This window comes from Pseudotamlana agarivorans (assembly GCF_001642835.1).
GTDB lineage: Bacteria > Bacteroidota > Bacteroidia > Flavobacteriales > Flavobacteriaceae > Pseudotamlana > Pseudotamlana agarivorans.
Genome location: NZ_LXEI01000014.1, coordinates 57,672 through 115,342 on the forward strand (window position 1 = coordinate 57,672; position 57,671 = coordinate 115,342).

General features: G+C 35.7%; 57 protein-coding genes and 2 tRNA genes (2 of these 59 cut by a window edge). 34 read left to right on the top strand and 25 right to left on the bottom strand.

What is annotated here, in order from left to right:
* The 7 genes from A6I66_RS13415 to A6I66_RS13445 form a co-directional block, all read right to left on the bottom strand.
* On the bottom strand, positions 1-429 hold the 5' portion of the coding sequence (locus tag A6I66_RS13415) for a helix-turn-helix domain-containing protein (RefSeq protein WP_067150312.1). Its footprint begins 123 nt before the window's first position; the window shows 429 of its 552 coding nt (coding positions 1-429); its start codon is at positions 427-429; its stop codon lies off the left edge, out of view.
* Between the two features lie 517 nt (positions 430-946).
* Positions 947-1,276, bottom strand: coding sequence for a hypothetical protein (locus A6I66_RS13420; protein ID WP_067150315.1), 330 nt, complete (start codon positions 1,274-1,276; stop codon positions 947-949).
* Between the two features lie 113 nt (positions 1,277-1,389).
* Positions 1,390-2,283 (bottom strand): mechanosensitive ion channel family protein, encoded by an 894-nt coding sequence (locus A6I66_RS13425; RefSeq protein ID WP_067150317.1) that lies wholly within the window; start codon positions 2,281-2,283, stop codon positions 1,390-1,392.
* An 11-nt stretch (positions 2,284-2,294) separates the two neighbouring features.
* The gene (locus A6I66_RS13430; RefSeq protein ID WP_067150320.1) at positions 2,295-4,139 is read right to left on the bottom strand and encodes an SLC13 family permease; all 1,845 of its coding nucleotides are present in this window, start codon (positions 4,137-4,139) and stop codon (positions 2,295-2,297) included.
* A gap of 63 nt (positions 4,140-4,202) precedes the next feature.
* Positions 4,203-4,871 (bottom strand): NADPH-dependent F420 reductase, encoded by a 669-nt coding sequence (locus A6I66_RS13435; protein ID WP_245683459.1) that lies wholly within the window; start codon positions 4,869-4,871, stop codon positions 4,203-4,205.
* A gap of 80 nt (positions 4,872-4,951) precedes the next feature.
* Positions 4,952-5,977 carry an AI-2E family transporter gene (locus A6I66_RS13440; protein ID WP_067150326.1) on the bottom strand — a complete coding sequence of 342 codons (1,026 nt, stop codon included), beginning with the start codon at positions 5,975-5,977 and terminating at the stop codon, positions 4,952-4,954.
* Positions 5,978-6,000: 23 nt separating this feature from the next.
* A complete protein-coding gene (locus A6I66_RS13445) occupies positions 6,001-6,237 on the bottom strand; it encodes a DUF7218 family protein (RefSeq protein ID WP_067150329.1) in 237 nt (78 codons plus the stop codon).
* A 213-nt stretch (positions 6,238-6,450) separates the two neighbouring features.
* Between A6I66_RS13445 and A6I66_RS13450 the strand changes: the two genes are divergently transcribed.
* Positions 6,451-6,636: a CsbD family protein gene (locus A6I66_RS13450; protein ID WP_067150332.1), complete on the top strand. Its 186-nt coding sequence runs from the start codon at positions 6,451-6,453 to the stop codon at positions 6,634-6,636.
* A 122-nt stretch (positions 6,637-6,758) separates the two neighbouring features.
* On the opposite strand, the gene A6I66_RS13455 is transcribed toward A6I66_RS13450, so the two are convergent.
* Positions 6,759-7,670, bottom strand: a complete 912-nt coding sequence (locus A6I66_RS13455; RefSeq protein WP_067150335.1) for a YihY/virulence factor BrkB family protein — start codon at positions 7,668-7,670, stop codon at positions 6,759-6,761.
* Between the two features lie 50 nt (positions 7,671-7,720).
* Entirely contained in the window at positions 7,721-8,725 is a 1,005-nt protein-coding gene (locus tag A6I66_RS13460; RefSeq protein WP_245683460.1) for a DUF4421 family protein, read from the bottom strand.
* A 249-nt stretch (positions 8,726-8,974) separates the two neighbouring features.
* On the opposite strand from A6I66_RS13460, the gene A6I66_RS13465 reads away from it, so the two are divergent.
* The 5 genes from A6I66_RS13465 to A6I66_RS13485 all read left to right on the top strand — a co-directional run bounded on the left by A6I66_RS13465 (position 8,975) and on the right by A6I66_RS13485 (position 14,404).
* The gene (locus A6I66_RS13465; RefSeq protein WP_067150341.1) at positions 8,975-9,979 is read left to right on the top strand and encodes a sugar kinase; all 1,005 of its coding nucleotides are present in this window, start codon (positions 8,975-8,977) and stop codon (positions 9,977-9,979) included.
* A gap of 204 nt (positions 9,980-10,183) precedes the next feature.
* Complete coding sequence (locus A6I66_RS13470) at positions 10,184-10,651, top strand: DUF3302 domain-containing protein (RefSeq protein WP_067150563.1); 468 nt, start codon at positions 10,184-10,186, stop codon at positions 10,649-10,651.
* Entirely contained in the window at positions 10,652-11,833 is a 1,182-nt protein-coding gene (locus A6I66_RS13475) for an HlyD family secretion protein (RefSeq protein WP_067150344.1), read from the top strand.
* A 2-nt stretch (positions 11,834-11,835) separates the two neighbouring features.
* Positions 11,836-13,227, top strand: a complete 1,392-nt coding sequence (locus A6I66_RS13480) for an efflux transporter outer membrane subunit (protein WP_067150347.1) — start codon at positions 11,836-11,838, stop codon at positions 13,225-13,227.
* 163 nt (positions 13,228-13,390) lie between these two features.
* On the top strand, positions 13,391-14,404 hold the full coding sequence (locus A6I66_RS13485) for an LLM class flavin-dependent oxidoreductase (protein WP_067150350.1): 1,014 nt from the start codon (positions 13,391-13,393) through the stop codon (positions 14,402-14,404).
* A gap of 188 nt (positions 14,405-14,592) precedes the next feature.
* On the opposite strand, the gene A6I66_RS13490 is transcribed toward A6I66_RS13485, so the two are convergent.
* Positions 14,593-14,677: transfer RNA gene (locus tag A6I66_RS13490), tRNA-Ser, on the bottom strand.
* 185 nt (positions 14,678-14,862) lie between these two features.
* Here A6I66_RS13490 and A6I66_RS13495 point away from each other — a divergent pair.
* From A6I66_RS13495 to A6I66_RS13520, 7 genes are all read left to right on the top strand, one after another.
* Positions 14,863-15,492, top strand: a complete 630-nt coding sequence (locus tag A6I66_RS13495) for an NAD(P)H-dependent oxidoreductase (RefSeq protein WP_067150353.1) — start codon at positions 14,863-14,865, stop codon at positions 15,490-15,492.
* A gap of 166 nt (positions 15,493-15,658) precedes the next feature.
* Positions 15,659-16,849 carry a DegT/DnrJ/EryC1/StrS family aminotransferase gene (locus tag A6I66_RS13500; protein WP_067150357.1) on the top strand — a complete coding sequence of 397 codons (1,191 nt, stop codon included), beginning with the start codon at positions 15,659-15,661 and terminating at the stop codon, positions 16,847-16,849.
* 135 nt (positions 16,850-16,984) lie between these two features.
* Positions 16,985-17,284 carry a hypothetical protein gene (locus A6I66_RS13505; RefSeq protein WP_067150360.1) on the top strand — a complete coding sequence of 100 codons (300 nt, stop codon included), beginning with the start codon at positions 16,985-16,987 and terminating at the stop codon, positions 17,282-17,284.
* A gap of 2 nt (positions 17,285-17,286) precedes the next feature.
* Positions 17,287-19,188, top strand: a complete 1,902-nt coding sequence (locus A6I66_RS13510; RefSeq protein WP_067150363.1) for a KAP family P-loop NTPase fold protein — start codon at positions 17,287-17,289, stop codon at positions 19,186-19,188.
* Entirely contained in the window at positions 19,185-19,460 is a 276-nt protein-coding gene (locus tag A6I66_RS17070) for an exonuclease domain-containing protein (RefSeq protein WP_317047693.1), read from the top strand. Before A6I66_RS13510 ends, A6I66_RS17070 begins: the two co-directional genes overlap by 4 nt.
* A gap of 18 nt (positions 19,461-19,478) precedes the next feature.
* On the top strand, positions 19,479-19,655 hold the full coding sequence (locus A6I66_RS17075) for a 3'-5' exonuclease family protein (protein ID WP_317047694.1): 177 nt from the start codon (positions 19,479-19,481) through the stop codon (positions 19,653-19,655).
* A gap of 32 nt (positions 19,656-19,687) precedes the next feature.
* A complete protein-coding gene (locus tag A6I66_RS13520; protein WP_067150366.1) occupies positions 19,688-21,001 on the top strand; it encodes a hypothetical protein in 1,314 nt (437 codons plus the stop codon).
* Positions 21,002-21,258: 257 nt separating this feature from the next.
* Here A6I66_RS13520 and A6I66_RS13525 read toward each other — a convergent pair whose 3' ends face one another.
* The 5 genes from A6I66_RS13525 to A6I66_RS13545 all read right to left on the bottom strand — a co-directional run bounded on the left by A6I66_RS13525 (position 21,259) and on the right by A6I66_RS13545 (position 28,811).
* Entirely contained in the window at positions 21,259-23,019 is a 1,761-nt protein-coding gene (locus A6I66_RS13525; RefSeq protein ID WP_067150369.1) for an APC family permease, read from the bottom strand.
* Positions 23,020-23,242: 223 nt separating this feature from the next.
* Entirely contained in the window at positions 23,243-24,145 is a 903-nt protein-coding gene (gene ypfJ, locus A6I66_RS13530) for a KPN_02809 family neutral zinc metallopeptidase (RefSeq protein ID WP_067150372.1), read from the bottom strand.
* 321 nt (positions 24,146-24,466) lie between these two features.
* The gene (locus A6I66_RS13535; protein ID WP_084399687.1) at positions 24,467-25,240 is read right to left on the bottom strand and encodes a tetratricopeptide repeat protein; all 774 of its coding nucleotides are present in this window, start codon (positions 25,238-25,240) and stop codon (positions 24,467-24,469) included.
* A gap of 310 nt (positions 25,241-25,550) precedes the next feature.
* Positions 25,551-27,695 carry a M3 family metallopeptidase gene (locus tag A6I66_RS13540; protein ID WP_067150376.1) on the bottom strand — a complete coding sequence of 715 codons (2,145 nt, stop codon included), beginning with the start codon at positions 27,693-27,695 and terminating at the stop codon, positions 25,551-25,553.
* A gap of 423 nt (positions 27,696-28,118) precedes the next feature.
* On the bottom strand, positions 28,119-28,811 hold the full coding sequence (locus tag A6I66_RS13545; protein WP_067150379.1) for a hypothetical protein: 693 nt from the start codon (positions 28,809-28,811) through the stop codon (positions 28,119-28,121).
* Positions 28,812-29,341: 530 nt separating this feature from the next.
* Here A6I66_RS13545 and A6I66_RS13550 point away from each other — a divergent pair.
* A complete protein-coding gene (locus A6I66_RS13550) occupies positions 29,342-30,583 on the top strand; it encodes a T9SS type A sorting domain-containing protein (protein WP_067150382.1) in 1,242 nt (413 codons plus the stop codon).
* Positions 30,584-31,026: 443 nt separating this feature from the next.
* Here A6I66_RS13550 and A6I66_RS13555 read toward each other — a convergent pair whose 3' ends face one another.
* A complete protein-coding gene (locus A6I66_RS13555; protein ID WP_067150385.1) occupies positions 31,027-33,594 on the bottom strand; it encodes a T9SS type A sorting domain-containing protein in 2,568 nt (855 codons plus the stop codon).
* A gap of 446 nt (positions 33,595-34,040) precedes the next feature.
* Between A6I66_RS13555 and A6I66_RS13560 the strand changes: the two genes are divergently transcribed.
* The gene (locus A6I66_RS13560) at positions 34,041-34,235 is read left to right on the top strand and encodes a cyclic nucleotide-binding domain-containing protein (protein ID WP_067150388.1); all 195 of its coding nucleotides are present in this window, start codon (positions 34,041-34,043) and stop codon (positions 34,233-34,235) included.
* 73 nt (positions 34,236-34,308) lie between these two features.
* On the opposite strand, the gene A6I66_RS13565 is transcribed toward A6I66_RS13560, so the two are convergent.
* Positions 34,309-34,383 (bottom strand) — tRNA-Pro (locus A6I66_RS13565).
* 187 nt (positions 34,384-34,570) lie between these two features.
* Between A6I66_RS13565 and A6I66_RS13570 the strand changes: the two genes are divergently transcribed.
* From A6I66_RS13570 to A6I66_RS13635, 13 genes are all read left to right on the top strand, one after another.
* On the top strand, positions 34,571-35,701 hold the full coding sequence (locus A6I66_RS13570; protein WP_067150391.1) for a PQQ-dependent sugar dehydrogenase: 1,131 nt from the start codon (positions 34,571-34,573) through the stop codon (positions 35,699-35,701).
* Positions 35,702-35,709: 8 nt separating this feature from the next.
* Positions 35,710-36,111 (top strand): c-type cytochrome, encoded by a 402-nt coding sequence (locus A6I66_RS13575; protein WP_067150394.1) that lies wholly within the window; start codon positions 35,710-35,712, stop codon positions 36,109-36,111.
* Positions 36,112-36,339: 228 nt separating this feature from the next.
* A complete protein-coding gene (gene udk, locus A6I66_RS13585; protein WP_067150401.1) occupies positions 36,340-36,945 on the top strand; it encodes a uridine kinase in 606 nt (201 codons plus the stop codon).
* A gap of 1 nt (position 36,946) precedes the next feature.
* Positions 36,947-37,270, top strand: coding sequence for an FtsB family cell division protein (locus A6I66_RS13590; RefSeq protein WP_067150404.1), 324 nt, complete (start codon positions 36,947-36,949; stop codon positions 37,268-37,270).
* Positions 37,263-38,624, top strand: coding sequence for a methylmalonyl-CoA mutase subunit beta (locus tag A6I66_RS13595; RefSeq protein WP_067150407.1), 1,362 nt, complete (start codon positions 37,263-37,265; stop codon positions 38,622-38,624). Before A6I66_RS13590 ends, A6I66_RS13595 begins: the two co-directional genes overlap by 8 nt.
* Before the next feature lie 179 nt (positions 38,625-38,803).
* A complete protein-coding gene (gene scpA, locus A6I66_RS13600; RefSeq protein WP_067150410.1) occupies positions 38,804-40,942 on the top strand; it encodes a methylmalonyl-CoA mutase in 2,139 nt (712 codons plus the stop codon).
* Positions 40,943-41,055: 113 nt separating this feature from the next.
* Positions 41,056-41,820 (top strand): ParA family protein, encoded by a 765-nt coding sequence (locus tag A6I66_RS13605; RefSeq protein WP_067150415.1) that lies wholly within the window; start codon positions 41,056-41,058, stop codon positions 41,818-41,820.
* A 6-nt stretch (positions 41,821-41,826) separates the two neighbouring features.
* A complete protein-coding gene (locus tag A6I66_RS13610; RefSeq protein ID WP_067150419.1) occupies positions 41,827-42,744 on the top strand; it encodes a ParB/RepB/Spo0J family partition protein in 918 nt (305 codons plus the stop codon).
* Positions 42,734-43,375, top strand: coding sequence for a DUF5683 domain-containing protein (locus tag A6I66_RS13615; RefSeq protein ID WP_067150565.1), 642 nt, complete (start codon positions 42,734-42,736; stop codon positions 43,373-43,375). Before A6I66_RS13610 ends, A6I66_RS13615 begins: the two co-directional genes overlap by 11 nt.
* An 88-nt stretch (positions 43,376-43,463) precedes the next feature.
* A complete protein-coding gene (gene dapB / locus A6I66_RS13620; RefSeq protein WP_067150422.1) occupies positions 43,464-44,168 on the top strand; it encodes a 4-hydroxy-tetrahydrodipicolinate reductase in 705 nt (234 codons plus the stop codon).
* A gap of 65 nt (positions 44,169-44,233) precedes the next feature.
* The gene (lepB, locus tag A6I66_RS13625) at positions 44,234-45,814 is read left to right on the top strand and encodes a signal peptidase I (RefSeq protein ID WP_067150425.1); all 1,581 of its coding nucleotides are present in this window, start codon (positions 44,234-44,236) and stop codon (positions 45,812-45,814) included.
* A gap of 61 nt (positions 45,815-45,875) precedes the next feature.
* Positions 45,876-46,502 carry a WbqC family protein gene (locus A6I66_RS13630; protein WP_067150427.1) on the top strand — a complete coding sequence of 209 codons (627 nt, stop codon included), beginning with the start codon at positions 45,876-45,878 and terminating at the stop codon, positions 46,500-46,502.
* On the top strand, positions 46,499-46,807 hold the full coding sequence (locus tag A6I66_RS13635) for a DUF6122 family protein (protein ID WP_067150430.1): 309 nt from the start codon (positions 46,499-46,501) through the stop codon (positions 46,805-46,807). The genes A6I66_RS13630 and A6I66_RS13635 overlap by 4 nt, the downstream gene beginning before the upstream one ends.
* Positions 46,808-46,946: 139 nt before the next feature.
* Here A6I66_RS13635 and A6I66_RS13640 read toward each other — a convergent pair whose 3' ends face one another.
* The 7 genes from A6I66_RS13640 to A6I66_RS13670 all read right to left on the bottom strand — a co-directional run bounded on the left by A6I66_RS13640 (position 46,947) and on the right by A6I66_RS13670 (position 53,528).
* Positions 46,947-47,765, bottom strand: a complete 819-nt coding sequence (locus A6I66_RS13640) for an endonuclease/exonuclease/phosphatase family protein (protein WP_245683461.1) — start codon at positions 47,763-47,765, stop codon at positions 46,947-46,949.
* Positions 47,766-47,976: 211 nt separating this feature from the next.
* Positions 47,977-48,825, bottom strand: coding sequence for a rhomboid family protein (locus A6I66_RS13645; RefSeq protein WP_067150436.1), 849 nt, complete (start codon positions 48,823-48,825; stop codon positions 47,977-47,979).
* Entirely contained in the window at positions 48,825-49,571 is a 747-nt protein-coding gene (locus tag A6I66_RS13650; RefSeq protein ID WP_067150439.1) for a rhomboid family intramembrane serine protease, read from the bottom strand. The genes A6I66_RS13645 and A6I66_RS13650 overlap by 1 nt, the downstream gene beginning before the upstream one ends.
* Before the next feature lie 84 nt (positions 49,572-49,655).
* Positions 49,656-51,539: a DNA mismatch repair endonuclease MutL gene (gene mutL / locus A6I66_RS13655; RefSeq protein ID WP_067150442.1), complete on the bottom strand. Its 1,884-nt coding sequence runs from the start codon at positions 51,537-51,539 to the stop codon at positions 49,656-49,658.
* Positions 51,540-51,542: 3 nt separating this feature from the next.
* Positions 51,543-51,833 (bottom strand): riboflavin synthase subunit beta, encoded by a 291-nt coding sequence (locus A6I66_RS13660; RefSeq protein ID WP_067150445.1) that lies wholly within the window; start codon positions 51,831-51,833, stop codon positions 51,543-51,545.
* Positions 51,834-52,260: 427 nt separating this feature from the next.
* Positions 52,261-52,746, bottom strand: coding sequence for a 6,7-dimethyl-8-ribityllumazine synthase (gene ribH, locus A6I66_RS13665; protein WP_067150448.1), 486 nt, complete (start codon positions 52,744-52,746; stop codon positions 52,261-52,263).
* A gap of 11 nt (positions 52,747-52,757) precedes the next feature.
* The gene (locus A6I66_RS13670) at positions 52,758-53,528 is read right to left on the bottom strand and encodes a tetratricopeptide repeat protein (RefSeq protein ID WP_067150451.1); all 771 of its coding nucleotides are present in this window, start codon (positions 53,526-53,528) and stop codon (positions 52,758-52,760) included.
* Between the two features lie 137 nt (positions 53,529-53,665).
* Between A6I66_RS13670 and recF the strand changes: the two genes are divergently transcribed.
* The 3 genes from recF (at position 53,666) to A6I66_RS13685 (ending at position 55,334) form a co-directional block, all read left to right on the top strand.
* Complete coding sequence (gene recF, locus A6I66_RS13675) at positions 53,666-54,745, top strand: DNA replication/repair protein RecF (RefSeq protein WP_067150454.1); 1,080 nt, start codon at positions 53,666-53,668, stop codon at positions 54,743-54,745.
* A gap of 2 nt (positions 54,746-54,747) precedes the next feature.
* Positions 54,748-55,044 (top strand): DUF721 domain-containing protein, encoded by a 297-nt coding sequence (locus A6I66_RS13680; protein ID WP_067150457.1) that lies wholly within the window; start codon positions 54,748-54,750, stop codon positions 55,042-55,044.
* 98 nt (positions 55,045-55,142) lie between these two features.
* A complete protein-coding gene (locus A6I66_RS13685) occupies positions 55,143-55,334 on the top strand; it encodes a cold-shock protein (protein WP_067150460.1) in 192 nt (63 codons plus the stop codon).
* Between the two features lie 154 nt (positions 55,335-55,488).
* On the opposite strand, the gene A6I66_RS13690 is transcribed toward A6I66_RS13685, so the two are convergent.
* Positions 55,489-55,908, bottom strand: coding sequence for a nucleoside-diphosphate kinase (locus tag A6I66_RS13690; protein ID WP_067150463.1), 420 nt, complete (start codon positions 55,906-55,908; stop codon positions 55,489-55,491).
* A gap of 165 nt (positions 55,909-56,073) precedes the next feature.
* Here A6I66_RS13690 and A6I66_RS13695 point away from each other — a divergent pair, with 165 nt between their 5' ends.
* The 3 genes in view from A6I66_RS13695 to A6I66_RS13705 are tightly spaced (each overlapping or abutting the next) and all read left to right on the top strand, a layout consistent with a single transcriptional unit that may run on beyond the window.
* Complete coding sequence (locus tag A6I66_RS13695) at positions 56,074-57,093, top strand: DHH family phosphoesterase (RefSeq protein ID WP_067150466.1); 1,020 nt, start codon at positions 56,074-56,076, stop codon at positions 57,091-57,093.
* A complete protein-coding gene (gene gldI, locus A6I66_RS13700) occupies positions 57,086-57,622 on the top strand; it encodes a gliding motility-associated peptidyl-prolyl isomerase GldI (protein ID WP_067150469.1) in 537 nt (178 codons plus the stop codon). The genes A6I66_RS13695 and gldI overlap by 8 nt, the downstream gene beginning before the upstream one ends.
* Positions 57,619-57,671 carry the beginning of a peptidylprolyl isomerase gene (locus A6I66_RS13705; protein WP_067150472.1) on the top strand. 1,078 nt of this gene lie beyond the right edge of the window, so only the first 53 of its 1,131 coding nucleotides appear in the window; its start codon is at positions 57,619-57,621; the stop codon falls past the right edge of the window. The genes gldI and A6I66_RS13705 overlap by 4 nt, the downstream gene beginning before the upstream one ends.

Here is a 57,671-nt window from a genome sequence, read left to right on the forward strand (position 1 = left end):
TTCGGTAAGGGTTAAATCCGTGTTACACAAATACTCCTTCACCAAATCTACACGTCTTAAAATCGCATAATTTTCAATAGACGTATACGTGCTTTCAGAAAAAACAGCCGATAAATGCGCGTAGGAATAATGTAAGGTTTCAGACAAATAAGTAGAAAGTGTTCCCGAAGTTTGCGACGAGTCTCGCAGCATACCATCAACCACGTTTTTTATACGATCTACCAAAGTCGACTTTTTATCGGTTTCAATACCAACACCACACTTTTTTAAAGCATCTATAAGAGCTGCTTGTTTCTCGTGTGACAATTCCTCTTCAATTGAGATCTCGTTAATGCTATGCAATGTGTATGAAATTCCTAAAGCATTTAAATGGGTTTCTAGGAACGTTTTACACAAGGTATTAAAATCATACTTTACAAAAAATGTCATTTAAATCTCGTGCTTTATATGTTAGCGTTTCGTTTACGAAAGATATACGAAAAATTCCTAAAAACGGCTTTTTTGTATACGAATCAATACAAAGTCAAAAAACAAGGCTAATTAATATTTAAAACCTTCTTTTTTAACCTAAAATCTACGAAATAACAAATGTACGAAAATCGCCAATATCTCAATTCATCTATTGGTGGGCGTTACCACAAGGGTCGGGCTATCCGTTGCAATCTTTTTCTCGTACCTCAAAAAAGGATTTCCACTACTATCCCTAACGCGGAAGTTTCATGGTAATACGATCATAGATACACCCGTTAAAGCTATGTAACCACATAACTTTGCTTCTTTTTAACTCTATAACTTTGTCTCTTTGTCTCTTTGCTACTTTGTAACTTTGTAACTTTGTAACTTTGTAACTTTTAAACAAAAAAAATACCCACCTCAATTTTAAAAAACCAAGGTGAGTATCATACCAGATTGCTACTAATCTAGAGTTAATAATCTATCAAACCGCTTAATTATTAATATTCGCTTTGTTTGAAATATTGGACTTAGGGATGTCCTTAAAGAATTCAGCAACTTCTAGGGCTGCACTAGGGCCGTAGCCCATTAAAAAAGTGCCCTTTTCATTTTTATTAGTTTCAAGCACATACAGTATAGATGAATCCGAAGGGTCACTCATCCCTTCATAACGATGCTCTGCTACAATATTAACATCCTCTGGAGTATAAGCTTCCTTCGTTTCATTATTTATAAGCTTATTATTTTCAACTCTAAAGTTCGCATCGTAACCCTTTTCCTCATATATTTTTATATAATCTTTTTCATTTTTTGCTAGTTCCATCGGTATATCTTTTTTGTTTATAATCTGTTTACTTACACAAGTTCTAACAAATATGCTTTAAACCGTAACTCTAGCGATTTAATGTTTAACGCAATCGGTTTTATTACAAATACTTACTCTTCTGGGCTATCACGATTAATTTGAAGGTTATTTTTGCCAAAATCCAACGTTCGAATAGGAAACGGAATGTTAATACCTTTGGCATTAAACTCAGATTTTATAAGTTTTATCGCCTTATGCTTGCCTTCGTATTCCTGTTTATTTTTCACCATATCAATCCAAAATCGGGTCATAAAATTAATCGAGCTATCTCCAAATTCGGTATAGAAAAACTCTACGTCCTCCCCGTTTTTTTGTTCAAAATTTTCAGAAATCACGCGTTTAACAACATCTTCCACTTCCTGTAAGTCACTTTCATAACCTACACCACAGCTTACCGAAATACGACTACGTTTACTTAATGAATAATTTGTAAAACTGTTGTCTACAAACTTCGAGTTGGGCACAATAGTGTAATTATTATCAGGTCGTCGCAACACAATGTTTCGCAAGCTTATTTCACTCACAAAACCTTTGGCTTCGCTGGTTTCAATATAATCGTTAATGCGAATTTTAGGCATAAAAGACAGCACCAAACCACCAACCGTATTACTTAATGTACCTTGAAGCGCCAAACCAACTGCAAGTCCTACCACACCGGCACCGGCTAAAATACTAGTAAGTATTTTATTGAGTTCTAAAACACCCAATGCGATAAAAAAACCAATCAAAATAATGCTTAAAAAAACCATTTTTGCAATGATATCCTGAATGGATTTCTGACTGATACGGTTTAGCAAAAATCGAAGTAGCAGTTTCCTCACGCCGCGAGCGATAAAGTAAAACAGAATCATAATAACAACCGCCAAAATAAAGTTAGGCAGTTTTAAAATAATGGTGCTAAACCAATCATCGAGTTTATCCCAAAGTTTGTTAAAGGCATCGCCTATTTTAAAATTATCTTTCATCTTATTTATTTTTACAACATATTCGTTAACAAAAACGTGGCTGTTAACCAAAGAATTATACTTAGTATTCCGCCAATTATAAAAAAGTGTTTAAACTTATAATTACCCACGCTATAAATTAAGGTATTGGTTTGATAGCCTACAGGTGTAAAAAAGCTAAAATTTGAAGCAAACAATACCGTAAGAATAAACGGTGTATAATCGAGATCCATTCCTTGAGCCACTGCCATAGCAATGGGTGTCATGATAATGGCTGTGGCATTATTACTAATACCACCACTCATAAACATGGTAATAAAAAACAACACGCCTATAATGACATATTTCGACTGACCGCTTAACAATCCTAATAGTTGTTCTGAAATCCACATATCGGCGCCTGTATTATGCATGGCTACACCTAAAGGAATCATGCCTGCCAACAGGAAAAATATTTGCCAATTAACCTTCTTGTAAACTTTTTCTAAATCCAAATTCTTGGTTAACAACAAAACCCCCACCCCGGTTAATGCACTAACCATAATGGACAACAAACCACTTGCCGCCATGCCTACCACGGCGACTAAAACCGCTAGTGAAAAGTATTTTTTAAACTTAGAAGGCTGTTCCACCTCATCAAACTCCTGAAGCATCACCACATTTTCCATACTTTCAAAGGCTAACATTTTTTCTTTAGAAACTTCTACAAGCAAACGATCGCCAGCTTTGAGCAACAATTTATCGGTGCTATTTCTAATCATGCGTTCTTTAAAGTGAGTAAGTGTTTTTCGTTTTTTAATAGCTATTGGCGTAGCATCCTGAAGCATAAAATAACGTAGCTCACCCAGAGTTTTCCCTAACAAAATAGCGCCTGGAAGCATGAGAAGCTCTACAAAAACGCGGTTATTTAACTCAAATTCTTCTGTTTCAGCTTGAACTTGATCTTCGTCTTTAGATGCTACTGCAGTCTGATAATAAACATCTACTTTATCTTTATCGCAAATATCTAGATTCTCCGACTGGTTAATACGCGATAAATTTTCCAAATCACAAACCAAAACCAATTCATCACCTGCTTTAAGTGTGATGTATTTACCTGGCGCATTGTGCACACGATTTTTACGTATAAGTTTTAACAGAGACACATCTGGATTGTTATACAGAAATCCATCTTTAATTTTTTTTCCAACGAGTGCAGATTCGGTATTAATTTTAACATGGGTAAAATATTCTTCGATATGATAATTCTCATTCAGGTTTTTCTGCTTTTCTCGAGGCAACCATTTTAAACAAATGGTTAAGTATACCATAGAAATCCCTAGAAAAGTAAGCCCAAGCCAGGTAAACTCAAAAAAGCCCAAACGTTCAGCTCCCAAATTACTAGATACCGAATTCACTATTAAATTGGTAGAGGTCCCCATTAAGGTACACGATCCTCCTAATATCCCTGCAAAAGAAATGGGCAACAGTAATTTAGACTGTGGGACATTAAATTTTTCGGATAGCTGATTTACAATTTTAATAAAAACAATAACAACAGCAGTAGTGCTAATAAATGCAGAAATACAGGCGCTTACAAACATAAAAATGGGTGCCATCACGGCGAGCGGTAGCGACTTCACCTTTCCCATGCCCGAAGTAAGCCAATGAATAACGCCGTTTTCCTCCATGGCAATGGCTAAAATCATAAGGGCCAAAACAGCAATAGTCGCACTGTTTGAAAAACCACTTATCCCCTCTTCTGGTGTAACTAACCCCAATAAAACAAGAGATATGATGATAAAAAAAGCGATTTTATCAATAGGAAATACTTCAAATACAAACAAGAGTATGGTTGTAAGAAGCACGACAAACATTAAAATAATTTCCCATGTCATAAGCTAAAACACATGTATTAGAACTCTATTATTTATCAAACAAACAACAATTTAGCCAACCCTCTAAAAAGTACGGGTGGCGTCCACCAAACGCTTTAATTCTGCATATTCTAAAGACTTCCCAAAAAGTGCTTGCTGCGGTTCCATGATATTCGAATGGCTTAAATCGCCAATATAAAACGCATCAAAACCTATATCTTCTATAAGTTGTATGGCTAATTTTTTTCCTTGTGACTCCTGAGTCGCAAACGGAATAGCCATTTTATGTTTACTTCGGAAAGCTTTCTGCTCCAAATCTTCAGGATTTAAAGAATTAAAAGCCTTAACCGTTTTGGCCGTTCCAAACTTAATGGCTGTATACTCTGAAGCATTGTAATTCGCGTTTAACACTTCTGTCGCCAACTCGCCATCGTTTTCAGGGTCTGGGTTTGTGGCATCAATAATTACATTATTTTCATAATTACCGGCATACAATTCGGCTATTTGATGCATAGTGTGAAATGGCATGGCCAATAAATAGGCATCCGTTTGGGCTTTAAAAATAGCATTCAAACTCAACCCTACAGCATCATGCCCCGCATTTTCCACCAATCCTCGTAACTCATCCGGATGTTTAGAACCAAACAATATCTCATGGCCTGCTTTCGCCCAATGTTTTCCTAAACTCCCTGCAATCTTTCCTTTTCCTATAATGCCTATTGTCATGATTTCTTTTCTAAAAATTACGCTCATAAAAGTTAATCATCATCTCTTAATCCCATTAGCTTGATGCCTTAAAATCTTAGTCCAAAAGAAGCATGCGATTTAAGTTTCTACAACGTATGCTCCTCACCTTTACCATATTCCTTCTTATAAATTCGAACAATAATTAAAAACAAGCTAATTAATAATGGTCCGAAAATTAATCCCACAAAACCAAATAATGGTAATCCAATTATAACCCCTAGAAGGGTAATTAAAGGATGCACATCGTCTAACCTTCTTAGCACGAATAAGCGAATTAAATTATCGGTAGACCCAACTACCACAATACCATAAATTAAAATACCCCAAGCTTGAAATGGACTTCCATTAGATAACATTAATATAAAAACAGGTAGTGTTCCCAACATACTACCAATAAAAGGAACCATAGATCCAAAAGTGACAATAGCACCCCAAAAAAACGGATTTTCAACACCAAAAATAAAAAAACCAACAAGGGCTACTACCCCTTGTGCTAAGGCTACTAATGGAATTCCTAAGGCATTGGCCTTAACCATTTGACGGGTTTCTGTTCCTATAATTTTCAGACTAGAATCACTAATAGGAATATAATCATACAAGGATTCTCTTAATTGTTTTCTATTGGTTAACATGTAATACAACAAAAAATACATGATGGAAATGGTGATAAACGTATTGAAGGTCCCGCCTACTAAACCTTGTAGGTTTTCAGAAAGCCAACCTGAGACCGCTTGAGGATCAAACTGTGAGGTTATGTCGTAACCAAATCGCGTTTCGATGGCATCTAATTGGGATTCAACAACAGCAATAACTTTCTCTGAATTATCTACAGCCGCACCAATTTTATTACCCAACATCATCACGATACCAGCTACTGGAAGTAAAATAACCATAAAAGACATAAACATGAGTAATCCTGCCGCCCAATTAGGAGACCAGCCCTTCTTTTTTACAAGTGTGGACATGAGTTTCCTAAGCAAAACATGCATGATAATTGCGCCCAAAACGCCTGACAAATAAGGCGCCATTTCTTTAAAAATTAAGCCCCCAATAAGCAGTATGAGAAGCAAAATAAAAATTTGACGAATTATTCTTGGTTGTATCATATTCATATATATGTGGTTAGTACTATTAATTAATGGTTTCTTAAAGCCTTTATAAGTTGTTGTTTATTCATTTTAGAACGCCCTTCGATGCCTATTTTTTTAGCTTGTTCATATAAATCTGCTTTGGTACGTTCCTCATAAGCCTTGGCTTTACCTCCCTTTACGCCAGCATCGGGAGTGTTGGCTATTCTTGCCGACTTTTCTTTACTGTACCCCTTTTCTCGTAAGGCTTCATATTGTGCTTCATTTTTTATAATCGCTGCCATATCGCTTCGTTTTTTAGTTCTTTTTAAGCTCGTAACTACAAATATTCATTTAAAATAGAAACCGCCTTAACCTTATCACACAAAACATGAACTGCCTTCAATATTCATGGCCATTAATTTTTTAGATTAAGATATTATTTTTTTGAGTCAATACAAGCATCTCTATGCAAGTAATTTAGCCCTAAACGAATATTAAACTAAAAGTTAGAAATTATGAACAGAGATCAGTTAGAAGGTAAGTGGAAACAAATTAAAGGTAACTTCAAACAAAAATATGGTGAAATTACCGACGATGACATTACCTATTCAGAAGGTAAATTTGATGAGATGTTAGGTAAACTACAAGAAAAAACAGGAAAGGAAAGAGAAGCTATTGAAAAAGAAATTGCCGAGTGGTAAACCTCTCAACAACATGCAAATTAATTAATCCTAGAGGCCATCTAAACATGATTTAGATGGCCTTATTTTTTTATTGCAACATTAGTAATCCTAAACTGTAAGTTTACTAAGCTTTTAAATCACTACGAATTCTCAATTATTTTAGCATTTGCATTTGGCTGTATACCTAAACCATAGCGTTTGGCATATACATAAGTAAACTCGGCGCCAAAAAACAAAATCAAACACGAATAGGACGCCCATAGTAAAATTAATACGATAGTTCCTGCTGCACCATAAGTCGATCCTGGATTAGCCGTCCCCAAATACAAACCAAGAATAAACTCTCCAAAAACAAAAAGTATGGCCGTTATGAGTCCGCCAATCCAAACGGTTTTCCATCTAATCTTCGCGTCTGGTAAATACTGAAACAACAGCGCAAACAAGACGGTTATAATACTAATAGACAAAACCGCATCCAATACAAAAGCGATATACACAATAAAATCGGGCATAAAACTTTGGATGTAATTATTTAATGAAGAAATCGCTGTAGTGATTAAAAAACTAATCAGTAACAAAAACCCAATCACTAAAATGAACGCAAAACTTCGTGTACGATCGAGAAGCATCTTCGTGAAACCAGAATCTTTATCTGGAACAATATTCCAAATTTGATTCAGTGAAAGTTGTAAATGGTAAAAAACACCTGTAGCGCCAAACAATAGCGACCCAATACCTGCAAGTGTTGCGGCAGTACTTTTTTCTTTGTTCTGCGTTTCAACCATCATAGTTTTAATGGCATCGGCAGCATCATGCCCTAAAGCATTCGATATTTCTTGGGTAAGCTTTCCTTGCACGATATCGGCACCCCAAAAATAACCAACCGTATTAACAATAATCACTAAAAGCCCAGGAAGCGATAAGACGGCATAATAAGCAACGACAGCACTTAATCGAAAAGGATCATCGGCGGTCCATGCTTTATAGGTATCTACTATAAGCGATGGAAAATGTTTTAATTTAAATTTTTCTGTAGTTTCTTGAGGCATCATAAATCACTATATCTTTTTATTTTCATTCCGACTACGAAGGCAACTAAAAATCACTTTCCTTCAAAAGGCAGCTTCAACTTTTTCTTAGAATTAAGCTTGTAACCAATGGCTATTTTAGCTTTGGTATTGCTAAACACATAGTCTAACCCATGGTCCAAACTACTCGTATAAACACAACTTCCGTACACAAACGTCACATAAAACCGTTTATAAACATAACCAACCCCAGCATTATAATCCAGCTTATAGATAAGCGGATTTGAAACGGTGTGTTTGTCTTCTTCGGTGAAGGTTCTTTTGTGCATCAAACCAATTCCCGGAATAACATTAAGAGTTACAAAAAAATTAGCTGGAAGTACGAAAACAGATAACACGCCAGCGGAAACGCCTACCCCCACACCTTTAAACTCATTTATATACGCATCACTGTCAAAAAAATCACGATCAGGAATAAGCGCATCGTTTGCTGAGAAATTATCGTAAATCATAAATCCACCTACACCATATGAGATGTAGTGTTTTTTTTCAGCTTTCATAAGGCCTGCTCTTAATGTAGCGGTGGAAAAGGAAATTTCATCAAAAGTATGCAAATAATTAACCCCCATAGAAAAGGAGGTGATATCACGGCTAAAAAACTCCGGTTCCCCAAAGTTATTGGTCACATTAAAACCCTTATAATGTTGAACATATAAACCAACCAAGTGATTATTACCTACAATAACTGCACCTTGTAAATCAAAACGTTCTGTAGGATTTTCTTCAAGCCCCTTTAAATTAAAAGCAACATCTACAATCAGCTTACTCGTCCCTAACCCTACACCAACCCCAGCCCTGTTATTGGGTTTAAATGACAATTTATTTTCACCATTTTTAAGATTAAAACTTTGCCCTTTATAGTTGGTAAACAACCGGATGGACCAATTTTTCAATTCTCTATCGATAAGTAAAGTATCTATGATCTGTTTGGTACTTAAAGAATCTAACTTCTTTGTTTGCGCGTTAGAAAACGGCACAAAAATGATCAAACAAAGCATGATAAGAAACGGCTTAAGCATAAAGATTGAGGTTGTTTTTTAAAATTTCAATGAAATTAATATTAATTTTTATTGTTAAGAAATAAAACAAGTGCTCTTTTAATCGGGGTTTACATTATTATTAACTCAAATAATGATTTTTGAAATGAAAATGCCATCCAAATTGACTGTTGAAATCCAACAATTGCCTGAAATGATTTTAAATTTTCCTATATTAAATTGTATTTTTAGTCACTAAAAATATTAAATAGCTAAAACAAAACATTAAATATGAATAAAAAACTGGTAACCTTTGGAGAAGTCATGATGCGCTTATCGCCTCCTGGATATTTAAAATTTTCACAAGCCAACTCTTTCGAATTGGTTTACGGTGGTGGTGAAGCAAATGTAGCTATATCATGTGCTTACCTAGGTATGAAAGCGGCACACATGACACGATTTCCTGATAATGCCTTAGGACGTGCGGCTACACAGTTTTTACGAAAAAACTGGTTGAGTAGTGATCAAATAATATATGGTGATGACAAACTAGGCATGTATTTCTTAGAAAAAGGTGCCGTGCATAGACCTAGTGTGGTTGTGTATGAAAGAGAAGGTTCGGCATTTTCCAAAATACAACCTGGCATGGTCGATTGGGAAGATGTTTTAAAAGACGCCGATTGGTTTCATTGGACAGGGATTACCCCTGCCATTTCTGAAGGTGCGGCCCAATGCTGCTTGGAGGCCATAAAAACGGCTAACAAAATGGGCATCATGGTTTCTGGCGATATTAACTCGCGAAAAAACATGTGGAAATATGGCAAAACCATGCAAGAAGTTATGCCTGAACTGGTACAACATTGTGATATTGTAATTACTAGTCCGCGTGGTATCAATGAAATGTTCGGACTTGGAGAAGTTGGTGGAAAGCTAAAAAATTCGGCTCAAGAACTTATGGACGCTTTTCCTAGAATTAAAAAAGTTGTAGGTAAAAAACGAAAATCTATAAGCGCATCCGAGCAGGAAATACAAGGTAGAATATGGACGGGCACCGAATACATTAAAACAGAAACCTTAAACATTTCACATGTGATTGATCGTGTTGGTACAGGCGATGCCTTTGCTGCCGGACTCATCTATGGCTTACTTCATTATGATACTGATCTTGAAGCCTTAGACTTTGCTACCGCTGCATGTGCCTTAAAACATACGGTAATCGGAGATGTTAATATGGTCTCATTAGAAAACATAAAAAGTTTAATGGGAGGTGATACCTCTGGAGCATTGAAACGATAATTGCACAAAAAGTTATGTAAAATGACTTAGTTTGACACCCATATTTTAAGAAAGCAGTTTAAAAAATAATGAATTTTAAACTGCTTTTTTTTAAACAAAATTGTAAATTACCACAAACATAACCACTTGAAAATGTTTCAATTAAAACATTCACTAAACAATCCCAAAAACCAAATTTATTATTTTTGTTTAAAACTGAATACCATGCTCTTTCAACCCTCAAAAAGAAGACACCTTAGTATTTTATTATTTTTACTGCCTCTCTTAATTTCAGCCAACAATCAAGAAGGTGGTGTAGAAGACACCATAGCCGAAGTTGTTAGTTGGATAGTTATTATTATTGTGCCTTTCGTTTGTATAGGCTTATTTCTTTTTGTTCACGTACTTCCAGAAAAAATCGCCGAAAAAAGAAATCATCCACAAGCTGAAGCTATAAAAGTCCTTTGTATCCTGTCCTTATTTTTTGGAGGACTGCTTTGGCCACTTGCATGGCTATGGGCTTACAGCAAACCTGTATTTTACAAAATGGCATATGGCACGGATAAAGGAGACTATCACGAGACCACTTTAAAAGAGTTTAAAAAAGGGAAAAGCCCCCAAGCAGAGACACAAAGTGACAAAAACGAAATATCCGAAACCGAAACAAATAACGAGCAACAAAAAAAATCTTAAATGGAAATACTATTACTCCTTATATACGGTGGCATTGTTTGGCTTATCTTTTTCAAATTTAAATTATTACCTTGGAATACAGTTACACAAGTCATAGCTTATATCATTCCTGTAGCAGCTATAACCCTACTTATACTTTTTCTTAATATTTTTGCACCTTCTTCACATGACGTTCGTGTTATGAATTACAATGTAGAAGTTGTACCTGCAGTTACTGGTCAGGTTACAGAAGTTCCTATTAAACCCAACCAGCATGTAAAAAAAGGAGACGTTTTATTCAAAATAGATCCCGAACCCTTCTTACTTAAGGTTAAAAACCTAAAATCTAAAATTCCTCTTTTAGAAGCCAAAGTAGTAAGTGCCAAAGCTTACGACCGAGAATTAGAAGATCAAATTACTACTGCAGAAAATAAAATCCAAGTTATTGATGCACAACTAAACTTAGCCATAAAAAGACAGCAACAAACTAAAGAATTAGCAGATTTAGGAGCGGGTTCAAAATTTGACTACGAACAAGCTCAAGCTAATCTGCAAAATTTACAAGCCCAAAAGGCCATGGCCCAATCTGAAAAATCTCAATATCTACAAAAAATTTCAGCAATTTCTTCGGAAGGAGAGCTATCGGAAATTACGCAAGCCAGAGCAGATTTAGAACAAGCCAAAGTTCAGCTAAAAGAAGCCGAATGGCATTTAGAACAAACCGTATATCGTGCCCCTGCCGATGGTCGCGTAATAAATTTACAATTACGTCCAGGAGCTATGGCGGTGCAGTTTCCCATTAAACCTGTATTAACTTTTATAGAAGATGAACAATGGCTAATTGCCTTGTTTAAACAAAATGAAATTCGCTATGTAAAAGATGGTGACCATGCTGAAATCGCCTTAAAAACACATCCTAATCACATCATTAAATGCGAAGTTGATCACATCGTTTGGGCCAACGCTCAAGGCCAATTAACAGCAAGTGGTAGATTGCCGGACACACAAGCAGATCACTCAGAAGAAGGGCGGTTTGCAGTGAGACTAAAAGTATCAGAATCTGATAAGGATATATTTCTAGCCCCTGGAGCAGTAGGTGTTGGCGCCATTTACACAGAAAGAGGCACTATCATTCACTTGGTTAGAAAGGTCATAATGCGTATAAACACGAAATTAGATTGGATCGTTCCTAAACTTCACTAAAAATGCAAGTTATTTTAAGAAACCTTTGTTTGATTACCCTCCTATTATCAAATTTTTGTTTGGTACAAAGTTGCGCTGTTAAAGCCCCTCCAACGGGTGAAGATTTACAGGAACTAGCTTATGCAAATTTCATTTTACCTTCTACGTGGCAAAACAGTGCCGATACAACAGCGGTAAACAACAATTGGCTCGATTCTTTTAATGATCCTGTCTTAGATACCTTAGTAAAAGAAGCCCTGCATTACAATCCCGACCTGCGCATTAGCAGCGCTCGTATAGAAGAAGCTATTGGTCATGTTGAAGTAGCTCAGGCTGCGTTACGACCAGCACTTTCTATTTTTGGACGAGAAACCACGAAATTAGGAGGCAACCTAGGCGGTGGCTTAAATGGTGCTATTTTCGAGGCTTCGTGGGAAATCGATATTTGGGGAAAATTACGTAACGCGCGAAACGCCGAACAAGCAAACCTTGCAGCTATTAAAAGTCAATATTCCTTTGCTAGACTTTCAATTGCTGCGCATGTAACCCGTACTTATTTTTTGGCTTCTTCAACATTTTTACAATTACAACTTGCACAACAAATGGTGATGTCTTCTGAAAATTTAAAAACCATCGCCCAACATAGATTAGATATTGGTACCGGAACTGAAATAGATGTCGTTATCGCTAAAGCAAACTTAAACCAGATTAAAGACGCTTATAAGCAATTAGAGTTGGCCTATAGTAACCAATTACGCGCACTGGAACTTTTACTTGGCAGATATCCCAAAGCTGAAATAGAAGTCAAAAACAAATTAATTGAACTTCATTCTAAAATACCCAATGGCATCCCATTACAAATTTTAGAACGCAGACCAGATGTCCTTGCAGCCCAATATCAATTTAATAGTTCCTTCTATCGCGTAGGTGAAGCTAAGGCTGCCAGATTACCTAGCCTCAATATAACGGCAGGTTTTGGTATATTAGATAGTCCTTTAATCCAACTTGCGGATGACTTTTCTAATCCGATTAGAAGTCTCGGTGGCGAATTAATAGCACCAGTTTATTTTGGAGGTCAATTAAAAGCTAATGTTACCATAAGAACAGCTCAGCAAAAACAAGCGGTAGAAAACTATGCTAGAACCGTTTTAAACGCCATGGCCGATGTGGAGAACACCTTAGATGCTGTTAAAAATATAGAGCAACGTGAAAATTATATTTTTGCTGCCACGAGTAGTAACAAAAGGGCTTTCGAGTTGGAAGAAATTAGATTTAAGGTTGGTAAAAGCGACATGAGGGATCTTTTAGATCAACAAATGGATTTATATAAAAGTGAAACAGACTTACTTCATCTTCAAACACAAAAAATTATTCAACGTGTAAATCTTTTTGTAGCCCTTGGAGGTAACATGTAATTAGATAGCAAAACCCTATAACGTCTTAAAATACTTCCGGCAAGAAATTCATAAAACCAATACCTTAAATATTTCTTAAATCATCCTATGCTTCTAAATAGGAAAGGCTTCTTTACTATTTTTACCTAAAACTTACCGTTACATATTTAAACAAGCCAGACGCATGCAAGATAAAAATATCGCCTACTCCATATTAGAACTCGCTATAGTATCCAAAGGCAGCACTTTAGCCGAAACTTTCGAGCATTCATTAGCTTTAGCACAAACAGCCGAAAAAGCAGGATACAAGCGCTTTTGGCTCGCCGAGCACCATAATTCTGATGCCATTGGCAGTAGTGCGTCATCCATTTTAATCGGTAAAATTGCTGAAGGCACGCAACACATACGCGTTGGTTCCGGTGGTATTATGTTACCCAACCACTCCCCTCTAATCATTGCTGAGCAATTTGGAACCTTAGGTATTTTGTACCCAGACCGCATTGACTTAGGCCTAGGGCGTGCCCCGGGAACAGATAGAGAAACGGCGAATGCCATTCGGTCGGACTTTTATCAAGCCGCTTTATCATTTCCTGAAGAAGTTCAAAAATTACAAGATTATTTTTCACCTTATAGTGCGTCTAAAAATGTACGCGCCAATGTTGCCGAAGGCATTAACGTTCCGTTATATATCTTAGGCTCTAGTCATGACAGCGCACATTTAGCAGCAAAAAAAGGCCTGCCTTATGCCTTTGCTAGCCACTTTGCTACGCCCCTACTTTATAGTGCCCTTGATGTTTATCGTAAGGAATTTAAGCCATCAGATGCTTTACAACAACCCTATACCTTGGCTGGGGTTAACATTATAATCGCCGATACCGATGAAGAAGCAGAACGCATTTCTACGTCACTCTATAAAATGATTATCAATTTAATTACAGGAAAACGTAATTATATGCAACCACCTTCTGATATGACCGAAGAACTTCGCAGTATGAGTAATCACCCCACCGTTCAACAAATGCTTAAGTATACTTTTATAGGGAGTAAAGCTACCGTTAAAAATAAAGTAAAAGCCTTTATTGCAGAAACACAAATAGACGAACTTATTGCCGTTTCTCATATTTATGATCATCAAGATCGCATAAAATCTTATGTTTTATTTGCTGAAATCATAAATGAAATAAATGATGCAAAATAACAAAGGTTTACAGCTGATGTTTCGAAAAGACAAGGCTTAGCGTTTTAATTTTAATCTATCACTGCAAAATTACATAAGAACAACCTTTTCTATGCTCAACCTAAAAAGCTGAATGAAAGAAGTGAAACATTTTAAAACTTATTACAAAAAAAGAAACCCCATAAACATGATGTTTACGGGATTTTTTGCGGAGAAAGAGGGATTCGAACCCCCGGAGGTGTGACCCTCAACAGTTTTCAAGACTGCCGCATTCGACCACTCTGCCATTTCTCCTGAGTGCCTCATCAGGTATTCCCTGAATGCGGGTGCAAATATAGAAACCTTTTTCAAATCTGTCAAACAAAAAATCATTTTTTTTAAAAATATTGATTCAGGCGCGAACTCACTTGTATTTTTTCGCTTTAATATGGTAAAATGCCATGTGCATATCTTATTTTTGCTCAAATTATTAAGCCAAAATGGATACGATAAAGCAGCTACAATGGCGATATGCTACCAAAAAATTTAATACAGAAAAAAAGCTTTCCGAAGAAAAATTAAACCTCATTAAGCAAGCTTTCAACCTAACAGCAACATCTTATGGGTTGCAAACCATTAAACTGGTGGTTGTAAAAGACCCAGAAACACGCCAATCACTTGTAAAAGCCTCTTTCAATCAAAAACAAGTCGTAGATGCGTCACATTTACTCGTAATCTGTGTGCAAACAGATATTACTAGCACCGATATCGATAATTATTACAAAAATATCAAAGGCATTCGCCAAACCTCCGAAACCATTTTAAAACCTTATCGCGAGGATTTGGTCAATATGATGTCCAATAAAACCATAGATCAACGTCTGCAATGGTCGGCCAACCAAGCCTACATCGCCCTAGGAAATTTAATGACGGTATGCGCCATGGAAGGCATCGATTCTTGCCCTATGGAAGGTTTCATACCTCAAGAATACGATCGTATTTTAGACCTCGAAAAACAAGGTTTAAAATCGGTTTTACTGTTACCTATTGGCTATCGCGCCGACGACGATATGTTTTCAACTTTTAAAAAAGTAAGACGCCCATTAAGCGAGGCGATTATAGAATTATAAATGATTAGGGCGTTACCACAAGGGTCGGGCTCTCGGCCGTCGCTTTTTTGTATGTCATACCTACCTATCGGCAGGCAGGCCACACAAAAAGAGCTCCAACAAGGCCTCCATCCCTAACGCAGCGCACCGTACCTTAGAAACAAACCTTTAAGAATTAAATAAAATTATGCCAGGATTCGAATTATTTGGAGATTTAGAACGAAAAGAAGTAAACGATGTATTAGACAATGGCGTGCTCATGCGTTACGGATTCGACGGCATGCGTAATGGCCATTGGAAAGCTAAGGAACTAGAAAGCGCTTTACAAACGACACTTCAAACCAATCACGTACAACTTGTTTCCAGCGGAACGGCAGCCTTATCAGTAGCATTAGCTTCTGCCGGCATAGGCGCTGGCGATGAGGTTATTTTACCAACCTTTACTTTTGTGGCAAGTTTCGAAGCCGTGATGCAAGTTGGAGCAACACCAGTACTTGTAGATATCGATGACACATTAGGCCTCGATCCCGAAGCCATACAAAAAGCACTTACCCCAAATACAAAATGTATTATGGTAGTACAAATGTGTGGTGGTATGGCTGATATGCAAGCCATTCTAGATATCTGTAAAACGAATAACCTTTTACTTATAGAGGATGCCTGCCAAGCTATTGGAGCCACGTTCAATAATAAACCATTGGGAAGTATTGGCGATTTAGGGTGTTTTTCATTCGATTTTGTAAAAACCATTACTTGTGGTGAAGGTGGAGCCGTGATTACTAATAATGAATACTATTATGTAAATGCCGATCATTATAGCGATCATGGTCACGATCATGTTGGAAATGATAGAGGCGCCGAAACACATCCGTTTTTAGGTTACAATTATAGAATTTCAGAGCTTCATGCCGCTGTAGGTTTGGCTCAAGTTAAACGCCTTCCTGAAATTTTAAATATTCAAGAACGACACTTCAACATCATAAAAGAATCTTTAAAAAGCGTTTCCGGACTTACCTTCCGAACGGTACCGCAAGGTGGTGTAGAAAACTATTCTTTTTTAAGTTTCTTCTTAAAAGACTTGGAAACCACGCAAAAGGCGATGACTTTATTTAAAGAAAATGGCATTGATGGATGTTTCCATTATTTCGATAATAACTGGCATTATGTGAGAAGATGGCAGCATTTAACACAACAGAAATCATTGTTCCCGTTATCTCAAGAAATTAAAAATGGCTTACAAGATTTAGAAAATAAAACTTTCGAAGCTTCCGATGCGATTATAGCACGTAATATTTCCTGCTTAATTAAATTGTCATGGACTGAGGATGAAGTTAAAGCGCGTGCCCAAAAAATGGCCGAACTTTTAGGGAGTCTATAGTATTGTAAAACAAAATATTGAGGCTTTTCAAAAAGTCTTTTAATATTGTATTTGTCAGGTTGAGCCTGTCGAAACCCTTATGTTGTATACAATTAAAGAATAATATTATCAAAACAACGAACTAAAACAAAAAATATGATTTCAAGAGTAAAAGTTGATGGAAATTATCTCGAAACAATAGACGAAAAAGGTAAACGAATTAAAAGGTCATACAACAATGGCGATTTTTTAGGAAACTCATCTGAAATAGTTGTCGTTCAAGATGGAAATTATCTTGAAGTATTTGATGAAGATTTAAAAAGAATTTCAAGAACTTATCAGAAAATAGATAGATTTTTAGGTGCTTCGGGAACGACTTTTTCTGTTCAAGTTGGAAATTATGCAGAAACTTATGATGAAAAGGGTAAGAGAATTAGTCGCCAATACTCAAAATAGTTATGATAAAATCAAGCATTACAGATAGTCCAAGAAACCTATCAAATGGAGAATTAGATAATTTTGGAATTGAACCTTTTGAGAACGGACTCACCAAATTCATAAACCTTACTAATACACCAATTACAATAGCACTTCAAGGAGAATGGGGAAGCGGAAAAACCTCATTAATGAATAGTTTGAAAAAGAATTTAAGTGATAGTAATGATTCAAAATATTTTTCGATTTGGCTAAATACTTGGGAATATGCTTTAATGAAAGATGCGTCTTCTACCTTAATTGACATAATTTCTAAACTAATTGATGAAGTTTCTAAAATTGCAAACGTAGAAAAGGAAAGAAAAAACAAAATGCTTAAAAGCATCAGAAATATTGGTTTTTCAACACTAAAGGTTGCGAGTTCCTTAAATAGCATAACTAACTCTGCAATGAACGAGATTGAAAAATCTCTAAATCAAGAAGAAGATATTACAATAAGTCAAATTAGAGATGAACTCGAACAAATCATTGAAAAATGTATTCAAGATAAAAACAAACAAGGTATTATTTTCTTTATTGATGATTTGGACAGAATTGACCCACCAGTTGCAGTTCAACTTTTAGAGCTTTTAAAAAATATATTTACACTAAAAAATTGTGTTTTTGTTTTAGCAATAGATTATGACGTTGTAATAAAAGGATTAGAACCAAAATTTGGTAAATTATCAGAATTAAACGAAAGAGAATTTAGGTCTTTTTTCGATAAAATAATTCAAGTTCCTTTTTCTATGCCAGTTTCTAGGTATGAAACTGATAAATTTTTAAAAGAAAGTTTATTGTCAACTAACTACATTAATGAAGAAAATGCAAGTAACGTTGAGTTAATTGCAAAATTTTCGGAAATTTCAAATTTATCAGTTGGAAAAAACCCAAGAGCTTTGAAAAGGTTAATGAACTCCCTTTCATTAATTAGCTGTATAAATTCAACTAAAGTACTAACAGAAGAAAATGACCAGCTAAATAATGAATTAGAATTATTAGTAAACTTTGCTTTAGTAAGTATTCAGATTGCTTATCCTCCAGTTTACAGACTTTTATCACTTCATTCTGGCTTTGACAAATGGAACGAAAGTGTTGCGTTACAAATGAATTTAAAAGAGCTTGACCAACAAAGCATTGACAAATTAAATCAATCGGAAGAGTTTGATGAAGAATGGGAGAAAATTTTATTTCGTCTATGCGAGAATGACCATTATTTAAAAAAACGAGCTTTAAATATTTCAAGACTGTTAAATAGTTTAAAAAAATCAATAACGGAAAAAGAAGAAGAGATTGAAGATATTATTGGAGCAGTAATCTCTCTTTCATCTGTTACAAATCTTGAAGCGTTTGACAAGCCTGTTGTAGATTACCACAAAGGTTGGTTATTAAAAGAAATAAGGAATAGACTTTTTCCAGTTTTAAAGAAAAAAATACCAAATGCTAACGACATAAAACAGATTGGTACGAGAATACAAAGTAACTTTAAATTCTACATAAACAAGGGCGTTAACTTTCATATGAGTTCTTATCCAAAGGATGGGAAAATAAATCTATATATTAACACAAACGTTTGGTACGGAAATGATATTAATGATTTCAGAAAAGATTTAGAAAACAACAATTTACTTGCTGAATTTGAATCAATAAAAAATGAATTCGATACATACTCTAAAACAAGCAGTGATTTTATAACACAAAATTTATTTGATTTAGGAAATTGGAAAAATCACTATTATATTAATTTTCATAGCGACTTAATTCTGTCTAAACCAGAAGATTTTTTCACAGAAGAAACCATCGAAAAAATTAGTGATCATATTATTAAATTAAAGGAGTTTAGAACTAAAGTGCTGGTAATATCAAATAAAAGGAATAATAAATGATAAATTCTTTTGCAGCCATAGATTTTGAAAAAGCAACAAGACATCATGTTTGCTCTGTTGGAATAGTAACTGTAGAAAATGGAGAAATTATTGATGAATATCACGCATTAATAAAACCACCTAACAACGAGTATAATTGGCATAATGTCCAAGTTCACGGAATAACCGAAAATGACACTTTAAGCGTTCCGTTTTTTCCCGAAATATTTCCTGAAATAAAAAAACGTATTTATGGTAAAACACTAGTTGCACACAATGAAAGTTTTGATTGAAGTGTTTTATTTAAAACAATGCAAGATTATAATATCGCATATTCAGAGTTAAATATTTCAACTAAATGGGAATGTACTTTAAAAATATATAGAGCAAAAGGATATAATTCAGCAAGGTTAAATTCTTGTTGTGAAGTTCATAACATAGAATTAAAACATCACGAAGCATTATCTGACGCTCGTGCTTGTGCTTAACTTTTTCTAATTGCTCAACAAAACATAATATAATGAACAGTCATTTAAATATCTTCAAATCCTACACGAATACTAACCGTACTTACCAATTAGAAAATGATTTAACAAGAGCTTTAGCAATATCACTTCAAGAAGATTCTCTGTTTTTTCATGAAGTTTTTAAAGAAATATTAAAAGGCACGAATTTTTATAATCAGCTTTTTGAATCATTAGAAAGTGAAACTAATGTCAATATAAATATTCAAAAAAGAGCAAGTCAAATATCTAACTTTGACCATGTTTTCGCTATTTCCTTAAGTGAATCTGAAATTTCTGATTTTTGGGAACAAAATTATAATAAGAATTATGACCCAATTTGTGATTTAGTAATTCATATTAACAATATCGTACTTGTTTTTGAGGCAAAACGAGATAATGTTAACTGTACTGCTCAACTTTATAACCAAATACTAAATATTACAAATACAGAAAACGAACCACAAGAATTCAATAAAGCAAACTATGGAAAAGTAATTACACCATTTGATTTTAATTGGCCAAGACTTATGGCAATTGCTGTTAAAGTTTCGAGCTTTGAAAAAACTATGAATAGTCAGAATAGATTTTTATCTGACTTTATATCTTTAGTAAAACAACATAATTTCAGATGGCTACCAGAACCTTCAATATCTGCTCTACAACCGACAAATAAACATGCAATTTTAAGAAGACTTGAATCAACAATTGAGGAAGTTGCGAAAACTACGGAAATAAGTAAATTAAATTACAATGATAGACTAGGTCTTGAATTTTACAGAAATTGGGCAAAAGAAATTCTTTTCAGCATTAATGATAAGGGTAATTTAGGTGTTAGCATATATCCAGGAAATACAAAAGGTCAAGGATATAGTCTTTTTGAAAATAATCCAAAATTTAGTGAAAAGCTAAATATTTTAGGAAATGAATACAAAACTAAATACAGCTATCACGTTAAATTAACGAGTTTTCAAAAATATTTTCAAGGACTTTGGTTTTCAGAAACGGATTTAAAAAAACCACTTTACACAAAAGAGAATTTCAATAAATATACTGGACGCAAAAAAAGAGGGCATCAATGGGAACAATTATCATCATTATTGGATGAAAGTCTAAATTATGATTGGAAAAAACAATGCGATTGGGAAAATTCCGTAATAGGTTCAGGCAAAAATCAATTTGACATTTCATTCGGATATGAAGTTCATATTGAGATTCCATTCCAAAAGCTAAAAGAATTAGACCAAAAACAATCTGAATTGAATAATTTGATAAATTTAATAAAGGAAATACATAAAAGTTTCAGTAATGAATTATTATTGAGGAACTAAAGCAACTGCACACAACAATGCATATCCATGATAGTTAGTCAGTTGCTTAATCGGAAGTTCAGACATGTTTGCGAAGTCCGCCAAATTTTTTAATTGGCTTATTGAAAAGAAAAGGTAATAAAAAAATTCGGCTCGTGCTTAATCGAAAAATATCGCTAATTTAAACGCTACGAGCCATATACAAGACCGGCAAATACCTACTTTAAGCTCAATACGACAATAATTATAACTTTTTCAAACCGCCTTTTTCTTAAAAACTAAATTATCAATCGCACCCCTCCTAATTCTTCCACTTTATAAGGGAAACGGTCTCCAGGAGAGCCAATAAACATAAAGTTGATTGGAATTCCCCATTCTTTAGACAGTCGGTTGATGAGTTGTGGTCCAAATTTATCGTCAATTTCTACGAAATCGATACTAATAGCAGGGTATTCCCGATCTACCACCCGAATATCATTTCTAAATTGGTCGTTTATTTCATTGCCATGTCCTGTAACGGTAACCACTTTTATCTTTTTAGTATGTTCGTTTTTCTGAATATAAAGTAATACTTTGTTTAAAGTAGCAACGTCATCGTTTTTAGTGAAATACACAAATTCCTGGGAGTTAATCGTGTGTATTAAGGATAGAATTTTTTTATCAGATTTAAAGACAAAATTTCTAAAAGGATCGAATATCGAATGGATAAGTTTGAGTACGAATTTCAGTAATACGGTTCTATTTAGCATAATCACGATAAACAAGATCGAAGGCACAAAATACTCAAGGAATACCGATAAATTGCTAGGGACACCCTCTGCAGGCTTCATAATAATATTACCTATTAAAGCGACGATTACAGCAATAATGGCAAATATAATAGCGCCCCAACTGGCTTTTTCTGGGCGTGGTAAACGGTTTCTTTTAACTTTTAGTAGAATGTTTCCAATGCCAAATAGCGCCATCACCGATAAAAATGAAATCGTATAAACCCCTGCAAGAAGCTTAACGTTGCCATTTGTAATTAATAATACCGAAACGGTTAAAAGTAAAAAGACTAAAATGATACGGTACGAACTTCCTTTTTTGTTTTTCTTTAAAAAAAACTGAGGTAAAATTCTATCTAAAGCCATACGTTCCAATAAACCGGAAACACCAACAAAACTGGTTAATACGGCACCACTTAATACTAAAAAAGCATCTACGCCAATTACTATGGCTAACCAATCGCCACCTACATACGATGCCATTTCTATTAAAAGGGTGTTTTGGTAGGCATCACTTTGTAATACAGGTAAAGTGAATAAGGCCAAAGCAAAAATTGCTGTTAGCGGATTGATAACACTTACTACAATCCACATATTTTTAAGGGTTTTAGGGAATACCCCTTTTTTCTGTTCTTCAACAAAATTTGCCGAACTTTCAAAACCAGAAACTCCTAACATAGAAGCTGCAAAACCAAGAAAAATGGCATTGGTGATGCTACCCCCTGTCGTTGGTAAATGCCAGTTTTCAAAAAACAATCCGAAACCATTCTTTACAAGGAAAAACACTATAAACCCGCTTAATAAAATAAAAGAACCTAGGTGAAAAAGAAAAATACCTATGGCTACTTTAGCCGATTCTGAAACCCCTCCTATAGTTAATAGAGCAAAAATACTAAGTAGAACAATAGTGGCTAAAATGATTGGAATGGCTGGAATAAGATGATGTAAATAATGTATCGCTTCATTAGCAGAAATTACAGCTGTAGCCATATAAGAGAGTAAAGTTAAAGTAGCCGCAAAGGAGGCTACAGATTTACTTGTTGTATTCAATAAAGCGTTATAAGCACCACCATTAAGAGGTAAAGCACCAACTACTTCGCCATAAATTTTTCTGAATAGAAACAAAACCAGTGAAACAATTAATAAAGTGATCCAGGCATACTGTCCTGCAAAAGCAATAGCTAAGGCTGAAACATATAATACAGAAGAACTGATATCATTACCACAAATGGCAGTGGAAGCTAATTCAGAAAGTTTATTGTGTTTTTTCATTTATTATGAGGGTTAGTTATTGTGGTTAGCTAAAGGTTTTTCATAATACAAGTAAGTTTAATGGTATCGTGGTTTGGGATAAGCACCTAAGTGGTTAATATTCATAACTAATATAGTAAAACTAAAAAGAAGATAATGGTTTTGGCTATAAGCTATAGGTTTTATGTATTATACCTACCGCTTAAAGCCTATAACATAAAGCTTACTGCCTACTGCCTTCATTTTACAACGGATCCGCATTAAAAGTATCACCTTGAGAAAGATCACCGGTATCAAACCCTTTTTTAAACCAACGCATACGCTGCGCCGAGGTACCGTGGGTAAAAGAGTCGGGAACCACACGTCCTGATGCATTTTTCTGTAAACGATCGTCGCCAATGGCATTTGCTGCATTTAAGGCTTCTTCCAAATCACCTACTTCCATCATTTTTGTCATTTCTTGTGAGTGGTGTGCCCAAACCCCAGCTAGGAAATCAGCTTGAAGCTCTAATCTAACCGAGTATTTGTTGTATTCGGTCTGACTTATTGTTCCGCGTAAGCGATCTACTTTTTCGGTAATTCCCATAATTTTTTGAATGTGGTGTCCTACCTCGTGGGCAATAACATAAGCCTGCGCAAAATCACCCGGCGCGTTAAGCTGACGTTCCATATCACTAAAAAAGCTTAAATCGAGATAGAGTTTTTCATCTCCAGGGCAGTAAAAAGGTCCCGTAGCACTAGAGGCCGATCCGCAGGCAGAAGACACAGCTCCAGTAAAAAGCACAAGCGTAGGATTGCGGTAATTTTCTAACTGGGCATTCCAAACATCTTCGGTATTGGCTAAAATCGTAGCACTAAATGCGGCTAATTCGTTTTCCTTTTCGGTGCCTTGGTATGGAGCCGAATTTTCAGTTTGAATAGGAGCTCCGGTGAAAAACTGACTGATAATATTTAATGGATTGTTTCCTGTTAGAAAGGACCCAATTAGAAAGATACCAACAATAATTAAACCTGTTTTAGAAAATAAGAGTCTAATTAAAGGCCCTAAAATCATGGGATTAAATCCGCCAATTCCGCGACTAGAACCGCCGCCTTGGCCTCTGCGATCTTCAACATTAGAGCTTTGTCTTCTACCTTTCCATTTCATAACTGTATTTTTATAAGTAAAAATTAACGATTCAATTTACTCATAAATTTAGTAAATATACAGTATGTTTTACATCTTTTTTTTTGAGTGTGTATCGATGGTTTTTGCTAATAAGCTAACTGTGAGCAAGATTAAAAGGCATCATAAGGTGTCAACTATGACATTAGCCAATTAAAGAAGGTTAAAAGCTGAATGGAATTATTTCATCTGAATTTATGCATATTCAATGTGACGAAAGATTTAAGAGTAACGGATGAATGCGCCTTAAAAAGACTAAATATTTCTAAAATGCAAAATCAAGAAACTCATAAACCTAATTAACTATCCTGAAATATTTAAATAGTTATCAAGAGGCCCTAAAATATTATTGGTATCACTCATTTCAGCTGAAAGTGCTTGAGCCTCGGAAACCATCTCTGGGGTTAAACCTTGAGTAGATGAAATATTTTTTCGTGCTTGATTTTGAGGTGAAGTATCCATGCTTGATGACATGAGTAAAAGAGCAATGCCTGCAATTTTATTCACTTTAACACCCTGCCCACGAATATACAACATGCCTAAGTTACCAACAGCTAAGCCGTCACCTTGCTCGGATGCTTTTCTATACCATTCGTTGGCTTTACTAAAATCTACTGCGGTGCCTATACCATTTTCATAACATACACCAAGATTAAATTGTGCCGCCGAGTTTCCTTGCTCGGCAGATTTTTTATACCAGTTGACCGCTTGTTCGGCATTTTTGTCAATGCCCAGTCCCTGCTCGTACATGAGGCCGATGTTATATTGTGCAAACACATGACCTTCGTTTGCTGCTTCTAAAAACTCTTTATAAGCTAGTGGCATATTATTAGCATTAGCGGCTTCTAGACCTGCTTCAAAATGCGCGACAGCTTTATCGGAACTTACAGGAGTTTCTTCGGCAACACTAGAATGAGGTGTATTTGTTGTAGCTGGAGCAGATGAAGTTTCTTGTGTAGTATTAGCATCTTTAATTTTGTCTACAGGCGATTGGTCTTTACATGCCGTTATGCCTAGAAGTGCCGCAGAAAGCAAAAAAGTTTTAAATGTGATTGGTGGGATATTCAATGGTTTCATTAATGATGCGTTTTAATAATGATTCTAATGATTGATGTTGGACTATTTTTATTATTGAGAACAAAATCAGTGTTAACTCATTAATCAAAAGTAATTATTTTAAAACTAATTAAAGCGGTTAGGATATGCTTGTTTTTGAAGTTGGTTGAGAAATCCACCTTGATTTTTACTCATACCATCGATTGGATATTACGTATGTTTTCAAAAAAAAGCACTAGAATATAAAATGGTTATTCAAACACATTCTACATTCTAGTGCTATAAATTTTCAATGGAAATCTTTGAAAATAAAGCTAAAACAACCTTAAGGTTATTCGGTTACAGGAAATCCGCGATCTCTCATTAAAGCTTCAATTTTAGCATCACGGCCTCTAAATTGTCTGTAAGCTTCAGCCGGATCAACAGCATTTCTTGGAGCGAATAAGTACTTCACTAGTTTTTCAGCTAAAGCTTTATCGTAAAAGCCACCTTCCGATTCTTTAAACGCTTCCGAGGCATCGCTAGTTAAAACATCAGCCCACATATAACCGTAATATGCCGTAGCATAACCTTCGCCTGAAAACACATGACTAAATTGTGGCGTTCTGTGGCGCATAGGTAGTTCTTTAGGCATGTTTAAAGCATCTAAAGTTTCACTTTCAAATTTATCTACATCTAAATTTGAAGGATCTGCTAAATGAATTTTCATATCGATTAAGGCAGAAGCCAAATACTCGGTGGTACTAAATCCTTGATTAAAGGTTGACGCTTTCTTTATTTTTTCAACTAAACTAGCTGGAATAGGTTCCCCTGTTTTATAATGAACTAAGTAATTATTAATCACTTTATCGGTAGACAACCAACGTTCTAATAATTGCGATTGAAACTCGGTATAATCTCTAACACCGCCGTTTAAAGTTGGATACTTTACATCGGCAGAGAAGAAGTGTAAGGCATGTCCGAATTCATGAAAAAACGTGGTTGCATCATCCCAAGAAACCAAAACAGCTTCTCCAGGTGCTGGTTTAACAAAGTTTGAATTATTGGAAGCCAATACGTTGGTGTCGCCTTCAAAAGAAGATGAACTTCTATAAGTGGTTGCCCAAGCTCCTGAGCGTTTTCCTTGTCTGGCGTATGGATCCAAATACCAGAGTCCGATATTTTTTCCAGAATCCTTATCGGTAACTTCCCAAACTTTTACATCTTCTTGAAAAACAGGAACCGTACCTGCTTCGATAGGTGTGAAATTATAGTTGAATAATTCGCCAGCAACAAAAAACATGGCTTCTCTTAATTTATCCAATTGTAAGTACTGCTTAACTTCATCGCTATCTAAATCGTATTTCTTTTGACGCACTTTTTCGGCATAATATCTATAATCCCAAGGTTCTATAGTGATTTTGTCTCCAAGTTCGTTGGCAACCGTTTGCATGTCTTCAACCTCCTCATGCACTCTCGCAATGGCAGCTGGCCAAACAGCCATCATTAAATTCATTGCGTTTTCTGGTGTTTTGGCCATACGATCTTGTAAACGCCATTCGGCATAATTTTCGTAGCCCATTAAGCCCACGCGCTCTTTACGAAGTTGTAAAATTTTGGTGATAATCGCGTTGTTATCGTATTGATCACCATTGTCGCCACGCGAGTAATAGTTTTCCCAAACTTGTTTACGTAGCTCACGATTTGTAGAGTAAGTAAGGAATGGATCTATAGAGGAGCGGGTATTGGTAATGGCGTACTTGCCGTCTTCACCCTTATCGGAAGCTATTTTTGCGGCCGATTTTATAAATCCGTCCGATAAACCACCTAGTTGGTCTTCGTTTAAATAGGTGATGTAGTTTTCTTCGTCGTGTAAAACGTTGTTTGCAAAATCGGTGTAAAGTGAAGAGAGTTCCTTATTAATTTCAGCAAATCGTTTTTTCTTTTCGGCATCGAGATTAGCACCATTCATTTCGAAACCTTTATAGGTTAAATCGACCACACGTTGTGCTTGCGCTTCAAGAGGTGTTTTTTGTGAAGCTTCGTATACGGTTTTTATACGTTGAAAAAGTTTTTCGTTTTGTGAAATTTTAGATCTAAATTCTGAGAGTTTCGGTGCTAATTCAGCTTGAACATCACGAAATTCTGGCGTTGAAACATTAGATCCCATAACGCCATAATAAGCAAAAACACGATTTAGAGTTTTGCCAGCGCTTTCCATAGCTACGATCGTATTTTCGAAAGTAGGAGGTTCGGGGTTATTAGCAATGTTTTCAATCTCACTAAGATTCATAGCCATAGCTTCCTCAAGGGCAGGTTTTATGGCTTCAACAGACATTTTGTCGAAGGCAGGAACACCTCCGTAGGGCCCTGTCCATTCTTGAATAAGCACGTTGTCACTCATAGCTGTTTCTGTTTTTTTAGAGCTGTCCTCTTTACAGCTCGCAAATAAAATAATGCTACAACATAAGGTAGCTTTTAGAGAATTAGATATCATAGGTTGTGGATTTGATATGTAAATACAATTGGTTTTTTGATGATTTGCAAGGTACTCAAATTAATGACTACCCTTGGTTGTGGGACGAGGTGATAGCTTAATTTTATGAAAATTTTATGAAGTTTTTCTCCTTATAACGAGTCTGTATTTTGGGGTAAAGTAAAGTGAGTTTGCTTAAATCTAAAGTTATGGAATTGATATAAATATTAATAAAATTGATTGTCAATTGATTTCACAAGTACTAATTGGGGGTGATTTCTATTTTTTAGATTCTTTTTGGGAAGATTTTAAATTATTATTCCATAAATTAATAGGACAATTTTGACCATCATGATTTGGAGATTGAAAGGTAAGTAATAAGACACAAAAAAAACGGTTTAGCAGACACTAAACCGTTTTAATCCAATTGATGAATTTATGTTTTTACTTGGCAAATTTTAATACACCACTTTTAGTAGCAAAAACATATATACTGCCACTTTTTAATGTATTCAGACTAATTTGATTAGAGATAATACCTTTAGAAATTAATTTTCCGGTTAAACTATAAATCGCATAGTCTCCACTTATTTTGCTATCAACTACTAAAGCATCACTACTAGCGTTGTAGTAAGCTGCTAGTTTGTCTTTGTTAAAGTTGTTGGTAGATAAAGTAGATTGATCAAAATGGATAGTTACTGCTTCATTTCCATTAGCAGAACCTCCATTTAATGTCAGCACTATAAATTCAGAAACCGTTTGGCCACCACCAGTAAAAGTAAAATCAGAAGGCACAGTTACATTAAGAGTAACGGTACCCGATTGAACCGTACGACCAGCAAGGTTAATAAACGTATTGGTTGAACTAGAAGTATCTCCAAAAGCGCCTACAAATGCATTTAATTCAGCAGTAGTATTCGCTGCATCAATAGATACGGCACTACCCGCCAAATCAGGTCCGCCTGTAAAACCAACTTCGAAATTGCCATCGATACCAGTTAATGCTATTTCCAATGAAATAGTTTGACCTTGATAGAATTCTGTTCCAATAGTACCTAAATTGTTTAGGCTAATAGTTTGAGCAAATGTTACTGTGTTAATAACTAAAGCAACAAGTAATAAAGTAATTTTTTTCATAAGAATTTAAGTTTAGAATTATTAGTTCTTAAAACTACTGTTTAGTTCTTGTTTAGAAATAAGAAGGAACTAGACTTAAACTGCACAATATTGATTTTCATTACTTAATTAAAATTTTGATGTGACATTTATTAATTGGTTTTTGTTTCATATTTATAAAAACCAAATGTGTATTGGCTTAGTTTTAAATCAAACTTTCAAGCGCCTTTAATTTTGGTTTTTTATTCCCGGTCTAGCTCATGCATTGTTTTATTTAATGAATATGGTGTTTCTATAGTGATCGATAATTTTTACTAAAAAAAAGATGAAACTACCGTTATTAAGGAGGTGTGAGTATTTAATTTTTCGATTTTTTATTGAAGATTTGATAAAACTGACAATGAGTTTGTGTCAAGTTTTTATCGCGTAATAAAATTTGCGTTTAGAAATAAAAATGCGCTGTACAGTTTTAGTCAAGTTTGTATTCATGCGAATAATAATGGTTAACTATAAATTTAGGACAGAGAATACTAACTAAATTATTTACCATTATGAAAAAAACATTACTACTATTATTACTTCCCTTAGGTGTATTGGGGCAAGTTAACCACCCCGTAACAAATGGGGATTTCGAAACATCAACGGGAGGTGTTCCTGATAGCTGGACAGCGGGATTAGGAACTTTAACAGATGGCGATGCTTATGCTGGTGCTAATGGCGCCTTGCTAACGAGTTCTTCGGGGAGTCCGAATAACCATATTATAAACGATGAGACTTATAGTTTAACAGCTGGACTGCCAACTTATTTAACGGTATGGGTGAAGCCTACAGCTAATAACGACAGATCTGCTTTAAGGTTGATGGAATCCGACGGGACTACCGACCTGATTGGAGGACAAGCTGTAGTGTGGAATAATGCAGAATATATAGATTCATGGAATAAAATAATGATGATTCAGTATACGCCTGCATCAGACATTGATGTGAAAGTTCGTGTTGATAATCCTATAGCAAACGATATTATTAATTATGATGATGTTGAACTCGTTCAAAACCCATTAACAGTAAATGGCGATATGGAGATTCAGTTTTTGTCCAATAGTGCAACGACGTCTTATACACAGGTATATCAAAAGAATCAAATCAATCCTGTTTCTCGAGTAACTACCAATTTTAGAAGTGGAAGACATGCTTTGATGTGTAATACCGTTGGAGCTACTGCAACATTTAATCAAGGTCCAGCCTTTCGACATGTAAGAGAGTCAGCAGCTATGGATTACCAAGGCTCAATATGGGTACAATTAGATGCGGCATCCCCTACGGCAGATTTTTTTGCTGAATTATGGGTAGACAATGCTAAAGTAGCTACTGGCGCAATAACTACAATTGACTATGCTACAGAATCGGGATGGGTAGAAATAGAATCACCCACTTATACCTCTGATGATATAGGCGGAGGCAGTGTTTACTTGAGGTTAGTCTGTAAAAACAATGGTACAGATAGAGCGGTTTTTTATGTTGATGACTACACGCTTAATAAAGCACCGGCTAACAGTTTAACTACAGCTTCTAACGATTTTATTAAAAACAATTTTACAGTTTCTAAAACTGGCGTTAGCTTAAAATCTCTATCTGGAAATGTACAAGTATTTGATTTGCTAGGAAGACGTTTAGCGTCAAAGCAAGTAAGAGCTCAAGAAACTTTGGATTTTAATTTTGAAGAAGGAACAATTTATATTGTGGAAGTTACTGCAAAAGAAGGAACAGCTTCGAGAAAAGTTGTTTTTAATTAACAGATATAAAAATCAAAAATTAAAGGCTGTATAATAATTTTATGCAGCCTTATTTTTTGGAATTAATCATAAGGCTACTAGACGATTTTAGTCTTTACGAGATAACAACCATAGAAACTATTAAAGTTGTATTTACTTTATAGAAATTTTAAAAAATAGTCTGCAGTTTTATTTTAGATCATCATAAGTTACCGCATGATATAAAGTAACTTTAAAAGAAAGTGGTTCAACTATTAATAGTATGAATATTTATAAATAAAGAGGCTGCCTATAAAGTTGTAATTACGTCAATCTGAATTTATTTCAGATTCTCATTATCATTGAATTTCAATGTGATGAGATTCTGTGTCGAGCACAGAATGACGACTGTTTTAACTTTTCAGACAGCCTCTTGTTTTGAAATAATTATAAATGGACACCCATCTTTTGGGTGTTCAAGTTCACTAGTTTTTAATCAGCTTAGCAACACCGCCAGTATTTGTTTTTATAAAATAGATTCCTGCTTCTAAGTTGGAAATATCCATATCTTTTAGGTTTGTGAATTTTTTTACTTCAACTCCTGAGATGGTGTAAATTTTAACTTCTGTTGTGTTATGTATGGCCGAAAGGTTAAAAATACCTTTTGTTGGGTTTGGGTAAATCTTCACCTGCTTTAGTTTCCCGTTGCCTTCTACGCTTGCTGTATTTGGTGTGCGAATATCTCGATTGAAATTGAAGATTTGCATGGTTACACTACTTATATGTCCTCCTGCATCTGGATAAGTTACCTCAATCGTGTTATTAGCTTGAATCAGGTTAAATGGCACTGGTATTTCCAATACACCAAAAAAGCGTTCTCTTTGAGCTTGGTCGTATCCTCTCCAATCAGAAGGAATCGTAATTGCCGTATTATTAACGGTAATTGTAGAAGGATAAACAAGTCTGCTATGCGGTCTTCCAACACCTAAGCGTAAAACGGCTTCTCCATAAGTGTTTTTTGACACACCGTTAACTTGAAAAGTTTCAGTTTGATTAGCGACGATTGGTTTTAAATAGTCTGTTGCATAGTATTTCGTTTCTGTATTCGAGTCGTTAAGGGTTATTGCATTGTCAAAAGTAACCTCTAAAATCATGGTGCCTTCAGCTCCTACAGTTACTGTTGAAGTGGTTGTTGGAATGGATTCCTCCAATAAAACAGGAGTTACATTATTTAAATAAAAGTGTTTTTTATTTATGGAATTTATAGTACCGTATTGCGTGTCAATAAATTTTAAATCCACATCTTTTGAAACAAATTCTAAATTATTAAGAATAATGTAAGCCTTATTGCCATCAACATAGGCATCTACCTGAATATCTAAATCATCAGTCGTGGTATCTACTCTTGTACCTTTTACATCACTCCATAGTTGATAGAATTTAATCATATCAGAATACACCCAATTCCCAGTATATCCATAACCAGGTACAAAAGTAGCAGGTTCATTTTCTTGCCTCATTAACCTATTGTTATAAGGATTTCCTTGTGGTGTGCTTCCCCATTGTGCTTTTAAAACTAAAAACGGTAGTGCTTTAGCAATAATATTTGGGCGTTCCATCATAGACATGAGTTGCGCGTTAGCACTCTTCACCCAAAGCCAATCCCTGTATGGAGACCAATCTTGGTTTCTTTGACCATTCATAACACCACCCATTTCAGATACTATAATAGGCTTTACATTATTAAATAACATGGTGCTGTATTGCTCCATCATATCAAAAGTAGCCTCAATATTACTACCACTTCTTAAATCAATCGTGCCATCGGGTTTCGAAGCAATATCGTATAAATGAATTGAAAAGAAATCCATGTTAGCTCCGGCTACATCCATAAACAGTTTCCATCGTTTATTCCAACGTTGAAAATCTCCTTTTTCGAAATTAGGGAAAGCCGTTGTATAGCCACCAACCAAAGCGTTTGGTGTTTGTGTTTTAATAGCAGCAGCAACCTCATTATGAAAATCGGCAATATCTTGAATATCATGAGTAAAGTCTCCCGGACCACCGTACCCTTCATAAGCAGGTTCATTAATAACCTCTACCCAACTAGGTGCAGGTTCGCCATTTCCGCTGTGGAATTCATTAATATAGCGTCCCATATACTCGCCTGTTGCAGTTCCGTTTGCCAAAAGCCAGCCTTGCCCAGTTGGAACCTGATCATGACCTGTCCAAAACGGATTTAATTGTCCTGCAAGAATAAGCTCGTTTCTACTTTCATAAGGGTGTATAGCTGTTTTTGAAGCATAAGAATTTCTTGCGTTCAATCCTCTCGAAGCGATACTATTGGTACCAGTAGGCTTAGCAAATCCTGTTCGTGCAGGATCTTCATCCACTTGATTTAAATTATAGGTAATACCTCCAGTATCTCTACCCAAATACACATCTAAACCATTTAAAAGATCATCGCGTAAATCAATCGGGTTACCATTAGCATCAACGTTGTTACCGTCCCATTCTGCTTCCCCTTGGTTAGCATGAATACCAATATATTTCGATCGTTCGAAGGTTTCTTTTCCACCTACGATGTGTTTAGCATTTAGAGTAATGCTTACATTGGTATTAACCGTGTTTTCAGTGGTTAAATTAACATTTCTACTGTCATTTGCGCCACCATTACTTACAGTCCACATAAACATGTGTAAAAAGTAATAGTTCCCTGCAGGTAATGTTGTTGGCGCATTTGCAGCTATGGTATAGGTTGTAGAAAATGAATCTGAATCAGGTTGTTGTCCTGAATTTTCATTTCGTACATAATCACTGCCATAACTGTTTACAATGACATTTGATGAATTTTTTTCCTGTAATATCACCTGTATATAACTAAAGTCACCTGGGGTGCTATAGGACAAGGTCATATTTATTACTTGCCCAGGATAAAAGTTTTGTGAGCCCTTAGGGCCATAATCTGAGGAATTGTCCCAAGAAAATGTGTTTTGTCCATAACTAAAGACAGTAAATAATAATAGAGCTACTAGTAGTTTAATTTTTTTCATAGTTTTTATAATGTAGTTGAAAATGGGGTTTATTAGGTGTTAAAATGACTTACAAGTTGTGGTGGTTTTTAAACACCTTTAAGTTCATTTTTTATAACTCAAAATGTGAAATTACCCTTTTTCATGCCTGAGTCGTGGATTACCTACTCGATTTAAACTTGACATGCCCAATATTTGTTGAGTGATGATATTATTTTACGCCATAGAAATGGCATTTTTAAGAATTAGGAGAATATAGAGTTGGTAGGCTTAATTTAAGTTTTCAAGTCTCAAATGTACCATGGGTATTGAGAAACTTCAATAGTGTATAGTTTAAATCTAGTTGATTTTGAGAGCAGGTTATGTTTTATTAAATATATTATAATTATGAAAAAAAAGTTCAGACATTCCTCGATAAATTTAGTGCATCATGCGGTTGAAACTTTTAAAAAGGGATAAATTATGACATGGAAAACGATGTATTAATTCAAAATATCGAAAAAAGCATACAACTTTCTAAGTCAGAGTTGGAGCAATTATGTAGCTATTTTAAACCCAAGGTGATTCAGAAAAAAGAGTTTTTATTAACTCAGGGTAGTGTTTGTAAATTTGAAGGTTTTGTGTTAGATGGTTGTTTTAGGGTTTTTGTATTAGAAAATTAAGGCAACGCAAATAACAATATACCCTTAAAGCAAAAAACACCAATAATCTTTTAAGACTATTAGTGTTTTTTTGTCGGGGTGGCAGGATTCGAACCTGCGACCTCCGCGTCCCAAACGCGGCGCGATAACCGGGCTACGCTACACCCCGAATCATTGGTTATCTCTAACGGGATGCAAATATACTCTTTTTATTTGTTTCACAAATGTTTTTTTATATTTTATTTACTGTTTTAATTCCAGTCTAAAGCTCCAACTTTTTTAAACATGGTTACCATCAAATTCTCGCAAAATAATTTACTAAATTGCTTAACCTAGAACCGCACAAAATAGTCCATATGAAAAAGCAGCACATCACGTTCTTAATTATACTACTACTCACGCTCACCGCATGTTCGCAGCAAAAAGAGTCGATTCCCGCAACCACATCCCATTACAATTATAAAACCGAATTGATAGTCCCAGATTTAGACATCCCATGGGGCATGACTTTTCTTCCAGATGGCAGCATGCTCATCACCGAAAAATCGGGTGAGCTCATTCATTTTAAAGATAACACAAAACATAAAGTTTCAGGGGTCCCAGACATTTATGTGCGTGGCCAAGGCGGATTTTTAGACATTCAATTACATCCCAATTACGAGGAAACCGATTGGATTTATTTCTCTTACGCTTCCGCGGAAGGCGAAGGTGATGGAGGAAACACCGCCATTATGAGAGCCCATTTCGAAGCTGCCAACCATAAATTATTCGGAAACGAACGCTTATATAAAGCAGAACCCAATACTAGAAAAGGTCAGCACTGGGGTTCCCGAATCGCTTTCGACGACGACGGCTATCTGTACTTTTCAATTGGCGAACGCGGCCAACGCGATGTAAACCCTCAAGACATCACTAAAGATGGCGGCAAAATTTACCGTCTTCATGACGATGGACGCATCCCTTCAGACAATCCTTTCATAAATTCCAAACAAGCCAAAACAGCCATTTACAGTTACGGGCATCGCAATCCGCAAGGCCTTATTAAAAACCCTTTAACTGGCGAACTCTGGTCTCACGAACACGGTCCGCAAGGCGGAGACGAAATTAATATCATTAAAAAAGGCAAAAATTACGGCTGGCCGGTTATTTCATACGGAGTTAATTATGGTGGCACCTCTTTTACCGAGCTCACTCATAAAGACGGCATGGAACAACCACTTTTTTATTGGACGCCATCTATAGCTCCTAGTGGCATGACTTTAGTGACTTCGGATAAATATCCCGAATGGAAAAACCATCTGTTAGTTGGATCTTTAAAATTCAGCTATTTAGAACTACTTACTTTAAAAGACCAAAAAGTGATAAAACGCGAAAAATTATTTGAAGACATCGGACGATTACGCCATGTCGTACAAGATCCAGATGGGTACATTTATATAGCGGTAGAAGGTCAAGGCATTTATAAAATCATTCCTGAAAAAAAATAATCATACATATGAGAACCATTCTAGTAAGCATTTTAACTTTTACTACCTTTTTAACGGTGCATCTTACAGGCCAAGATCCGTTGGAAGTGAGTATCCAACGCGGAGAAGTGATATACGAAGACTTCTGTGTTACGTGTCACCTCCCCAATGGTCAAGGTATTAAAAACACCTATCCGCCTCTAGCAAAATCTGATTTTCTTATGGAAAACAGAAAGACGAGTATTCACCTTCTTAAATACGGCATCAATAAGAAAATTAAAGTAAATGGCATAACTTATAATGGTAATATGCCTGCTATGGGTTTAGACAATGATGAGATTGCCGATGTTATGAACTACATCACCAATTCATGGAGTAATACCAATTCTAAAATGATTACCGAAGCCGAAGTTGAATCTGTTAAAAAGTAAACATTTGCCCAATTTCATTTTTACATTTGAACGGATTTAACCTTTTTGCGTTTAAGCGAAAATTAGACATTTTTTGATAATTTGAACGTTTTTTTGAGTTCCATAGCTGAGCTACGGAAAGAAAAAAAGATGAAAAACAGGTGAAAAAGGACCATTTTTTAACAAATGGAAAAAGTTTCAATCAGTACTTTAACTAACTTTGCAAACTAGGGAACAAAACTAAAAATTATGCTTTTAATAGGAATTGCTGGCGGCACCGGTTGTGGAAAAACAACGGTTGTCAATAAAATACTTAACGAACTTCCCGATGGTGAGGTAGGCGTTATTTCTCAGGATTCTTACTATAAAGACACCACGCATTTAAGTTATGATGAGCGTGTTACCATTAATTTTGACCACCCCCGCTCTATCGATTTTGACCTGCTAACCAAGCATCTCAAAGATTTAAAAGACAATAAAGTTATTGAGCAGCCCATGTATTCTTTTGTGAAACACAATAGGACAGGCGACACCATTTTAACCCACCCTAGAAAGGTGATGATTGTAGAAGGCATTTTAATATTAACCAATCCAGAATTAAGAGATTTGTGCGATATTAAAATTTATGTACATGCCGATAGCGACGAACGCCTAATACGCCGATTAAAACGCGATATTGCCGAGCGTGGTCGTGATCTCGACGAGGTTTTAGCACGATACCAAAATACCCTAAAACCCATGCATACCCAATTTATAGAACCCACTAAGGAGTATGCCGATATAATAATACCAAACAACAAACACAACATTGTGGCTGTAGATATCATTAAAAACATTATTGCCCAAAAATTGTAGAATGAAACTCAAAAAAAACAAATATTTAAAACCCTTTAAAAATGTCTACCTCCTTATTGGAGCCGTTTTCATTGTTTGGATGCTTTTTTTTGATGCCAATTCATGGATCATTCACAGTGAATTAAACGAGGAAATAGACGACCTAGAAAACGAGAAGGAGTATTACAAAAAAGAAATTATAAAAGATAAAAAAGCCCTAAAAGAATTAGAAACAGCTAATGGTTTAGAAAAATTTGCTCGCGAAAAGTATTATATGAAATATGACAATGAAGAAATTTATATCATTGAATACGAAGACAGTTTAAAAACCAATGCAGATGACTAAAGGGCTATTCAGCGAATTCGAACCTGTATCTTCCAAACAATGGAAACAAAAAATACAGTATGATTTAATGGGCGCCGACTATAACAGCGCACTCATTTGGAATTCCAATGAAGATATTGCCGTAAAACCCTTTTATCATGCTGATGATTTTAGCGATTTCCCTGAAATTTCAAACACCAAAGCCACCGCTTGGAAAATAGCGCAGCAAATTTTTGTTGCCGATGTTGAAAAATCCAATCTTCATGCTATTGATGTATTAAATCGAGGAGCTGATAGCATAACTTTTATAATCCCTTCAGACAGCATTTCAGTTGAAAGATTAATTGAAAATATCGACACAGAAACCACAACAATTCTTTTTCAGCTTCAATTTCTTTCAGAATCTTACATTGATAACCTGCTAAAAATATGTCCTAACAGTAGTATTGACATAGACATTATCAATCGGCTTGCTGAAACAGGAAATTGGTTTGAAAATCTCCAATCGGACTTTCAGTCATTCAGAAAAATATCACCCAAAACCGCATCATTTTCAGTAGATGCATCGCTTTATCAAAATGCGGGTGCCAATATGGTACAGCAACTGGCCTACGCCTTAGCGCATGCTCATGAATACCTAACAAACCTTGACAACAATCAGGTTGACTTAACAAATTACCAAGTCACTTTCAAGGTTGCTATAGGGAGCAATTACTTTTTTGAAATCGCCAAGCTTAAAGCACTACGCCTACTTTGGGAAAGCCTCGCTTTAGAATACGGGATGACAAGCACATGTAAAATTACAGCAACCCCTACAAAGCGCAATAAAACCATATACGAAGCCTACAATAATTTACTACGAAGTACCACTGAATGCATGAGTGCCATATTGGGTGGCGCAGATACGATTTACAACCTACCCTATGACGATCTTTTTAAAAAAACCAATGAATTTAGCGAACGTATTGCTAGAAATCAATTGCTTATTTTAAAACACGAAAGTTATTTTAATGCGGTAAACAACCCTTCTGATGGCGCTTATTACGTAGAAAGTCTGACAAATCAACTTGCTGAAAAAGCCTTAAACTTATTTAAAGACATCGAAAGAAATGGCGGCTTTTTAAAACAGCTAAAAGCAGGAACGATTCAAAGAAAAATTAAAGAAAGTGAGCAAAAAGAAGTTCAGCAATTCGATGAAGGAGATCGTATTTTAATTGGCAGTAATTTACACCCAAACTCTGAGGATAAAATGAAGGATAAACTAGAACTTTATCCTTTTGTAAAAACAAATCCCAGAAAAACGCTAATTGAACCTATCATAGAAAAACGATTAGCAGCTTTGCATGAGCATAAACGTCTAAAAAATGAAAATTAAAAACATCTTAAACCTGATATTATTGACTTTATTTAATAGCGTAACCTATAGCTTTGCATACAAAAGCATGAAACACAAAATCAATCAAACCAAATAATGGTTTAGATTTGTCCTATACCCAACTGATAGACGCGAATTTAAATCAAATACAATAACAAAGACCTTGTAACAGCACCGTTTTGAGAAAAAACCTTCAACATATTACCATAAACAGAAAAGTATCTAGCGACACAAAAGGCGCAAACGATACTTTTAATACCCCTGAAGGCATTCCTCTAAAATCTCAATATACCAAAACGGACGTTGAATCATTAGAATTAAATTTCGCCGCTGGCCTCTCCCCATATCTTCGTGGACCTTACAGCACTATGTACGTCCATAAACCTTGGACTATCAGGCAATACGCTGGATTTTCTACAGCAGAAGAAAGTAATGCTTTTTACTTACGAAACTTAAAAGCGGGACAAAAAGGACTATCTGTAGCTTTTGATTTAGCGACACACCGCGGTTACGACTCCGATCATGAACGCGTCATTGGAGATGTTGGCAAGGCAGGTGTCGCCATTGATACGGTTGAAGACATGAAGCGCCTTTTCGACCAAATTCCTTTGGATAAAATATCGGTTTCTATGACTATGAATGGGGCTGTTTTACCCATTTTAGCCTTCTATATTGTAGCCGCTCAAGAGCAAGGCGTGGCTTTAAATGCATTAGAAGGCACCATTCAAAATGATATTCTCAAGGAATTTATGGTGCGTAACACGTACATCTATCCGCCGGAACCTTCCATGAAAATCATTTCAGATATTTTTGAGTACACCAGTAAACACATGCCTAAATTTAACAGCATTAGCATTTCTGGTTACCACATGCAAGAGGCTGGGGCCACCTGCGATATCGAACTGGCTTACACCCTAGCCGATGGTTTAGAATATGTAAGAACAGGCTTGGCTACTGGTATGAATATTGATGATTTCGCGCCGCGATTATCCTTCTTTTGGGGTATTGGCTTAAACCATTTCATGGAAATAGCCAAAATGCGAGCCGCAAGAATGTTGTGGGCCAAATTGATGAAACCTTTCAATCCGAAAAACCCAAAATCACTCATGCTTCGCACGCATTGTCAGACTTCGGGTTGGAGTTTAACCGAGCAAGACCCGTTTAATAATGTTACAAGAACCACAATTGAAGCGGCATCAACAGTTTTTGGAGGCACACAAAGTTTACATACCAACGCCTTGGATGAGGCTATGGCCTTACCCACCGATTTTTCGGCCCGAATAGCTAGAAATACCCAGTTATTTCTTCAAGAAGAAACACAAATTACCAAAACAGTTGATCCTTGGGCTGGTAGTTACTTTGTTGAAAAGCTAACCCATGATATTGCCGAAAAAGCTTGGCAACATATTGAAGAAATTGAAGCGCTAGGTGGTATGACCAAGGCTATTGAAGCCGGAATTCCAAAGATTAGGATTCAAGAAGCCGCTGCAAAAAAGCAAGCACGCATCGATTCGCAACAAGATATTATTGTTGGAGTGAACCAATACCAACCAAAAGTGGACACGCCTATTTCTACTTTAGAAGTAGATAACCACATGGTACGTGAGGCCCAAATTGAGCGGTTAAAAAAAATAAAAGCTGAAAGAAATTCTGAAAAAGTAGAAACCGCCCTATCCCAATTAACGGAAGCTGCAAAATTTTCAGTAAACTCGGAAAAACCGAAAACTTCAAACTTACTAGCCTTGGCGATTGAAGCCAGTAAAGCTAGAGCCACTTTAGGCGAAATAAGCGACGCTTTAGAAAGTGTTTTCGGCCGACATAAAGCAGAAACAAAATCATTTTCAGGCGTGTATAGCAAAGCCATAAATAACGACGTATCATTTTTAGAGGCACAAAAATTAGCCGACAAGTTTGCAGAACAGGACGGCAGACGCCCGCGTATTATGATTGCTAAAATAGGTCAAGACGGTCATGATCGCGGCGCAAGAGTTGTTGCCACAGCTTACGCCGATATAGGTTTTGATGTGGATATTGGCCCTTTATTCCAAACTCCAGAGGAAGCCGCCAAACAAGCCGTTGAAAATGATGTGCATATTTTAGGAATTTCATCCTTAGCTGCTGGACACAAAACCCTCGTACCTCAAGTTATTGACGCCTTAAAAAAATATGGCCGCGATGACATCATGGTTATTGTAGGTGGGGTGGTACCAAAGCTAGATTACCCGTTTTTATTTGAAGCAGGCACTGTAGCTGTTTTTGGTCCAGGCACTAAAATTAGTGATGCAGCCATAAATATTTTAAATATTTTAATTGATTAGCCTTTAATTATTCAAAAAAAAGCGCGAATTCTACTTACAATTTGTTAATAAGTTCAATTTTTATTCCTAATTAAATAATCGTATTTTTGGCGCTAATAAAACCAAATCACTTTATGGGTAAAATCATAGCGATCGCTAATCAAAAAGGAGGCGTAGGTAAAACAACGACTTCTATAAATTTAGCAGCTTCATTAGGCGTGCTTGAAAAAAAAGTATTATTAATTGATGCAGACCCTCAGGCAAACGCCACGTCTGGAATTGGTATAAACGTAGAAACCGTTGAAATCGGTACTTATCAACTTCTTGAGCACTCAAATATTGCGAAAGATGCCGTTGTAAAAACCGAAACGCCCAATTTAGACATTATTCCCGCACACATTGATTTGGTAGCCATCGAAATCGAACTTGTAGATAAAGATCAGCGTGAATACATGCTGAAAAATGCGCTACAAAACATTAGAGAAGATTACGATTATATCTTAATTGATTGCGCGCCTTCCCTAGGTTTATTAACCTTAAATGCGCTTACTGCTGCAGATTCGGTTATTATTCCAATTCAGTGTGAGTATTTTGCATTGGAAGGTTTAGGCAAACTTTTAAACACGATAAAAAGTGTTCAAAAAATACACAATTCAGAATTAGATATCGAAGGCCTTTTACTCACCATGTACGATGCTCGTTTACGATTATCGAACCAGGTGGTAGAAGAAGTTCAAAAACATTTCAACGATATGGTTTTCCAAACCATCATTCAAAGAAATGTACGTTTAAGTGAGGCACCTAGTTACGGCGAAAGCATCATTAATTATGACGCTGGCAGTAAAGGTGCTACAAATTACTTAAGTTTAGCAAAGGAAATTATCAATAAAAACTCTTAAAAAATTATGGCTAAGGCAACAAAAAAACAGGCTTTAGGAAGAGGTTTATCTGCTCTTTTAAACGATCCTAGTAACGATATACAATCGGCACAAGATAAAAACGCAGATAAAGTTGTTGGTAATATAGTGGAATTAGACATCGATTTTATTGAAGTCAACCCATTCCAGCCTAGAACCAATTTTAGCGAAGAGTCATTACGTGAATTAGCGTCTTCGATAAAAGAACTAGGGATTATTCAACCGATAACGGTTAGAAAATTAGATAGAAACGCCTACCAATTGGTGTCGGGTGAACGTCGTTTTAGAGCTTCTAAATTATTAGGTTTAGAAACCATTCCTGCCTATGTAAGAATTGCAAACGACCAGGAATCTTTAGAAATGGCTTTAGTTGAAAATATTCAACGCCAAGATTTAGACCCGATAGAAATTGCCTTGTCATACCAACGTTTAATCGATGAGATTAACTTAACGCAAGAGCAAATGAGTGAGCGTGTTGGAAAAAAGCGTTCTACCATTGCTAACTATTTACGTCTTTTAAAATTAGATCCTATTATTCAAACGGGCATGCGCGATGGTTTTCTTTCCATGGGTCATGGTCGTGCTTTAATTACAGTTGAAGATCAAAACATTCAACTCGATATTTACGAAAAAATTCTAGCCAATAAACTGTCTGTTCGAGAAACAGAACAATTGGTTCGAGATTATAATACTTCCGAACAAACTGAAACACCAGCCGCAAAACCTGTCAACAAAGATGGCATGCCAGATTTCGTAAAAACTGGGGTTAAGGCCTTTTCAGAATACTTTGGACATAAAATTGACGTTAAAGTCTCAAGAAATGGTAAAGGAAAAATCACTATTCCGTTTCATTCCGAAGAAGATTTTAACCGCATTAAAAAATTAGTTCAAGGTGATTCCAAATAAATCTCTATTAGTTTGTGCTTTCCTTTTTTTGTGCTGTTTTTCAATATTACAAGCTCAGGAAGAAAAAGACACAGCTATAAAAGAACCTACCAAAAAAAAATCGGAAGCCCCTAAAATTATTGCAACCGATTCTATTGTAGAAATTAGAGCCCCTATTAATCCTCTCGCTCCTGCCAAAGCTGCATTTTATTCGGCCATACTTCCTGGTTTAGGACAAGCTTACAATAAAAAGTACTGGAAAATCCCAATTGTTTGGGGAGCCATAGGTACTGGAATCTACTTTTACGTCGATAATAATAAAGAGTACCACCGTTACCGCGACGCCTATAAAAGTAGATTAGCAGGTTTTACAAACGATGAGTTTTACTATGACGGCAACGGCAATAAATTAACAACCCCAACAGTAACCGACGATGGTCTGGAACGCGGACAAAAATTCTACCGTCGTAACAAAGAGATATCACTTTTAGTTACCCTCGGTTTATACGCTTTAAATATCATAGATGCTAACGTAGACGCACACCTCATGCAATATAATATTGACGAAAACTTGTCGTTAGCGCCACATTATAGAATAAACGAATTTGATGCGTCTAGTAACCTCGGACTTACCCTTAATTTTAATTTTTAATATGAAAAAGGCCAAAAACACACCTGTTTAAAGGAGACGATTTAGGCCAATATGCATCCACTGTGATGTCTAATAAATAATATAACACATGAAAATAGCACTTTTAGGATACGGAAAAATGGGAAAAACAATTGAGCAAATCGCGATTAGTCGTGGGCATGAAATCGTTTTAACCATAGATAAAAACGACAGCGATTATGATATTACAAAAGCAGATGTCGCCATTGATTTTAGCATCCCTAATGTAGCCTTTAACAATATTTCTAATTGTTTAAACAATAACGTTCCTGTGATTTCTGGAACAACAGGTTGGCTAGACCGCTATGATGAAGCCGTAGCTTTATGTGAAGAAAAAAAGGGTGCTTTCATCTATGCGTCTAACTACAGTTTAGGTGTGAATATCTTTTTCGAACTGAATAAGACCCTAGCTAAAATGATGAGTTCTTTAAAGCAGTATAATGTGTCTATGGAAGAAATTCATCATACTCAAAAGCTTGATGCTCCTAGCGGAACAGCTATTTCATTGGCAAACGATGTGATTGAACAGAATGCGAACTATAGCCAATGGAAACTTGATGAAGGCGACGAAACAACCATTCCTATTGTAGCAAAACGTATTGAAGATGTTCCAGGAACGCATACCGTAACTTACGAAAGTGAGGTAGACACTATAAACATAGAGCATGTGGCTCACACACGTCAAGGTTTTGCTTTAGGCGCTGTCGTTGCCGCTGAATGGATTTTCGGAAAATCTGGTGTATTCACTATGAAAGACGTGTTAAACATAAGTTAATCACTTCTCATCCTGTAACATAAAGCAAGCGACATCTACCTACATAAAATAAAAACATTTAGATTATGACATTAACACAGTGGTTTATTTTCATCTTAATTATTCAGGTTATTCACGGCTTAGGCACCTGGAAATTATACATTAAAGCAGGAAGACAAGCTTGGGAGGCTTTTGTACCTATTTACAATGGCATCGTTTTAATGAAAATCATTAACCGACCTGTGTGGTGGGTTATTTTGCTATTCTTACCTATTGTAAACCTCATTATGTTCCCGGTGATTTGGGTAGAAACCGCTAGAAGTTTTGGCAAGAACCAAACCGTAGACACCTTTTTAGCTGTTATTTCGCTAGGTTTTTATAACTACTATTTAAACTATGTTGCCGATGTTAACTATATAGAAAACCGAAGCCTTACACCTAAAACAGGATCAGGCGATTGGATTAGCTCTATTTTGTTTGCTATTGTTGCTGCAACTATAGTTCACACGTATATTATTCAACCTTTTACTATTCCTTCGTCCTCTTTAGAGAAATCTTTATTAGTTGGTGACTTTCTGTTTGTTAGTAAATTTCACTACGGAGCTCGTGTGCCTATGACAACGGTAGCCGCTCCTATGGTTCATGATACCATTCCTGTTATTGGATCAAAATCGTATTTATTTGACGATCATTACGAAGATCGTAAAACGTCATTTAAAAATAAGTTTCAACTGCCTTATCTAAGGTTTCCAGGTTTTGAAGATATTGAACGTAACGACATTGTTGTGTTCAATCAACCAGCCGATACCTTGTTGGACATGAATAAATTCAAACCAGACAGAAACTACTACAAACCTATCGATAAAAAAACCAATTTGGTAAAACGTTGTGTTGGTGTAGCTGGTGACACTTTAGAAGTACGCAATGGGTTTGTTTATATTAACGGTAAGAAAAATGAATTACCTGATCGTGCACACTTACAATTCAGTTATTTTGTACAACCTAAAACCAATCAGTTTAATCCAGCTTACTTAAAAGAACGCTATGATATTACCGATGGTTTTGGCATTATAAACAATGAAAACACCTATTATTTCTCAGCCATTTCAGATGAAGCCTTAGCGAAGTTTAAAAACAACCCAAATGTGGCTAGTATTACGCCTAACATTCAGGAAAAAGGATTAAGAGACCCGAATATATTCCCTCATGATCCTGCGTACAACTGGAATGTAGATTTTTTCGGTCCGCTATACATTCCGGAGCAAGGCAAAAGCATCGCTATAACTGTAGAAAACTTACCACTTTACAAACGTGTTATCACGGAGTATGAAGGAAACGATTTGAAAGTTCAAGGCAATCAGATTTTAATTAATGGTGAAGTCGCTACAAATTATACCTTCAAGCAAAATTACTATTGGATGATGGGTGATAACCGCCACAACTCTATTGATGCTCGAGCTTGGGGCTTTGTTCCTTTCGATCACGTGGTAGGAAAACCGGTGTTTATTTGGATGAGCTGGGACGGTTCGAAACCAAGATGGGAGCGTTTCTTTACAACCGTTTGCGGTGAAGGAAAAGCGACCTCTTATTTAATTCCTTTCCTTATCCTACTTTTAGGTTGGTTCGGATTTAGCAAATGGCGTAATCATAAAAAATTAAATAGCTAAAATGACCTTCGGTTATGATGCTGCTGCACTGATTCAGCATCATAACTGTATTTTATAAGCCATGTCTGTACTCATTCACCCAACATATTTTCCGAATATCGCGCAGTGCGTAGCCATGGCCAATACCGATCTTGTCGTTTTTGAAACTGCCGATAATTTCCTAAAACAAACCTATAGAAATCGTACTTACATTTACGGAGCTAACGGAAAACTCACCTTGAACATCCCGGTGATACACAGCCAAAAAAATCGTCAGCTCTACAAAGATGTCCGCATTTTTAATGAAGAAAACTGGCAAAGTCTACATTGGAAATCCCTTTTATCGGCCTATCGTACTTCGCCCTTTTTTGAATATTATGAAGATGAACTTCAGCCTTTATTCACTACAAAATCGGAGTTCATTTTAGACCATAACCTTAAGTGTTTAGAGGTTATTTCAGACTGTTTACAACTCTATTTAAATACGACTAAAACGGAGGTTTACCACCCTGTTGAAGAGCAGCATGAAGACTTTCGGTTCTTAGTGCATGCTAAAAAAGAAATCCCTCAAGAGCTTGAAACATACACCCAGGTTTTTGCCGACAAACATGGTTTTATTCCTAATTTGAGTATTTTAGATTTACTTTTTAATGAAGGTCCAAACGCATTAAATTATTTAGAATCACAGACTGTTATAACACCTAAATGATTCAGCCTTTTATACATTACGGTTGTCATTTTTTACTACCACTTGCCGTAGCACTCATTTGGTATAAACCACAATGGAAAATGGCTTATATCATCATGATTTGTGGGATGCTTATCGACTTAGACCATCTCTTAGCCACCCCTATTTTTGAACCAAATCGCTGTAGTATTAATTTTCATCCGCTTCACTCCTATTATGCTATAGTCGTTTATGTGCTTTTACTTCTTCCGAAGAAAACCCGCTTAATAGGTTTGGGCTTAGTCATTCACATCATTTCCGATGCTGTTGATTGTGCTTTAATGTAACAATTTTACATCTGCTGAAACTAAAAATTGCTACACAAAGATGCGCGGAGTTTCACAGAGACGCACAGAGAGAAAAGTATTAAATTCTAAAACTAGATTTTCAAAACTGTAAACTGTAAACTGTGACTGAGCCTAAAATCTACTCCTCCAAACTCAAAGTCGCCATAATGGGATAATGATCGGAATAATGCACATCGTAGTTCTTAAAACCATTAATTTTAAAGGCTTTATCGGTTAAAATAAAATCGATTCGAATGGGGAAAAATCGAAAATCATAACTACGTCCGAAACCATTTCCAGCCTCATCAAAAGTATCATTTAAATCCCCTTTAATCGTTCGGTACACATACGAAAAGGCCGTATTATTAAAATCACCACAAATAACCACTTTATAGTGACATTGTTTTTGATGTTCTAAAATCAATTCGGCCTGAGATTGTTGCATTTTAAAACTCGTGCCTACCCGCTTTAGAAGTTTTTCGGAAGTTTCTTTGCGTAAACTATCCACTTGAGTATTGATATGCATAGATTCTAAATGCACATTATAAACACGAAAAGTATCTATACCCTTCACAATATCAGCAAAAATAGCATTGTTAGAGGTATTTGGAAATCCTAAAGAGCCCGAATTTATTATTGGAAATTTTGAAAAAATGGCTTGACCATGTTTAACCTTTTTTCCTGCTATTTTTTTATACTGATAATCATAAAAAGAAAAATCCAGGTTTTCACGCGGATGAAATTCTTCTATACAAATAATATCAGGAGATTCTTTTTTAATAAAAGCGACAATATTATCTGATGTATTATCTTCAGGAATCCAATCATACAAATCAAAGAGCCGCACATTATAATTCATGATTTTAATGTTTCCAGGGCTCTCTACTTCTGTAGTAGATGAAAATCGATATAAGGAACCGTATAAAAAATACCCTAAAAGCAGAATGATCATTGACATAAAACACTGGCGTTTTAATTTGATCAGCCAGTATAACACAAACAGAAAATTAATACCAATAAGGAAGCTAACACCAAGATTAAGCACCGCTAGCACGGCAAAAGTTTTGGGAGGCAAATAAGGTAAAATGAAAGACGACAAAAGCAATACAGCAAAAATCACATTGATGAAATAGATGATTTTATTTATAAAACTTAAGTTTTTCATCTGATTATTTTTCAGCTCTAAATAAAAATTCTTTCTCTTCAGCAGTTAAACTCTCATAACCACTTTTGCTAATTTTATCTAAAATAACATCAATTTTCTTTTGGTTATTAAAGGCATTAAAATCAGATTTGGAATAGCCACCAATTTTACTTTTATTTTTATGAACCGTTTTTAAAGGCCCTTTTTTAGAACTTTTAAACCAGCCAGAAACAGTATCGGCCATACTTTCGAAACCTTTTCCGATATCATTTCCTTTTAGTAGTTGTTGTGCATAAGCATAACCCAATAGCGATCCACCTAAATGCGCTAAACTACCGCCCGAATTGGCTCCAAAAAGTCCTAGAACATCTAAAGCAACGATAACCGCCCCGACATGCCATAATTTGATATTAAAAACAAACAAACGCACTTCTTGCTTAGGCATATATGCACAAAGGAAAATTAAAAGGGCGCGTACCGCACCAGAGGCCCCGACCAAAGTTGGGTTCCCTTTAAAAACAGTAGGTAACAAGCTGTAACAAACCACAAACAAAAAACCACCAGAAATAGCACCTAAAAAATAAACGTTTAAAGCCAGTTTGGGGTTAAACAAGTTTAAAAACATACGGCCTAAAAAGTAGAGCCATAACATATTAAACAGCAGGTGAATAAAATCGTAATGCAAAAAAGCATAGGTCATTATCGTCCACGGTACTGCAATAAACTCGAAAAATTGACTAGGAAGTTCAAACCAAACTAAAAAAGGTTTAAGTAATAAAGACAATACAAAGACCACCACATTAATGGCTATAATTTTCTCTAACACGTTTAGGTTAGAAAGCTTATATTTTATGTCGTCTACTAAGGTATTCATTAATACCAACGGTTTTGGTTAAACTGATTTTTTTTCCAGTACCACATTATAAAAAAGCCTGTTAATGCACCACCAACGTGTGCCATGTATGCGGTATTACTCGGACTAAAAAATGATTGTCCTGTGAGTCCTGAAATAAGATCTAAAATAATAATACCTGGAATAAAATACTTCGCTTTTATTGGGATAGGCAAAAATATCATCATGAGTTTAGCCTCTGGGTTCATCATACCAAAAGCGGCCATAATACCCATAATACAACCCGACGCACCAACCATACTGGCGTTATACGCTGAAAACACCGCTTTTAATGACTCCAACTGTGCTTGAGACACGCCGCTAGCTTGACCAGAAACAAGCGCACTTTTAATGTTTTCTGGAGAAAGACCAGACGCTATCAAAGCATTGTAATTGGGAATATATTGAAAATAATAAAAGCCTACTTGCAGTAAGACGGCTCCCAATCCTGCAGAAAGGTAAATAAAAAGAAACTTTTTAGAACCTAAAACCTGCTCTACCGGGGTTCCAAACATCCAAAGCGCAAACATATTAAACAAAATATGTGTCACGCTACCATGCATAAACATATGTGTAAAAATCTGCCATGGTTGAAAGGCATCATTTTTGGGAAAATACATAGCAAACCATTCGTAAAACAAATTTCCCTGACCAATAAACTTGGTTCCTAGAAACATAATCACGTTTATGATTATTAAATGCTTTACCGTTTCAGAAATCCTCATCATAATTTAAAATCTTAGTTATTAAAAGTACTGGCTGTTACAAAAGTGATAACATCTAAATAGACAACCAATAATTTTAGTATAATATTATATAAACTTTTTGTCTAACTCATCGACACTCATCGTTACAAAAGTAACACGATTACCGGGCGAAACATTGGGATCTTTACAAGCAAAAAGCTTGTTAACTAAATGTTCTTGCTCGTCTTTTTGTAAAGACTGTCCCGTTTTTATGGCTAAACTTTTTGCCATGGATTTCGCTAATAAATCGGTAGCACTAAAGTTACTATCAGGCACTTCGTGTTCTACATCGCTAATAAGCTGTTCTAATATGATAGACACTTCGCTTTCAGGAACGTTAACAGGAACACCCGTAATTTCAACCAATTCTTCATCAACGTTAGAAAACACAAATCCAGTATGTTCTAAATCGGCTTTTAGTTGGTTGACAATGTCGATATCTTGAGGCGAAAAATGGAGCTGTAATGGAAATAATAATTGCTGACTTACCCCTTCTCTACTCGTCATGTTTCTTAAAAACTCCTCATACAAAACACGTTGATGCGCTCGAAATTGATCGATAATTAACATGCCTGACTTTATCGTACTTACAATGTATTTATTGTGTAACTGATAGGTCGTGTGGGTTTGTTCAACCTGATGATCGCCATTAAAAATTGACAGTGTTTCTTCTTCACTCTCAAATTCCACTTCGCTAAAATCGACTTCACTCTCATTACTTTTGGATTCCAGTCCTACATACAAGCCTTCCCAATCGGATGAGCTTTTATGCCCCTCTTGACGACTAAACGACGAGGTATGGCTTGAGCGCTGCGTACTAGACACCGAAGGTTGTGACGCATCATTAAAGGGATTGAAACTTCTATCCACTTCAACCTTTGGCGTACTTATTACGGTTTCTTTGTAATTATAAGGTGTATCTAAATTAGGATCTCTTTCAAAATCAAGAACCGGCGCAATATTAAATTGCCCTAGACTGTGTTTTACAGCGGCTCTTAAAATGGCATAAAGTGTATGCTCATCATCAAATTTGATCTCCGTTTTTGTGGGATGAATATTAATATCAATAGACTGTGGGTCTACCTGTAAATTTAAAAAGTAACTGGCATGCATGCCTGGTTTTAACAAACCTTCAAAAGCTGAGGCAATGGCATGGTTTAGATAAGCGCTTTTAATAAAACGATCGTTCACAAAAAAATACTGCTCGCCTCTACTTTTTTTAGCGAATTCAGGTTTTCCTACAAACCCTGATATTTTAAGCACTTCGGTATCTTCATCAACAGGAACCAATTTTTCATTGGTTTTATTACCAAATATGTTGACAATACGTTGGCGGTAGTTGCTAATAGGCAAATTAAAGGATTCGCTCCCATTATTATACATCACAAAACTAATACTAGGATGTGCGAGGGCTACACGATAAAATTCATCGACAACATGGCGTAACTCCACCGTGTCAGACTTTAAAAAATTACGTCGAGCCGGAATATTAAAAAACAAGTTTTTAACAGCAACCGAAGTTCCAGTAGGTGTCACCACAACATCTTGTGAAACGACGTGACTACCTTCAATAACCAGTGTGTTTCCTACATCGTTGGATGCTTGTTTGGTTTTTAATTCTACATGTGCGATGGCCGCGATACTAGCAAGTGCTTCACCACGAAACCCTTTAGTATGCAGTTGAAATAAATCTTCTGCGCTTTTGATTTTAGAAGTCGCATGACGCTCAAAGCTCAGTCGTGCATCGGTAGGACTCATGCCTTTACCGTTGTCGATAACTTGAACGAGCGTTTTTCCTGCATCTTTAATAATAAGTTTTATCGTATCTGCACCAGCATCAATGGCATTTTCAAGAAGTTCCTTGACTACTGAAGCTGGGCGTTGTACAACTTCTCCTGCGGCAATTTGGTTTGCAACATGATCGGGTAAAAGCTGTATAATGTCTGCCATAAATTATTTTGAAAAGAAAATAGATAAATCGAATTCGATGATGAATAAAAATATTAAAACTAAAATGGCAATGATAATGATAAGGCGTCTGTTAACTTCTTTATCGCGATTGTTTTTTAAATCGTCTAAAGCATCAACAAACTTAGCTTTTAAGCCTTTATTATCACCAACGGTTTTTCGGTAATCATCGAACTTATGTTTAATTTCAAACGGACTCCCATCCTCTCCTTTATTATCGTAATAACGCGGGGTGTAGCTAAATTTTTTATTCTTACGTGTCTTTAAAATTCCCATGAGTTTTTAGTTTAGAGGTATTTTTTATCTAATATGTACATACAAATCAATAATAATACCAAGATTAAAACTAATATTTTCGTGGACATTGCCCCACGCATTTTAGGCTTAGAGCCACTGGATTTGCGCCATTTTGAAACAAAATCACGCGACGCATCAGCGTCTTTAGAATCAGACAAATCGCCTTGATTTTCTTTTGAAAACCTAGGCTGATAGTTGAACGTTTTATGTTTGCGTTGTTTAAACAAAATAAGGATACCGTTATCCTTCAAAAGTACTTAAAAATAGACAGATAATATGAACTGCAATGCTAAAAATTGTTAACAACAGCACATAAGTGAAGGGCATGACCTCATTCTAAAATCATTAAAATCAAACTACTGAAGTTACAAACCAATAGGCTTGAAAAATACTTTTAGTAAGGTGCTTAGTGATCTTGACGTAATTTCGCCATTTTAATAGCCGCAATAGCAGCTTCTGTTCCTTTGTTACCATGAATTCCGCCGGAGCGCTCTATAGATTGCTGCATGTTATTATCGGTAAGTACACAGAAAATAACAGGCGTTTCATGTAAAACATTAAGATCTTTAATCCCTTGAGTTACCCCTTCGCATACGAAGTCGAAGTGTTTGGTTTCCCCTTGAATAACGCTTCCAATAGCAATAACAGCATTAACCATCTGCTCTTGCATTTTTTTGCATCCATAGATCAACTCAAAACTCCCTGGCACATCCCAACGAATGATATTTTGGGCATCTACACCATTATCAATTAGCGCATCGTAAGCCCCTTTATAAAGTCCTTCAGTAATGGTATCGTTCCATTCTGAAACAACAATCCCAAACCGAAAGTTACTCGCGTTTGGGATTGTTGCTTTATCGTATTCTGATAAATTTTTATTTGCCGTAGCCATATAATAGCAATTTATTTGTTTGCCAACACTTCTGCTTTTCCAATAAACACTTCTACTTTAGCAGCTTCAGAAGAATTTGAATAATCATCTTTAATTCTTTCGAAGTAAGTTAAAGCTTTATCGGCTTGACCTAAATCTAAAGCGATAGTTCCAGCTTTAAATAAGTACATTGGCGTCGTGTATTCGTTGTCACGCATTTCAGCAGCTTCTTCATAATAACCTAAAGCATCTTCTTTTTGTCCTAATTGAACAAAAGCGTCACCAATATTACCTTTAGCTAAAGGTGCTAAAATTTCATCTTCACTATTAAAGTCATTTAAATACTTTACAGCATTCTTGTAATCCTTTAATCTTAGGTAAGCTGTACCTGCGTAATAGTTTGCTAAATTAGCAGAAGGCGTTCCACTGTATTGGTCGATAATATCAAGCATTCCAAATTTACCTTCACCACCGTTAAGTGCTAAATTGTATAAAGAATCTTTTTTTGTTCCTGTAACCGCCTGATCAAAATACTTTTGAGCTTGGAACATATCGTTCATTGCCGAAGTTTGCTTAGGCTTAGAAATAAATTCTTTATATCCTAAAGAACCCAAAACCACGATAGCTACTAAACCGATAATAATGAAAATGTATTTTTGATTTTTCGCAACAAAGTCTTCCGTTTTAGAAGCTGACTCATCAAGGGCGTTAAATACCTCGGCTGTAGTTGATTCTTCCTCAATATTCGTTTGCTTCTCTTCCTTTGTTTTTGGTTTGTAACCTCTTTTGTTATAAGTTGCCATGTATTCCGTCTAATTTAATGTCGCGCAAAAATATAATTTTTCTTTATAACTAAAAGCGTATTTATTTGATATTTTTCAATAATTTGCACTTCTTTTTATCGGTAAAGCTCCAAAACCTTCGTTAAGTTGCTATTTATATGATTTTAAAATCACTTTCTCTTCTCAATTATAAAAATTTCGACAGCAAATCGTTTGTTTTCAACGACAAAATAAATTGTATTGTTGGAAATAATGGTATTGGAAAAACAAATGTGTTGGATGCTATTTATCATTTATCCTTTGGAAAAAGTTATTTTAACCCTATTGCTTCACAAAATATTAAGCATGACGAAGCCTTTTTTGTGATTAATGGGGATTATGAAAAGGATGATAAAGTTGAAAAAATTGCCATTAGCTTAAAACGCGGTCAAAAAAAAGTGATTAAGCGTAACGGTAAAGTTTACGATAAGTTTAGTGAGCATATTGGCTTTTTGCCTTTAGTTATTATTTCGCCAGCCGATAGAGACCTTATTATTGAAGGCAGCGACACACGCAGAAAATTTATTGACAGTGTTATATCGCAAAGCGACAAAAACTACCTCAACCAATTAATAAGCTACAACAAAACCCTAGCACAGCGCAACGCTCTCCTAAAATATTTTGCTCTAAACCACACCTTTAACACAGACACCTTAGAAGTTTACAACGAACAGCTTAATAATTTTGGCGCCCAGATTTACGAAAAGCGCAAGCATTTTTTAGAAACCTTTATTCCGATATTTAAATCGCGTTACGAGGCCATAAGCAACGGGAAGGAACTCGTCAATTTAGTATATAGCAGTCAATTAGAAGAAAACGATTTACAAACACTTTTAAAAACAGCTTTAAGTAAGGACCGAGCACTACAATACACCAGTGTTGGCATTCATAAAGATGATTTAAATTTTAACATCGAGGAGCACCCTATTAAAAAGTTTGGTAGCCAAGGCCAACAAAAATCATTCTTAATCGCCCTAAAATTAGCGCAGTTCGATTTTTTAAAAAACCTAAGTGGTGTAAATCCCATTTTACTTTTAGATGATATTTTTGATAAACTTGACGAACAACGTGTCTCACAAATCATTAAATTAGTAGATGATGAAAATTTCGGACAGTTGTTTATTAGTGACACCCATGCTGATCGCACGGAAAAAGCCGTAAAACAAGTACATCAATCTTACGAAATATTTAAATTATAATCATGGCCAAACGCAACAACGAACACCTGAGTATTTCTGACGCCCTAAAAGAATTTGTAGAAACCAACAGATTAGAAAAAGGGCTAAACAAAGTAAATGTTGCCGATGCTTGGGCAAAACTTATGGGCAACGGCGTTAATAATTATACCTCTTCTGTAAACCTTGAACGAGACACGCTTTACATTCAACTGAACTCGAGTGTATTAAGAGAAGAATTAAGTTACGGCAAACAAAAAATAATTACCATGCTTAATGAAGAATTAGGGAAAGAAATAATTAAAAAATTGATTTTAAGATAATTACACAAAATAATAAATTTCAAAATATTTGATAAAAAACATCTTGGTACAATTATTTACATTATCTTTGAAACTTAAATTATTTTAATACAAATACAATGAGTAAAGGTACCGTAAAATTTTTCAACGATTCTAAAGGATTTGGTTTCATCGTTGAAGAAGACAACAACAAAGAACATTTCGTACACATTTCAGGACTTATCGATGAAATTCGTGAAGGTGATGTTGTAGAATTCGATCTTCAAGAAGGAAGAAAAGGATTAAACGCCGTAAACGTAAAAGTAGTCTAACGATATACTATTTAACAATTACAATAAAAGCCTATCAAATTTTGATAGGCTTTTTTTATGGACGCTTCTTCCCTAGATTATTTTTATCAGGCACAAAAAAAAATCCGAAACCAACTGGCTTCGGACTTTCAATATCTTTAGAGTTTTATTTATACTAAAACTGCTCTCTTCCTGCAAAGTGAAAAGCACCTTCAATAGCAGCGTTTTCATCGCTATCACTACCGTGAACGGCATTTTCTCCAATAGAGGCTGCGTATAATTTTCTAATAGTTCCTTCAGCAGCTTCAGCTGGGTTTGTTGCACCAATTAAAGTTCTAAAATCATCAACAGCATTTTCCTTTTCTAAAATGGCAGCTACAATAGGGCCACGAGTCATGAACTCTACCAACTCACCGAAAAACGGACGCTCACTATGAATAGCATAAAAAGCTTCGGCATCAGCCTTTGTCATTTGTGTTAATTTTAAGGCTGCAATTTTAAAGCCCGCAGAAGAAATTTTTTCTAAGATTGCTCCAATGTGTCCTTTTTCAACCGCATCTGGCTTAATCATTGTAAATGTTCTATTTGTTGCCATTTTTTAAATTTTATTTTTATTAATTTCTATGTAAATATGCTTTCATTAAATGATAATTTCCTGAAAACAAACCGATAAACCTTCTTACCGTTTCGGCTGCAAAAGTAACCTATTTATATAAAAAAGCAATAAATCCAGTTTTAAAAAATCGTATCTTCGCCCCCTATGAACAATCAAGATATTTCAAGCATAAAACAATTACTAGCAACCCCAAAAAAAATAGTCATTGTTGCCCATAAAAACCCTGATGGTGACGCTATTGGATCCACATTAGGACTTTACCATTATTTATTAAAGCACCAGCATAAAGCGCAAGTTATCGTACCAAACGACTACCCTAATTTTTTAAAATGGGTACCTGGAAATGATCATATCCTAATTTACGATGCGCAAACCAGTGCTTCCGAAGCTCTCATTAATGAGGCTGATATTATTTTTACTTTAGACTTCAATGCCTTTCATCGCACAGGAAACATGGAGCAGGTTTTATCTGAAAGTAAGGCTTTAAAAATTATGATTGACCACCACCAAGCGCCAGACGATTACGCCACTTATATGTATAGTGATGTTAGTATGAGTTCTACTTGCGAGATGGTTTACCATTTTATTGATTTATTAGGAGACGCAAACCTCATTGATGCCCAAATCGCAACTTGTTTATATGTAGGTATTATGACGGATACGGGATCATTTAGATTTTCATGTACGACGAGTACAACCCACCGTATTATTGCTGAGCTTATTGATAAAGGCGCACAAAACTCAGACATTCACAACAATGTATACGACACCAACAGCTACGAGCGCCTACAACTATTAGGCTGCGCTTTAACCAACTTAAAAGTGATTCCTGAATCGCGAGCGGCTTATATTACTTTATCTCAAGAGGAACTTAACCGTTTCAATTACAAAAAGGGCGATACCGAAGGCATTGTAAACTATGCACTATCTTTAGACGGCATCATCCTCGCAGCTATTTTCATTGAAGATAAACAGGAGGGTATTATAAAAATCTCGTTACGATCTAAAGGTGATTTTTCAGTAAACGATATGTCACGTACTCATTTTAACGGAGGTGGCCATACCAATGCTGCCGGTGGACGAAGTGAGATATCATTAAATAAAACAATTGAAAAATTTATTAGTATATTGCCTAGTTATAACCAAGCTTTAAACCATGCATAAACTTCTAATATTCGCTTTAGCACTCACTGTTTTAGGCTGCAAAACACCTGAACCACGTCGACCTGTTTCAGTAAAATCAGGTTCATTTATTAATGCCTCTGTAGAACGTAATAAAAAACTGAATGCTAAAGAACACGCTACTATCGAGAACCTTTTAAAGCAACAAGAACAAGACTATCTGGCTTCTGACAGCGGTTTTTGGTACTATTACAACAATAAAATTGAGGCCGATACTTTAGCAACACCCGATTTTGGTGATTTAGTGAATTATAACTACAATGTAAAAGCCCTAAATGGTAAGTTAATTTATTCTGCTGAAGAATTACGCACACAAAATTACGCCATGGATAAAGAAGAGCTATTCACAGGACTTCGTGAAGGTTTGAAGCTTATGAAGACAGGCGAAACCGTAACCTTTTACTTCCCTTCTCAAAAAGCATATGGTTATTATGGCGATAACAATAAAATTGGTAGCAATGTGCCACTAGTTTGTGAAGTCACTGTAAATTCAATCACCCAAAACGAATGAATCTCTTAAAAAAATCCATTAAAGTTTTCCTATTACTCCTTTGCATAGG

What these genes read in the sequence shown, in the direction of transcription:
- A6I66_RS13485 (WP_067150350.1), top strand. Translation starts at nt 13,391, where the DNA reads ATGCAAGATAAAAATATCGCCTACTCCATATTAGAACTCGCTATAGTA.
- A6I66_RS13610 (WP_067150419.1), top strand. Translation starts at nt 41,827, where the DNA reads ATGGCTAAGGCAACAAAAAAACAGGCTTTAGGAAGAGGTTTATCTGCT.
- A6I66_RS13645 (WP_067150436.1), bottom strand. Translation starts at nt 48,825, where the DNA reads ATGAATACCTTAGTAGACGACATAAAATATAAGCTTTCTAACCTAAAC.
- A6I66_RS13500 (WP_067150357.1), top strand. Translation starts at nt 15,659, where the DNA reads ATGCCAGGATTCGAATTATTTGGAGATTTAGAACGAAAAGAAGTAAAC.
- A6I66_RS13535 (WP_084399687.1), bottom strand. Translation starts at nt 25,240, where the DNA reads ATGAAACCATTGAATATCCCACCAATCACATTTAAAACTTTTTTGCTT.
- A6I66_RS13640 (WP_245683461.1), bottom strand. Translation starts at nt 47,765, where the DNA reads ATGTCAATGATCATTCTGCTTTTAGGGTATTTTTTATACGGTTCCTTA.
- A6I66_RS13550 (WP_067150382.1), top strand. Translation starts at nt 29,342, where the DNA reads ATGAAAAAAACATTACTACTATTATTACTTCCCTTAGGTGTATTGGGG.
- A6I66_RS13445 (WP_067150329.1), bottom strand. Translation starts at nt 6,237, where the DNA reads ATGGCAGCGATTATAAAAAATGAAGCACAATATGAAGCCTTACGAGAA.
- A6I66_RS13690 (WP_067150463.1), bottom strand. Translation starts at nt 55,908, where the DNA reads ATGGCAACAAATAGAACATTTACAATGATTAAGCCAGATGCGGTTGAA.
- A6I66_RS17070 (WP_317047693.1), top strand. Translation starts at nt 19,185, where the DNA reads ATGATAAATTCTTTTGCAGCCATAGATTTTGAAAAAGCAACAAGACAT.
- A6I66_RS13575 (WP_067150394.1), top strand. Translation starts at nt 35,710, where the DNA reads ATGAGAACCATTCTAGTAAGCATTTTAACTTTTACTACCTTTTTAACG.
- ypfJ (WP_067150372.1), bottom strand. Translation starts at nt 24,145, where the DNA reads ATGAAATGGAAAGGTAGAAGACAAAGCTCTAATGTTGAAGATCGCAGA.
- A6I66_RS13540 (WP_067150376.1), bottom strand. Translation starts at nt 27,695, where the DNA reads ATGATATCTAATTCTCTAAAAGCTACCTTATGTTGTAGCATTATTTTA.
- A6I66_RS13695 (WP_067150466.1), top strand. Translation starts at nt 56,074, where the DNA reads ATGAACAATCAAGATATTTCAAGCATAAAACAATTACTAGCAACCCCA.
- A6I66_RS13685 (WP_067150460.1), top strand. Translation starts at nt 55,143, where the DNA reads ATGAGTAAAGGTACCGTAAAATTTTTCAACGATTCTAAAGGATTTGGT.
- A6I66_RS13670 (WP_067150451.1), bottom strand. Translation starts at nt 53,528, where the DNA reads ATGGCAACTTATAACAAAAGAGGTTACAAACCAAAAACAAAGGAAGAG.
- ribH (WP_067150448.1), bottom strand. Translation starts at nt 52,746, where the DNA reads ATGGCTACGGCAAATAAAAATTTATCAGAATACGATAAAGCAACAATC.
- A6I66_RS13465 (WP_067150341.1), top strand. Translation starts at nt 8,975, where the DNA reads ATGAATAAAAAACTGGTAACCTTTGGAGAAGTCATGATGCGCTTATCG.
- dapB (WP_067150422.1), top strand. Translation starts at nt 43,464, where the DNA reads ATGAAAATAGCACTTTTAGGATACGGAAAAATGGGAAAAACAATTGAG.
- mutL (WP_067150442.1), bottom strand. Translation starts at nt 51,539, where the DNA reads ATGGCAGACATTATACAGCTTTTACCCGATCATGTTGCAAACCAAATT.
- udk (WP_067150401.1), top strand. Translation starts at nt 36,340, where the DNA reads ATGCTTTTAATAGGAATTGCTGGCGGCACCGGTTGTGGAAAAACAACG.
- A6I66_RS13525 (WP_067150369.1), bottom strand. Translation starts at nt 23,019, where the DNA reads ATGAAAAAACACAATAAACTTTCTGAATTAGCTTCCACTGCCATTTGT.
- A6I66_RS13545 (WP_067150379.1), bottom strand. Translation starts at nt 28,811, where the DNA reads ATGAAAAAAATTACTTTATTACTTGTTGCTTTAGTTATTAACACAGTA.
- A6I66_RS13435 (WP_245683459.1), bottom strand. Translation starts at nt 4,871, where the DNA reads ATGAGCGTAATTTTTAGAAAAGAAATCATGACAATAGGCATTATAGGA.
- A6I66_RS13660 (WP_067150445.1), bottom strand. Translation starts at nt 51,833, where the DNA reads ATGGGAATTTTAAAGACACGTAAGAATAAAAAATTTAGCTACACCCCG.
- A6I66_RS13460 (WP_245683460.1), bottom strand. Translation starts at nt 8,725, where the DNA reads ATGCTTAAGCCGTTTCTTATCATGCTTTGTTTGATCATTTTTGTGCCG.
- A6I66_RS13495 (WP_067150353.1), top strand. Translation starts at nt 14,863, where the DNA reads ATGGATACGATAAAGCAGCTACAATGGCGATATGCTACCAAAAAATTT.
- A6I66_RS13630 (WP_067150427.1), top strand. Translation starts at nt 45,876, where the DNA reads ATGTCTGTACTCATTCACCCAACATATTTTCCGAATATCGCGCAGTGC.
- A6I66_RS13605 (WP_067150415.1), top strand. Translation starts at nt 41,056, where the DNA reads ATGGGTAAAATCATAGCGATCGCTAATCAAAAAGGAGGCGTAGGTAAA.
- A6I66_RS13650 (WP_067150439.1), bottom strand. Translation starts at nt 49,571, where the DNA reads ATGATGAGGATTTCTGAAACGGTAAAGCATTTAATAATCATAAACGTG.
- recF (WP_067150454.1), top strand. Translation starts at nt 53,666, where the DNA reads ATGATTTTAAAATCACTTTCTCTTCTCAATTATAAAAATTTCGACAGC.
- A6I66_RS13480 (WP_067150347.1), top strand. Translation starts at nt 11,836, where the DNA reads ATGCAAGTTATTTTAAGAAACCTTTGTTTGATTACCCTCCTATTATCA.
- A6I66_RS13455 (WP_067150335.1), bottom strand. Translation starts at nt 7,670, where the DNA reads ATGATGCCTCAAGAAACTACAGAAAAATTTAAATTAAAACATTTTCCA.
- A6I66_RS13680 (WP_067150457.1), top strand. Translation starts at nt 54,748, where the DNA reads ATGGCCAAACGCAACAACGAACACCTGAGTATTTCTGACGCCCTAAAA.
- A6I66_RS13470 (WP_067150563.1), top strand. Translation starts at nt 10,184, where the DNA reads ATGCTCTTTCAACCCTCAAAAAGAAGACACCTTAGTATTTTATTATTT.
- A6I66_RS13590 (WP_067150404.1), top strand. Translation starts at nt 36,947, where the DNA reads ATGAAACTCAAAAAAAACAAATATTTAAAACCCTTTAAAAATGTCTAC.
- A6I66_RS13510 (WP_067150363.1), top strand. Translation starts at nt 17,287, where the DNA reads ATGATAAAATCAAGCATTACAGATAGTCCAAGAAACCTATCAAATGGA.
- A6I66_RS13505 (WP_067150360.1), top strand. Translation starts at nt 16,985, where the DNA reads ATGATTTCAAGAGTAAAAGTTGATGGAAATTATCTCGAAACAATAGAC.
- gldI (WP_067150469.1), top strand. Translation starts at nt 57,086, where the DNA reads ATGCATAAACTTCTAATATTCGCTTTAGCACTCACTGTTTTAGGCTGC.
- A6I66_RS17075 (WP_317047694.1), top strand. Translation starts at nt 19,479, where the DNA reads ATGCAAGATTATAATATCGCATATTCAGAGTTAAATATTTCAACTAAA.
- A6I66_RS13425 (WP_067150317.1), bottom strand. Translation starts at nt 2,283, where the DNA reads ATGAAAGATAATTTTAAAATAGGCGATGCCTTTAACAAACTTTGGGAT.
- A6I66_RS13595 (WP_067150407.1), top strand. Translation starts at nt 37,263, where the DNA reads ATGACTAAAGGGCTATTCAGCGAATTCGAACCTGTATCTTCCAAACAA.
- A6I66_RS13560 (WP_067150388.1), top strand. Translation starts at nt 34,041, where the DNA reads ATGGAAAACGATGTATTAATTCAAAATATCGAAAAAAGCATACAACTT.
- A6I66_RS13420 (WP_067150315.1), bottom strand. Translation starts at nt 1,276, where the DNA reads ATGGAACTAGCAAAAAATGAAAAAGATTATATAAAAATATATGAGGAA.
- A6I66_RS13430 (WP_067150320.1), bottom strand. Translation starts at nt 4,139, where the DNA reads ATGACATGGGAAATTATTTTAATGTTTGTCGTGCTTCTTACAACCATA.
- lepB (WP_067150425.1), top strand. Translation starts at nt 44,234, where the DNA reads ATGACATTAACACAGTGGTTTATTTTCATCTTAATTATTCAGGTTATT.
- A6I66_RS13475 (WP_067150344.1), top strand. Translation starts at nt 10,652, where the DNA reads ATGGAAATACTATTACTCCTTATATACGGTGGCATTGTTTGGCTTATC.
- A6I66_RS13440 (WP_067150326.1), bottom strand. Translation starts at nt 5,977, where the DNA reads ATGAATATGATACAACCAAGAATAATTCGTCAAATTTTTATTTTGCTT.
- A6I66_RS13520 (WP_067150366.1), top strand. Translation starts at nt 19,688, where the DNA reads ATGAACAGTCATTTAAATATCTTCAAATCCTACACGAATACTAACCGT.
- A6I66_RS13555 (WP_067150385.1), bottom strand. Translation starts at nt 33,594, where the DNA reads ATGAAAAAAATTAAACTACTAGTAGCTCTATTATTATTTACTGTCTTT.
- A6I66_RS13570 (WP_067150391.1), top strand. Translation starts at nt 34,571, where the DNA reads ATGAAAAAGCAGCACATCACGTTCTTAATTATACTACTACTCACGCTC.
- A6I66_RS13635 (WP_067150430.1), top strand. Translation starts at nt 46,499, where the DNA reads ATGATTCAGCCTTTTATACATTACGGTTGTCATTTTTTACTACCACTT.
- A6I66_RS13450 (WP_067150332.1), top strand. Translation starts at nt 6,451, where the DNA reads ATGAACAGAGATCAGTTAGAAGGTAAGTGGAAACAAATTAAAGGTAAC.